General features: G+C 44.4%; 55 protein-coding genes (1 of these 55 only partly in view). 2 read left to right on the forward strand and 53 right to left on the reverse strand.

Annotated elements, in window-relative coordinates; genetic code table 11:
• Nucleotides 1-214: 214 nt before the first annotated feature.
• From D5281_RS03445 to D5281_RS03600, 33 genes are all read right to left on the reverse strand, one after another.
• The gene (locus D5281_RS03445; protein WP_160558758.1) at nucleotides 215-1,171 is read right to left on the reverse strand and encodes a PepSY domain-containing protein; all 957 of its coding nucleotides are present in this window, start codon (nucleotides 1,169-1,171) and stop codon (nucleotides 215-217) included.
• Nucleotides 1,172-1,246: 75 nt separating this feature from the next.
• Nucleotides 1,247-2,647 (reverse strand): sensor histidine kinase, encoded by a 1,401-nt coding sequence (locus D5281_RS03450; RefSeq protein WP_330584792.1) that lies wholly within the window; start codon nucleotides 2,645-2,647, stop codon nucleotides 1,247-1,249.
• Complete coding sequence (locus D5281_RS03455; RefSeq protein ID WP_160558759.1) at nucleotides 2,644-3,318, reverse strand: response regulator transcription factor; 675 nt, start codon at nucleotides 3,316-3,318, stop codon at nucleotides 2,644-2,646. The genes D5281_RS03450 and D5281_RS03455 overlap by 4 nt, the downstream gene beginning before the upstream one ends.
• Nucleotides 3,319-3,424: 106 nt before the next feature.
• Nucleotides 3,425-4,330, reverse strand: coding sequence for a LysR family transcriptional regulator (locus tag D5281_RS03460; protein WP_160558760.1), 906 nt, complete (start codon nucleotides 4,328-4,330; stop codon nucleotides 3,425-3,427).
• An 82-nt stretch (nucleotides 4,331-4,412) separates the two neighbouring features.
• A complete protein-coding gene (locus D5281_RS03465) occupies nucleotides 4,413-5,381 on the reverse strand; it encodes an aldo/keto reductase (RefSeq protein WP_160558761.1) in 969 nt (322 codons plus the stop codon).
• 223 nt (nucleotides 5,382-5,604) lie between these two features.
• A complete protein-coding gene (gene spoIVB / locus D5281_RS03470; RefSeq protein ID WP_277935148.1) occupies nucleotides 5,605-6,927 on the reverse strand; it encodes a SpoIVB peptidase in 1,323 nt (440 codons plus the stop codon).
• Between the two features lie 348 nt (nucleotides 6,928-7,275).
• On the reverse strand, nucleotides 7,276-8,961 hold the full coding sequence (gene recN / locus D5281_RS03475; RefSeq protein WP_160558762.1) for a DNA repair protein RecN: 1,686 nt from the start codon (nucleotides 8,959-8,961) through the stop codon (nucleotides 7,276-7,278).
• Nucleotides 8,962-9,068: 107 nt separating this feature from the next.
• On the reverse strand, nucleotides 9,069-9,521 hold the full coding sequence (argR, locus tag D5281_RS03480; RefSeq protein ID WP_160558858.1) for an arginine repressor: 453 nt from the start codon (nucleotides 9,519-9,521) through the stop codon (nucleotides 9,069-9,071).
• 207 nt (nucleotides 9,522-9,728) lie between these two features.
• A complete protein-coding gene (locus D5281_RS03485; RefSeq protein ID WP_160558763.1) occupies nucleotides 9,729-10,583 on the reverse strand; it encodes an NAD(+)/NADH kinase in 855 nt (284 codons plus the stop codon).
• 30 nt (nucleotides 10,584-10,613) lie between these two features.
• Entirely contained in the window at nucleotides 10,614-11,441 is an 828-nt protein-coding gene (locus D5281_RS03490) for a TlyA family RNA methyltransferase (protein ID WP_160558764.1), read from the reverse strand.
• Nucleotides 11,438-13,303 carry a 1-deoxy-D-xylulose-5-phosphate synthase gene (gene dxs, locus D5281_RS03495; RefSeq protein WP_160558765.1) on the reverse strand — a complete coding sequence of 622 codons (1,866 nt, stop codon included), beginning with the start codon at nucleotides 13,301-13,303 and terminating at the stop codon, nucleotides 11,438-11,440. Before dxs ends, D5281_RS03490 begins: the two co-directional genes overlap by 4 nt.
• A 41-nt stretch (nucleotides 13,304-13,344) precedes the next feature.
• Nucleotides 13,345-14,274, reverse strand: a complete 930-nt coding sequence (locus tag D5281_RS03500; protein ID WP_160558766.1) for a polyprenyl synthetase family protein — start codon at nucleotides 14,272-14,274, stop codon at nucleotides 13,345-13,347.
• Nucleotides 14,264-14,482 carry an exodeoxyribonuclease VII small subunit gene (gene xseB / locus D5281_RS03505; protein WP_160558767.1) on the reverse strand — a complete coding sequence of 73 codons (219 nt, stop codon included), beginning with the start codon at nucleotides 14,480-14,482 and terminating at the stop codon, nucleotides 14,264-14,266. Before xseB ends, D5281_RS03500 begins: the two co-directional genes overlap by 11 nt.
• Nucleotides 14,483-14,584: 102 nt before the next feature.
• A complete protein-coding gene (gene xseA / locus D5281_RS03510; RefSeq protein WP_160558768.1) occupies nucleotides 14,585-15,805 on the reverse strand; it encodes an exodeoxyribonuclease VII large subunit in 1,221 nt (406 codons plus the stop codon).
• A gap of 45 nt (nucleotides 15,806-15,850) precedes the next feature.
• A complete protein-coding gene (nusB, locus tag D5281_RS03515; protein ID WP_160558769.1) occupies nucleotides 15,851-16,249 on the reverse strand; it encodes a transcription antitermination factor NusB in 399 nt (132 codons plus the stop codon).
• Nucleotides 16,250-16,265: 16 nt separating this feature from the next.
• A complete protein-coding gene (locus D5281_RS03520; protein WP_160558770.1) occupies nucleotides 16,266-16,652 on the reverse strand; it encodes an Asp23/Gls24 family envelope stress response protein in 387 nt (128 codons plus the stop codon).
• Between the two features lie 91 nt (nucleotides 16,653-16,743).
• Nucleotides 16,744-17,979, reverse strand: coding sequence for a transglutaminase domain-containing protein (locus D5281_RS03525; RefSeq protein WP_160558771.1), 1,236 nt, complete (start codon nucleotides 17,977-17,979; stop codon nucleotides 16,744-16,746).
• Nucleotides 17,980-19,572 (reverse strand): peptide chain release factor 3, encoded by a 1,593-nt coding sequence (locus D5281_RS03530; RefSeq protein WP_330584794.1) that lies wholly within the window; start codon nucleotides 19,570-19,572, stop codon nucleotides 17,980-17,982.
• A 167-nt stretch (nucleotides 19,573-19,739) separates the two neighbouring features.
• Nucleotides 19,740-19,865 (reverse strand): hypothetical protein, encoded by a 126-nt coding sequence (locus D5281_RS25400; RefSeq protein ID WP_277935149.1) that lies wholly within the window; start codon nucleotides 19,863-19,865, stop codon nucleotides 19,740-19,742.
• Between the two features lie 181 nt (nucleotides 19,866-20,046).
• Nucleotides 20,047-20,790 (reverse strand): SpoIIIAH-like family protein, encoded by a 744-nt coding sequence (locus D5281_RS03535; protein ID WP_160558859.1) that lies wholly within the window; start codon nucleotides 20,788-20,790, stop codon nucleotides 20,047-20,049.
• Nucleotides 20,791-20,818: 28 nt separating this feature from the next.
• Nucleotides 20,819-21,460, reverse strand: a complete 642-nt coding sequence (locus D5281_RS03540) for a stage III sporulation protein AG (RefSeq protein ID WP_160558772.1) — start codon at nucleotides 21,458-21,460, stop codon at nucleotides 20,819-20,821.
• A 62-nt stretch (nucleotides 21,461-21,522) separates the two neighbouring features.
• Complete coding sequence (locus D5281_RS03545) at nucleotides 21,523-22,092, reverse strand: stage III sporulation protein AF (RefSeq protein WP_160558773.1); 570 nt, start codon at nucleotides 22,090-22,092, stop codon at nucleotides 21,523-21,525.
• Nucleotides 22,093-22,116: 24 nt separating this feature from the next.
• Nucleotides 22,117-23,277: a stage III sporulation protein AE gene (locus D5281_RS03550; protein WP_160558774.1), complete on the reverse strand. Its 1,161-nt coding sequence runs from the start codon at nucleotides 23,275-23,277 to the stop codon at nucleotides 22,117-22,119.
• Between the two features lies 1 nt (nucleotide 23,278).
• On the reverse strand, nucleotides 23,279-23,665 hold the full coding sequence (locus tag D5281_RS03555; protein ID WP_160558775.1) for a SpoIIIAC/SpoIIIAD family protein: 387 nt from the start codon (nucleotides 23,663-23,665) through the stop codon (nucleotides 23,279-23,281).
• A gap of 89 nt (nucleotides 23,666-23,754) precedes the next feature.
• The gene (spoIIIAC, locus tag D5281_RS03560) at nucleotides 23,755-23,949 is read right to left on the reverse strand and encodes a stage III sporulation protein AC (protein WP_120466438.1); all 195 of its coding nucleotides are present in this window, start codon (nucleotides 23,947-23,949) and stop codon (nucleotides 23,755-23,757) included.
• A gap of 19 nt (nucleotides 23,950-23,968) precedes the next feature.
• Nucleotides 23,969-24,484, reverse strand: a complete 516-nt coding sequence (locus D5281_RS03565) for a stage III sporulation protein AB (protein ID WP_160558776.1) — start codon at nucleotides 24,482-24,484, stop codon at nucleotides 23,969-23,971.
• Nucleotides 24,478-25,476, reverse strand: coding sequence for a stage III sporulation protein AA (gene spoIIIAA, locus D5281_RS03570; protein ID WP_277935150.1), 999 nt, complete (start codon nucleotides 25,474-25,476; stop codon nucleotides 24,478-24,480). The genes D5281_RS03565 and spoIIIAA overlap by 7 nt, the downstream gene beginning before the upstream one ends.
• Before the next feature lie 224 nt (nucleotides 25,477-25,700).
• On the reverse strand, nucleotides 25,701-27,791 hold the full coding sequence (locus tag D5281_RS03575; protein ID WP_160558777.1) for a polyribonucleotide nucleotidyltransferase: 2,091 nt from the start codon (nucleotides 27,789-27,791) through the stop codon (nucleotides 25,701-25,703).
• A 129-nt stretch (nucleotides 27,792-27,920) separates the two neighbouring features.
• Nucleotides 27,921-28,187: a 30S ribosomal protein S15 gene (rpsO, locus tag D5281_RS03580; RefSeq protein WP_160558778.1), complete on the reverse strand. Its 267-nt coding sequence runs from the start codon at nucleotides 28,185-28,187 to the stop codon at nucleotides 27,921-27,923.
• A gap of 595 nt (nucleotides 28,188-28,782) precedes the next feature.
• Entirely contained in the window at nucleotides 28,783-29,802 is a 1,020-nt protein-coding gene (locus D5281_RS03585; RefSeq protein WP_160558779.1) for an ABC transporter permease subunit, read from the reverse strand.
• Nucleotides 29,799-30,866, reverse strand: coding sequence for an ABC transporter permease (locus tag D5281_RS03590; protein WP_160558780.1), 1,068 nt, complete (start codon nucleotides 30,864-30,866; stop codon nucleotides 29,799-29,801). The genes D5281_RS03585 and D5281_RS03590 overlap by 4 nt, the downstream gene beginning before the upstream one ends.
• Nucleotides 30,866-32,383, reverse strand: a complete 1,518-nt coding sequence (locus D5281_RS03595) for a sugar ABC transporter ATP-binding protein (RefSeq protein ID WP_160558781.1) — start codon at nucleotides 32,381-32,383, stop codon at nucleotides 30,866-30,868. The genes D5281_RS03590 and D5281_RS03595 overlap by 1 nt, the downstream gene beginning before the upstream one ends.
• A gap of 242 nt (nucleotides 32,384-32,625) precedes the next feature.
• Nucleotides 32,626-33,738, reverse strand: a complete 1,113-nt coding sequence (locus tag D5281_RS03600) for an ABC transporter substrate-binding protein (RefSeq protein ID WP_160558782.1) — start codon at nucleotides 33,736-33,738, stop codon at nucleotides 32,626-32,628.
• Between the two features lie 406 nt (nucleotides 33,739-34,144).
• Here D5281_RS03600 and D5281_RS03605 point away from each other — a divergent pair, with 406 nt between their 5' ends.
• Entirely contained in the window at nucleotides 34,145-35,224 is a 1,080-nt protein-coding gene (locus D5281_RS03605) for a GntR family transcriptional regulator (RefSeq protein WP_160558783.1), read from the forward strand.
• A 3-nt stretch (nucleotides 35,225-35,227) separates the two neighbouring features.
• Here the strand turns inward: D5281_RS03605 and D5281_RS03610 are convergent, their stop codons facing one another.
• The 4 genes from D5281_RS03610 to D5281_RS03620 form a co-directional block, all read right to left on the reverse strand.
• Nucleotides 35,228-36,844 (reverse strand): response regulator transcription factor, encoded by a 1,617-nt coding sequence (locus D5281_RS03610; RefSeq protein ID WP_160558784.1) that lies wholly within the window; start codon nucleotides 36,842-36,844, stop codon nucleotides 35,228-35,230.
• A gap of 128 nt (nucleotides 36,845-36,972) precedes the next feature.
• Nucleotides 36,973-38,016, reverse strand: coding sequence for an ABC transporter substrate-binding protein (locus D5281_RS03615; RefSeq protein ID WP_160558785.1), 1,044 nt, complete (start codon nucleotides 38,014-38,016; stop codon nucleotides 36,973-36,975).
• Between the two features lie 39 nt (nucleotides 38,017-38,055).
• Entirely contained in the window at nucleotides 38,056-38,298 is a 243-nt protein-coding gene (locus D5281_RS25405) for a sensor histidine kinase (protein ID WP_277935151.1), read from the reverse strand.
• A 39-nt stretch (nucleotides 38,299-38,337) separates the two neighbouring features.
• Nucleotides 38,338-39,552, reverse strand: coding sequence for a sensor histidine kinase (locus D5281_RS03620; RefSeq protein ID WP_277935152.1), 1,215 nt, complete (start codon nucleotides 39,550-39,552; stop codon nucleotides 38,338-38,340).
• A gap of 322 nt (nucleotides 39,553-39,874) precedes the next feature.
• Here D5281_RS03620 and D5281_RS03625 point away from each other — a divergent pair, with 322 nt between their 5' ends.
• Nucleotides 39,875-40,831 carry a transglutaminase domain-containing protein gene (locus D5281_RS03625; RefSeq protein ID WP_160558786.1) on the forward strand — a complete coding sequence of 319 codons (957 nt, stop codon included), beginning with the start codon at nucleotides 39,875-39,877 and terminating at the stop codon, nucleotides 40,829-40,831.
• Nucleotides 40,832-40,835: 4 nt separating this feature from the next.
• Here D5281_RS03625 and D5281_RS03630 read toward each other — a convergent pair whose 3' ends face one another.
• The 16 genes from D5281_RS03630 to D5281_RS03705 all read right to left on the reverse strand — a co-directional run.
• A complete protein-coding gene (locus D5281_RS03630) occupies nucleotides 40,836-41,630 on the reverse strand; it encodes an ABC transporter permease (protein ID WP_160558787.1) in 795 nt (264 codons plus the stop codon).
• A 106-nt stretch (nucleotides 41,631-41,736) separates the two neighbouring features.
• Nucleotides 41,737-42,555, reverse strand: a complete 819-nt coding sequence (locus D5281_RS03635) for an ABC transporter permease (RefSeq protein WP_160558788.1) — start codon at nucleotides 42,553-42,555, stop codon at nucleotides 41,737-41,739.
• Nucleotides 42,542-43,513: an ABC transporter ATP-binding protein gene (locus D5281_RS03640; protein ID WP_330584799.1), complete on the reverse strand. Its 972-nt coding sequence runs from the start codon at nucleotides 43,511-43,513 to the stop codon at nucleotides 42,542-42,544. The genes D5281_RS03635 and D5281_RS03640 overlap by 14 nt, the downstream gene beginning before the upstream one ends.
• A 233-nt stretch (nucleotides 43,514-43,746) precedes the next feature.
• Nucleotides 43,747-44,793, reverse strand: a complete 1,047-nt coding sequence (locus D5281_RS03645; protein WP_277935153.1) for a C40 family peptidase — start codon at nucleotides 44,791-44,793, stop codon at nucleotides 43,747-43,749.
• Nucleotides 44,794-44,884: 91 nt separating this feature from the next.
• Nucleotides 44,885-45,832 carry a bifunctional riboflavin kinase/FAD synthetase gene (locus tag D5281_RS03650; RefSeq protein ID WP_160558789.1) on the reverse strand — a complete coding sequence of 316 codons (948 nt, stop codon included), beginning with the start codon at nucleotides 45,830-45,832 and terminating at the stop codon, nucleotides 44,885-44,887.
• Nucleotides 45,833-45,922: 90 nt separating this feature from the next.
• Complete coding sequence (truB, locus tag D5281_RS03655) at nucleotides 45,923-46,846, reverse strand: tRNA pseudouridine(55) synthase TruB (protein ID WP_160558790.1); 924 nt, start codon at nucleotides 46,844-46,846, stop codon at nucleotides 45,923-45,925.
• A gap of 81 nt (nucleotides 46,847-46,927) precedes the next feature.
• The gene (locus D5281_RS03660) at nucleotides 46,928-47,887 is read right to left on the reverse strand and encodes a DHH family phosphoesterase (protein WP_160558791.1); all 960 of its coding nucleotides are present in this window, start codon (nucleotides 47,885-47,887) and stop codon (nucleotides 46,928-46,930) included.
• Nucleotides 47,884-48,258: a 30S ribosome-binding factor RbfA gene (rbfA, locus tag D5281_RS03665; RefSeq protein ID WP_330584801.1), complete on the reverse strand. Its 375-nt coding sequence runs from the start codon at nucleotides 48,256-48,258 to the stop codon at nucleotides 47,884-47,886. Before rbfA ends, D5281_RS03660 begins: the two co-directional genes overlap by 4 nt.
• Nucleotides 48,255-51,623, reverse strand: a complete 3,369-nt coding sequence (gene infB / locus D5281_RS03670) for a translation initiation factor IF-2 (protein ID WP_160558792.1) — start codon at nucleotides 51,621-51,623, stop codon at nucleotides 48,255-48,257. The genes rbfA and infB overlap by 4 nt, the downstream gene beginning before the upstream one ends.
• 100 nt (nucleotides 51,624-51,723) lie before the next feature.
• Nucleotides 51,724-52,032, reverse strand: coding sequence for a L7Ae/L30e/S12e/Gadd45 family ribosomal protein (locus D5281_RS03675; RefSeq protein ID WP_160558793.1), 309 nt, complete (start codon nucleotides 52,030-52,032; stop codon nucleotides 51,724-51,726).
• Nucleotides 52,022-52,291 carry an RNase P modulator RnpM gene (gene rnpM / locus D5281_RS03680; protein WP_160558794.1) on the reverse strand — a complete coding sequence of 90 codons (270 nt, stop codon included), beginning with the start codon at nucleotides 52,289-52,291 and terminating at the stop codon, nucleotides 52,022-52,024. Before rnpM ends, D5281_RS03675 begins: the two co-directional genes overlap by 11 nt.
• A gap of 12 nt (nucleotides 52,292-52,303) precedes the next feature.
• On the reverse strand, nucleotides 52,304-53,629 hold the full coding sequence (gene nusA, locus D5281_RS03685; protein WP_160558795.1) for a transcription termination factor NusA: 1,326 nt from the start codon (nucleotides 53,627-53,629) through the stop codon (nucleotides 52,304-52,306).
• Between the two features lie 123 nt (nucleotides 53,630-53,752).
• On the reverse strand, nucleotides 53,753-54,328 hold the full coding sequence (gene rimP / locus D5281_RS03690; protein WP_160558796.1) for a ribosome maturation factor RimP: 576 nt from the start codon (nucleotides 54,326-54,328) through the stop codon (nucleotides 53,753-53,755).
• A gap of 134 nt (nucleotides 54,329-54,462) precedes the next feature.
• Nucleotides 54,463-55,455 (reverse strand): CPBP family intramembrane glutamic endopeptidase, encoded by a 993-nt coding sequence (locus tag D5281_RS03695; RefSeq protein ID WP_160558797.1) that lies wholly within the window; start codon nucleotides 55,453-55,455, stop codon nucleotides 54,463-54,465.
• Between the two features lie 52 nt (nucleotides 55,456-55,507).
• Nucleotides 55,508-56,842 (reverse strand): sugar phosphate nucleotidyltransferase, encoded by a 1,335-nt coding sequence (locus tag D5281_RS03700; protein WP_160558798.1) that lies wholly within the window; start codon nucleotides 56,840-56,842, stop codon nucleotides 55,508-55,510.
• Nucleotides 56,843-56,892: 50 nt separating this feature from the next.
• On the reverse strand, nucleotides 56,893-57,671 hold the 3' portion of the coding sequence (locus D5281_RS03705; protein WP_160558799.1) for a sugar transferase. 640 nt of this gene lie beyond the right edge of the window; the window shows 779 of its 1,419 coding nt (coding positions 641-1,419); its start codon lies beyond the right edge, outside the window — the gene reads right to left on this strand; its stop codon occupies nucleotides 56,893-56,895.

Below are 57,671 nucleotides of genomic sequence, written 5' to 3' on the forward strand. Positions count from 1 at the left end.
GAAACAATCAGGTTACTCTTCACGGGTCAGGAATGCGCATTTACTGCGCATTCCGTGAGAACGTGATTCAGGTGTGAGGGGCGATTTTTGCGAAGCAAAACTTGGAATATCGCCCCAAATGTTACTATGAGCGGCTCCCAGGCCGTGAATCGTAACACAATAAGCATTGTTGCTTTTCGGAAGATCAACCGGAAACAAACTTAGCACAGCTTATTTAATCATAATCCACATCATACTCAATAATATTTCCGGAAACTGCATCAATTGTATAACCATACTCTGCTCTTTCGAAATAAAATTCAATTTCATATTCCACACTGCCATCATCATTTTCCAGCTTTGCTTTTGCAAACCGGACATCTGATTCCTTCAAATTTGCATGATTTAGTGCAATCTCCTTTGCACGATCCACTCCGATATAATTATCGTCTGCGTTTGCGGAACCATCTGCTGCGTGCGTCTGACGCAGAAATGCCTCAACGCTCTTTTCAACCACCGTTCCATCGGAAGCATTGATTTTATAATCGTACTCTGCATCAGCGGTATAGAATTCAATATCGTACACCTGCATTCCGCGCTCATGATCAAGCTCTGTCTTTTTAAATGTAACATTTGCTTCAGCCAGGCCTGCATCTGTAAGTGCTGCTGCTTTCGCCTCCTCCAAAGACTTTCCCTGTGACTGTGCTCCAGTATTTCCTTCTGCGGAAGGCGATGCTCCTACAGCCCTCTGTGATTGCGCAGAAGCATCTCCATCTTCCAAAGACCTCTGCTCAGTAGTTTCTTGTGGCGGCACAGAGCGTTCCTCATCCGCGGCAGACTGCTTGCTTGTTCCCTGCTGCAGTTCCTGCCCATAGACATCGTTATTTGCTCCACCTTCCATATCTCTTGCGATAATATCTCCATCTTTAGCCTGAATCTGATATTCATACGCTACACCATTGCTGTAAAAATCAACTTCATACTGAAAACGTCCGTCCTCAAACTCAAGTCTCGTGCGCAGAGCTGACGCCTCAGTTTCACTTAATCCGGCATCCCTCAGCGCAGCCTCCTTGGCATCTTCCTTGCTAATCAGAGTGCTTTTGACTGCTGTTATACTTATGGCTCCAAGAACGGCCACCACGCAAACCACGAAAATAATTGCTTTCTTCGGCGAACTGAATATTTTTTTCATACCATTTATCCTCACTTTCTTTCTTCTAAAAATAATATACGAAAGAAAGATTAAAGAAAGATTAGAACCAAAAAATTATATGGGAAACTTTATCGTAAATCTGCTTCCTTCTCCCAGCACAGAAATTACCTCCACGGTTCCACCGTGATATTTTGCGATATCCTTCACCATAGCCAGTCCAAGGCCTGTGCCCTCGCTGAACCGGGCAGTATCCACACGGTAGAAGCGCTCAAAAATCTTTTCCTGCTGCTCATCGGAAATCCCGATTCCGTTATCCTCAACAGCCAGCAAAATGCCGCTCTCACGCTTTAGACGGACAGAAATCCTGCCGTTCTGTTTTCCATATCGATAGCCATTGCTTATAAGGTTCGTAATCATTCTTGTGAGTAGCATAGCATTTCCCACCAGAATTATATTCGGTTCAATCTCCCAGTCAAGCACAATATTCCTGCTTTGCAAAAGCGCCATATCCACACAGATGTCCTCGACCAGTGTGCTGAAATGAACTGCCTCTTTAGGATAACTATCCTTATTCTGCTCAAGGCGTGCAAAGCAAAGCATATCCTCAATCAATTTCGACATTTTTCTTCCCTGCCGCCAGATCACCTTCAAAGCATCCTCATATTCCTTTGGCGTTCTCGTATTCTCCAATGTATATTCACACTGGGCCATGATCACAGACATAGGCGTTCTGAGTTCGTGGGAAGCATCTGAGGTAAATTGCTGTTCTGTTTTGAATGCTTTATCCAAACGGCCGATCATGTTGTCCAACACATCTGCCAGCTGGTGCAGCTCATCCGTTCCACTGCCCAGATGAATACGCTTATCTAAATCCTGTCCCTGGCTAATCTGGGCGGCTGCCCGGGTGATTTGGTGTACCGGTCTTAATGTCCTTCCTGCAATCCAGTAGCCGCCTATAACAGCCACAACAAAAAGCCCGGGAAGCGCAATCATGGAAAGTCGTACAAGCCACTGAAGCTGCCGGGTTCCCTGATTCTGAGAGACCATTCCTCTCAGCCAAAGCCCGTCAATTCCATAACCGGAGAGCAGACGGTCGTATACATAGTAAGCGTTCCTGTCCCATGTTATTTTCCGGACTATGCCATCCGAAAAAGGTATTTCCACATCTGACCTGGCAGAGGGGCTTTCCCCATATAACAGCTTTCCTGTTTCCTCATAAAGAGAAGAATAAATTCCGTTGACCTGATCCAGAAAATCATCATCAATCTCCAGATATCCGTCCAGATATTCAATATACTGGTCCCCGTGAAGTTCCTTCCTTTCATTTTTTTCCTGATAGAACTCAATTTCATCCACATTCGATTCCACGATTTCCACCAGATCATCCTGTATATTTTTCTGGGTCACCGAATTGCTCACCCAAAAAATTATGCCGAACGTCACAACCACAATAAACGCCATAATGCCTGAAAACCAGGCGGTTATTTTTACCCTAATGGATAGATTCTTTTTCACACTTTTTCCTTTATCATATACCCTCTGCCCCTTACCGTATGGATGAGTTTATCCTGACAGTTCCCATCAATCTTTTTTCGGAGATAGCTGATATAAACGTCCACAACATTCGTTCCGCCCTCGTATTCAAAATTCCAGATATGATCTTCAATCTTTTCTCTTGAGAGCACAATCCCTTTGTTTAACATAAGATATTCCAAAAGATTATACTCTTTTACGGAAAGAGTAATTTCATTTTCTCCTCTTTTTACAGTATGGGAGACTGTATCCAGCATTAAATCTCCAACCTGGAGCATATTGACAGATATATCGAATCTTTTTCTTGTCATTACCCGGATGCGCGCTGCAAGTTCCTCAAAAGAAAAGGGTTTGGTCAGATAATCATCGGCTCCGCTGTCAAGTCCCCTTACCCGCTCAGCAACAGAATCCTTTGCAGTCAAAAACAGCACAGGCACAGATTTTCCTGTATTCCTCATATGGCGCAGAACCCCGTACCCGTCAAGCTCCGGCATCATGATATCCAGAATCACAACATCATAGTCGACCGTTTCCAGAAAATCTATGGCCTCGCTGCCACTGTAGCAGCTATCCACACAGTAGCCGTCCGAGGTAAGTTTCCGGGTAATAATCCGATTTAAGTCAGCTTCGTCTTCAGCTAATAAAATGCGCATAATGATTTGCTCCTTTTCCCAAAGTCAGTGTTTTTAACGCTTCATTCTATTTCCGCGGCCGGAAGTTAGTTTGTACTAACTACATTTTAAATCAATACTGACAACATCAAATATTCAGATTTGATGACTTACTCATGTTCAAAAGAGATTTGATGTGCGAGATAAATTTTGTTACCGCCAGACCAAAGGGCTGACTATGCTTCCACGCAAGCACGCTGGTCGAACCCAGTCCCGGATAAAGGGGACGGTATGTAAGCCTTGCCTGATCCCAAAACAGCATCAGCCCTTCGATCACCAAAGCATAGGCCAGTCCCCCATATACCATGATTGCTGCATTAGAACTTAGGTTACTGGTAAATGGCACATGAAGCTTCTCATAATAATCACCAAACCAGCTGGCAAGTTCCCCCTGTACCCGCATCCGGCGCGGAAGGATAAGCGGTAATTCTTCCAAGTCCTCTGCCGTAATAAATTCTTTCTCCGCTAATGGATCATCCGGCCGCATAAGGACAACCCATCTTTCTTTTTGATTCAGACGGATAAAGTCATATTTTTCCATATCCACCGGCTCAAGAAGCAGTCCGATATCAACTAATCCCTTATCCATTTGTTCTTTTACATGATCAGCAGTGGCCGTGTAAATGTCAAAGGTAACACGCGGGTATTTTTGACGGAAGGATGCAAACAAATCCGGAAGCAGCTCAACGGACGCAATTTCACCGCAACCTATCGTTATTTTTCCCTCCACCTGTTCTTCCTGCTGGACCAGTTCTCTCTCTGTCTTATCAACAAGCTGTAGTATTTCTTCTGCCCTGCGGCGAAGCAAAAGCCCTTCACTTGTCAATGTGATTTTTCTGGCCCCTCTGTGAAACAGCTTAACTCCTGTCTCCTCCTCCATCTGGGATAGCTGGCGGCTCAAGGTAGGCTGTGTAATATGAAGAATTTCTGCTGCTTTTGTAATACTTTCCTCCCTCACTACGGTCAGAAAATACCGGAGAACTCTTAGTTCCATAATTCCTCCTGCGTATTCATGTTTGATATGATATAGTATATCAAATCCATGCTTCATAAGCAACCGTTCTTACTTCTCTTTATCAGCCTCGGCTCATACCCACAATATCCATATGGGACAATGCTTCCTCTATCTCTGACATTTCGCTTTCTGTCAGTTCCACTGTCACTGCTTCAAAATTCTCTTTCACGCGGTCCCTTTTGGTTGTTCCCGGTATCGGAACCAGATACGGTTTTTTCGTAATCTCCCAGGCAAGCGCAATCTGTGCCGGTGTAGCCTGCTTTCTTTCCGCAAATTCCGTAATCAAATCCATCAGGGCACGATTATGATCAATTCCTTCTTTCTGAAACAGGTTCATATCCGCCCGCCAGTCGCCTTCACGATATTTTGTTCCGGCAGCATAGCGGTTGCTGAGATAACCTTTCGCAAGAGGGCAGGCTGACACATAGGTAATTCCAAGTTCTTCACAGAGCGGGAAGTATGTTCCCTCATCCTGCCTTGCCACAAAGGAATACATGTTTTCAATTGCGGAAATTTTACATACGCTGTGCGCCCTTCGAATATATTCTTCTGGTGCAAAAGAAACGCCCCATGCCCGGATTTTTCCGGCCTTTATCAGCTCTGCCATTGTTTGTGCCACTTCCTCCGGCTCTGTCTTTGGGTCAATGCGATGCTGGTAGTATAAGTCAATATAATCCGTCCCAAGCCTTTTTAAAGATGCGTCCACCTGCTGCCGTATGGAATCACGACTGCTGTTCAAAGCATCCTCATTTCCTGTGAAGAAAGATTCATCCACAATGCCAAATTTTGTAGCAATCACTACCTCCTTACGGAAAGGAGCAACCGCCTTTCCAAGATACCGTTCATTTGCTTCCCCGTAAATTGGCGCCGTATCGAAAAAGGTATATCCTACCTCATGGGCATACCGCATGAGAGATATCATATCCTTTTCTGCCTCCACCACACCATACGAGTGTGTCTGTCCCATGCATCCATATCCGATTGCTGTTATCGTCATATCTGTCTGTCCAAGCTTTCTTGTTTTTTCCATATGTAACCACCTTTCTCATCATAAAATTCTACGTGTATGATAGCTTTCACACACGTCTTTCTATACTCATGTATAGTATGTTTCTTTTTTCCATCTTCCTCAACACCATTTTCACGCACAGTGGTGTTTACGCCACACTTTTTGCAAAAATGTGGCGTAACTTAAGCTGATGCATCCGGTTTTCTTGTATGAGCATACTCACTTGGTTTGCTCTTTGTGGGAATCAATGTACCAGCATTTCCTCAATAAAAATTCCATATCCTTTGGTAGGGTCCTGAACCAGAACATGTGTAACTGCCCCGACTAATTTGTCATCCTGAATAATCGGGCTTCCACTCATTCCCTGCACAATTCCGCCTGTTACCGTAAGCAAATCAGGATCTGTAATTTTGAGAACAATTCCACGATTGATATTGTCATTCTCCAGATTAATATCTGTTATCTCCACATCATAAACTCTGGTGCCATTTCCAAGAGAGCAGATAATTTGCGCCGGTCCTTTTTTTATCTCCTGCTTCAATCCCAAGGGAAGATAATCATAGGTATCATCATCTGCAATCTCCGGAATACAGACGCCAAAAATTCCCCGAGCAGTATTGTCTGTAATATCACCCATAACGTTACTATCGTCATATTCGATATAACCCGTCAATTCTCCCGGAGATCCGCTGGCCCCTCTGGTAATACCAATGATTTCCGTATGGTAAAGTGTTCCGGCTTTTAGCGTCATCAAAGTGCTGGTATCCACATCATTGATACCATGCCCTAAAGCTCCAAAGCATCCGTTTTCATCAATATAGGTCATGGTGCCAACACCTTGTGCATTGTCCCTGACCCAGATTCCCATCTTATATTCACCATTTTGATTTAATTCAGGGCGAGCTTTTACATCAAGCAACATGTCCCCCCGCTGCACCTTAAATACCAGCTCCTGTCCTTCACTGTACTTAATTTTTTCAATCAGCTCTTTCTTGCTTTCGACCTCATCATCATTAATCTCTAATATATAGTCTCCCACCTGAAAAACATGCTTTCCCGGATTAACGCTTTGGCCTCCTTCTCCTTCAAATTCTCCAATCCCTACCACCAAAACGCCCTGGGTTTTCACGTAGATGCCTATGGGGATTCCGGAAGGCTTTAGCTGAATGTCCTGAATGACTTCAACATCAACCTCTTTTAATGGTATAATGCCAAACAGTTTAAGTTGAAGCTTATATTGGTCAATCTGATTTGCCTTTAAGGTAACAGGACGTCCCAAATCAATATGAAGGCTGCCGCCCTCCCGGACTTTATTCGTGCTGGCAGTTCCGCTTACCTCCACCGCTTCTTTATAGAGCTCGCCGCTGGCAGGTACCTTAAAATTCAGTTCCTGATCCATCCCAACTTTAAGCATAATCGTAGAGGGAACGCTAAGCCACATAAAATAATATATGGACAGCATCACGGACAACACACCAACGATTAACATGACATATAAAATTTTTTTGTAAATCCAAATCCTGCTGTTCTCTGCTTCTTTTAAACTTCCAGCTAAATGTGTATTCAAGTCTTCACATCCTTTATCTCAAAATAAAGCGCTGTAACAGTTCAGATAAGCCAAACTGTTACAGAGTACCTGCTTCTTTATAAACAGGCCTTTGAAAAATGTCAGCCCCCTTCGCGGGCTGCCGAATTGTAACAAATGCCGCCGCGCTCTGCGAGCCGGCTTATTGTAATAAAAAAAGACATACAGCCTTGTATGCCTTTTTTAGTATGTGAAAAACTCAAAATTTTACTTTATATTTTTAATTTTTTTACTTCCAAATGTTACTATCTGAAAAATTCGCTTTCAAACTTTCCAACATGCCGCTTGCGGCACAAGCATTGTGTGGAGAATGAGCGCCAGGTATTCTTTTCACACTTCCTTCACTTTCCGCGCCGTCTCCTGCATTTCACGGGCATTGCTTAAAACCGCTTCCGTCAGCTTTCCGCTCCCTAAAAGTCTCGCCAGCTCACCCAGACTTTCATCTGCCGTAATTTCCCGTATGCTTGTAACAGTTCGGTCTTTTATAATATTTTTTTCAATCATAAAATGAGTGTCTGCCATAGCGGCAATCTGCGCCAAATGTGTAATGCAGATAATCTGATGGTTCCTTGAAAGTCTTCCCAATTTTTCCGAAACTTTCCAGGCCGTTTTCCCGCTGATTCCCGTATCAATTTCATCAAAAACCAAGGTATCCGTTTCATCCTTATCCGCAAATACCGTTTTAAAGGCAAGCATAATGCGGGAGAGCTCGCCTCCGCTGGCAATCTGCCATAAGGGACGCAACGCCTCTCCGGGGTTCGTTGATATCAAAAATTCTACCCTGTCATAACCATCTGCCGAAAAGTCCTCGTTCTGCTCCTCTACCGATATGGTAAATTCCACATCCAGGAAATTTAAATCAATCATAGCGGCTTTTAGCTTTTTGGTAAGTGGACCGGCTGCTTTTTTTCTTAATTTTGAAATCTCCTCACATAAAGCAAGAATCTCCAGCTTTTGCTTATCTATTTTTTCCCGAAGCACACTCATATATGCCTCGTAATTGTTTAACTTATCAAGCGCCTGCTGCTTTGCCTCCTGCACCTTCAAAATGGATGCGATTGTATCTCCATATTTATCCTTCAAATGGTTCAGCGTATTAAGCCGCTCCTCCAATTGCACAAACTCTTCCTCGTCAAATTCAAGGCTGTCCTCATACTGCGCCATGGCGCGGTTAAAGTCATTGAGCAAATCATCAATATCCGTAAGCTGTCCAATCAAAGGAACAATATCTTCATCAAAATCATTTAAGGTTTTGATTTCTCTGAGCGCATGACCCACTACAAGTCCTGCACTTCCTTCATTTTCATACCCGGTAAGACCGTGAACTGCATAGACCGTTTCCTTCATTCTTTTTGCATTTACCAGCTTGCGGTATCTTTTCTCTACCTGTTCGTCCTCCTCCGGATTTAATGCGGCATCTTCAATTTCTTCAATCTCAAAAGTAAGAAGCTTTGCTTCTCTTATCCGCACCGCTTCGTCAGAATTTTGGTTTTCCAGTTCTTCCTCATATTTCCTATATTCCGCCAGTTTGTCTTTCAAATCGGCTTTCATTTTAACCACTTTTTCGCCAATGTAATCGTCCAGCAGTTTTTTATACGCAGCAGGTTTTAGCAATGACTGATGCTCATGCTGGCCATACATATCCAAAAGGCACCCTGCCAGATTTTTTAATTGTCCTGCACTGATACTTTCCCCATTAGCCCGGCAGATACTGCGTCCTGCCGTAATTTTTCTCTGTAAAATCAATGTACCATCATTTTCAAGAGGTAAGTCCATTTCCCTCACTCTCTCCCTCTGCTGGTCATTTAAAGAAAAAATCAACTCCACCAGCGCATACTCGGCGCCAGTGCGGATATAATCTTTTCCTGCTTTAGCCCCTAATGCCAGGTTAATAGAGCCTATCAAAACAGACTTACCTGCACCGGTTTCACCGGTCAAGATATTCATCCCTTCCGTAAAGGTTATCTCCTGTTCGTCAATCAGCGCCAGATTTTTCACATGTAAACTTTCAAGCATACATTTCCTCCTTACGCCCCTTCTCTCAAGCGCATGGCCGGTTACCCGTTACAGTTCAGTCAGAAACCCTGCATCGTGCTGCAAAGTCCATAAGAACCTGTCAACGTTTACTCCTCAAGCACATTACGGATTTTATCCATAACTGCCTGTGTATCTTCAGCAGTCCGGACTGCCATCATAATGGTGTCGTCCCCTGCAATGGAACCTACAATCTCCTTAAGCTTCATGGCATCTATCGCAGCAGCCACTGCCATAGCCATACCGGATACGGTTTTCACCACAAGTATATTCTGGGCCATATCCATGGATAAAAACCCATCCTTCAAAACCCGTATGTATTTATCGCTTAGATAATGGTCACTGTGAACCAATATGGTATATTTCTGCCTGCCATCCCCCATGGGAACCTTGGAAAGCTTAAGCTCTCTGATATCTCTTGACACGGTAGCCTGGGTCACAGTATATCCTGCCTCCTTCAGCCGGTCCGCCAACTCCTCCTGGGTTTCGATTTCAAACTGCTCCACCAGCTCTTTTATCTTCTGATGTCTGTTTTTCTTCATAACCGCCTCTCCATATATTTTTATCTTTACAATCACTGAAAGCCAGACGAGAATGCCTGTTTTCTCCACGCTAACCTCCATGATTCCGCTTTGTGGAATCTCAAATCGGTGCGGAGAATGCCTGTATTTTAGGCATTCTCCTGTGTGAGATTTAGTACTTCTCCACGAAACAGCCCCTGCTGTGAGTGGCTGGAAGTACTTCTCACACTAATCACCCATTTTTCTGTGTAATACTTCTAAAAAGCTCACCTGGCTTAATTTTACTATACCAGTCGTCTTGTTGGATTCCTGAATTTCTATTCTATCCCCTGTGCGCAGCGTAACCTTGTGGCATCCGTCAAATATAGCTTCCACCTCCTGCGCTTCTCCACTGTTGGCGCTTTCTATCTCCACCACCACCGTATCCTCTGGCGACAAAACCATACTACGGCTTTGCATGGAATGGGAGCAGATTGGCGAGAGCAAAATCAATCTTGCCTTAGGCTCCACAATCGGCCCGCCTGCTGATAGGCTATAACCCGTTGAACCGGTAGGCGTTGATACAATCATACCGTCCGCATGATACCTATGTAAAAACTGTCCGTTCACATAAACATTGTAATGAATAATCTGCAGAGATCCCTTTCTGGTAATGACGATATCGTTAAGCGCTCTTGCCTTATCCTTTATCCCCTGCTCTCCATAGCTTTTCCCGAAAAGCATCATCCGCTTTTCAATTTCATACTGATTTTGAATTAACTTTTCTAAGGCATCCTCCACATCTGTCCTGTTCACCTCTGCTAAAAAGCCCAATGTTCCAAAATTAATTCCCAAAAAAGGAATATCTCTGCCGGCGAGATCTACAGCCGCCTGCAGCAAGGTCCCATCTCCTCCAAGTACAATCATGCAGTCCACATCTTCGCTTACCTGCTCCTTGTAGGTGTATCCCTCATGCCCCGGCTTGGCCGTACCGATATCAATCATACAGGTCTTTCCATGGCTTACAAGATAATCCCTGATAGAATAGGCCGTCTTATGGCCCGCATCCTTTGTGGGATTGGTTATCACATAAAAATGCTCCATACCAGTCTCCATCATCTATATTGATAGCTTTCAGCACAAATCTGCATGCGCCTTCAAAACAGTTTCCTTGATATCTAATTTCATATCCGCAGCGTTTGCGCTTATGGTTTCTTTCTGATTTTCAATCTTTTTTTGTAAATAAATAAGATACTCTATGTTTCCCTCCGGTCCCTTAATAGGTGAATAATCCAGATTCAAAATAGTAAAACCGATAGATTCCGCGAAATCCACAATCTTTTCTATCACTTCTTCATGGATTTCCGGCTCCCGGACTACTCCTTTTTTCCCAACCTTATCACGTCCTGCCTCAAACTGCGGCTTAATCAGGCAGACTATCTGCCCCATATCTTTTAAAAGCGCTTTAGCCGGAGGCAGTATTTTCGTCAAGGAAATAAAAGAAACATCTATAGAAGCAAAATCCGGCTGCTCCGGAATATCATCAGGTGTCATATACCTGAAATTTGTCTTTTCCATGCAGATGACTCTCTCATCGTTTCTGAGCTTCCAATCAAGCTGTCCATGGCCCACATCCACGGAATAAACCCTCATGGCTCCATTTTGGAGCATACAATCAGTAAACCCCCCTGTGGAAGCGCCGATATCCATGCAAACCTTTCCATCTAAGGCAATTCCAAACTTCATTGCCGCCTTTTCCAGCTTAAGTCCGCCTCTGCTGACATACTTTAAAGCACTTCCCCTCACTTCTATATGTACCTTGTCCGGATCAAAGAAAGCGCCTGCCTTATCCTCCCTTTGTCCGTCCACAAATACATTTCCTGACATAATAATCGCCTTCGCCTTTTCCCTTGACAGGGCATGTCCTTCCCTTACAAGCAATACATCAAGCCGCTCCTTCATCTGGCATTTTCCATTTCTTTTCTAATTCTATCCACAATTGAATCAGCATCCATGCCAATTTCCTGCATCAACTGTTCCACGCTGCCATGTTCCACATATCTGTCAGGCACTGCAATCTGCAAAACCTTCCCATCTGACTTAAAACCATCTACCGCGTCCCTGACCTTTTCGCCGTAACCGCCGCTTGCAACATTTTCTTCCATCGTAACAATCAGCTTATGATTTCGGACCGCCCACTCTACCGCCTCTAAATCAATAGGCTTAGCAAATCTGGCGTTTATAATACTGCATTTATATCCGGCTTCATTAAGCAGTTGTTTTACCTGCTCCGCCACCTTGACCATACTTCCTAAGGCCATCAGGCAAACCTCTCCCTCTGCATAAAGAAGCTCCGATTTTCCCATTTCAATGGGCGCACGGTATTCCTTAAGCCCGGCATAAGCTTCTCCTCTGGGATAGCGGATTGCAATAGGCGCTCCAAAGGAAATAGCAAATTTCATCATATCTGAAAGCTCCCATTTATTTTTAGGCGCCATAATACACATATCGGGAATACTGGATAAGTAAGATAAATCAAATACACCCTGATGGGTTTCCCCATCGCTGCCCACTAATCCTGCACGGTCAATGGCGAACACCACAGGCAGCTTTTGCATACATACATCGTGCAAAATCTGGTCATAAGCCCGCTGTAAAAAAGAAGAATAAATTGCCACCACCGGCTTTAATCCTCCCGCCGCTAATCCTGCTGCAAAAGTCACTGCATGTTCTTCCGCAATTCCCACATCAAACAAACGCTCCGGATACATATTCCGAAACCGCTTTAAACCGGTTCCGTCTAACATAGCTGCCGTGATGGCAACCACCTTTTCATCCCTTGCCCCTAACTTGGTCATAACTGTAGAAAAAATATCCGTATAGTTTGCCGTAGTTCTCGGCTTTGCAGGTAATCCTGTCTCAATATCAAAGGGTTCTGCTCCATGGAACCTTGCCGGATGGCGCTCTGCGGGGGCAAAGCCCTTTCCCTTTTGGGTAATCACATGAACCATCACCGCATTTCTTGTCCTTTTCGCCTCCTGGAGTACCCGCAGCATAGCCGGAATATTATGACCGTCCACAGGCCCCAAATACGTAATTCCCATATCCTCAAAAAGCATTCCCGGAACCACCAGCTGCTTAAAGCTGCTCTTTGCCTTGCGAATGCCTTTTACTACCTTTTCCCCTCTGGGCATTTCCTTCAGGGTATTGTATATTCCTTCCTTTATATTCAAATAAGCGTCCGCTGTCCTGACATTGTTTAAATATTTGGACATGCCGCCTACATTTTCCGAAATTGACATATTATTGTCGTTGAGCACAATAATAAAGTTGGTTTCCAGTTTCGCTGCATTGTTTAAGGCTTCATAGGCCATTCCCCCTGTAAGGGAACCGTCCCCAATGACAGAAACCACTGTATTCGTGCCTCCCTGTATATCCCGCGCTTTCACAAGCCCTAAACCTGCCGAGATAGATGTAGAACTGTGTCCCGTATCAAAGCAGTCACACTCACTTTCTTTTCTCTTAGGGAAACCGCTCATTCCCCCGAATTTCCGCAGATTATCAAAGCCGTCCTTTCTCCCTGTAAGGAGCTTATGCGTATAGGACTGATGCCCCACGTCCCAAATCAACTTATCCTCCGGGAGATTTAAGGAAAGATGAAGGGCCATCGTCAGCTCCACAGCTCCTAAATTAGACCCCAAGTGCCCGCCGGTATGGGATAATTTTTCAATCAGGAAATCACGTATTTCCTGTGCAAGTTCCTGATAATCGGATGGATTGATATCCTGAATGTCATTAACACCTTTAATTTGATTAAGCAGCATTTTTTTACCTTCTTTTCTTATGTTCTGTTATGGCAGACTTATTATTTTTCTCTGGTAATAAGCTCCGTTACAAGTTGTTCAAGAAATGGATTTCTATAAAGTTTATTCCCGGAAATTTCGTTTTGATTTTCAAAAGAACGGAGAATGTCAAGCGCTTCCTCCGATAAACGGCTTACCTCTTTCTTGGCCTCCTCTAATCCATAAAGGGATACATAGGTCAGCTTGTGATTCTTTTCATCACTGCCAATAGGCTTACCCAGTACATCTTCGCTGCCAGTTACATCTAATATATCATCCTGCACCTGAAAGGCAATTCCTATATTGTAAGCTGCTTTTTCCACAGCCTTAACTGCCTCTGTCTCAGCGCCTGCCAAAATAGCTCCTATCATCATGGCTGCCTGAATCAGGGCAGCTGTCTTGTTTTCATGGATAAAGAAAAGAAGCTCCTTGCTGACCCTGCCATCTGACTCCGCCTCTATATCCGCTGCCTGTCCCCCAATCATACCGTAAATACCAGCTTTTTTCCCAAGAACCTTAAGCGCCAAAGCCACGCGCTTTATGGTCTTTGTATCATCGGCAAAATCAAAGGCCGATGCTGCGCTTTCAAAGGCCAAATTTAAAAGCCCATCCCCTGCCAGCACTGCCATGCCGTCTCCATAAACATTCCAGGTAGTTTTACGTCCTCTGCGGTATTTGTCATTGTCCATAGCCGGGAGATCATCATGCACTAAAGAATAATTGTGTATCATTTCCAGCGCCGCCATAAAAGGCTCCACCACTGCTCCCTCTCCTCCAAATAAAAGAAAGCTTTCCTTCATCAGAATCGGGCGCAGCCTCTTTCCCCCGGCCATTACGCTATAATTCATTGCTTCCAGCACCTTCTTTTGAAAGCCCTTTTCCTCTGGCAAATATCTTTTCAACACATCCTCTGCATGCCTTGTTTTCTCATCCAGCTGTTGCTTAAAATTCATAAGTTTTTCCATCCTCATTTAGCACCAGTACCTTTTTTTCCACCTGGTCTATAGCTTGATTACATTTTTTCAAAAGCTCCATGCCGCTTTTGTAAATTTGAAAGGATTCTTCTAATGAGATATCCTCCTGCTCCAAGGTTAAGACAGCTTCCTCCAGCTTCTCAAACGCTTCTTCAAGCTTTAATTCTTTTTCGTCCTGCTCCGGCATATTTTCCTCATTTCTGCAAAGTAAAACTTGTTTACCTTTACTTTATTGTACATAACGAACTTGTGGATACAACAAAGACACAAACTTTTTAGAAGGAACAGTCTATGCTTTTTGAGAAATATACTCTTTGGGATATTTCTCAATTACTTCCGCTTCCATCCTGCCATTTTTCACATAAATCTGCAGCTTATCACCGATTCCAACCTCGTTTATATCTGTCAGGGTTCTTCCCTCCTTGTCCGAAACATAAGAATATCCCTGATTCAGCTTATCAAGAGGGGAAAGCCCCTTTAATTTTTCTATATAAATTGCCAGTCTGTGTCTTTTATACATGAGCTGATTTTTCATGGCATTCGTCATTCTATCTTCCAGATTCACAGCGTAAGTTTTTTTCTCTCTGATTTTCCCTGCCGGGCTGTTCATTTTCAGCCTGGCCTCCACAGCCTTAAGCCTTGTACGCTCAAGTCTTAGACGTCCCTGCATCTGACGGTTTAACGTAATCTTTGCGCTCTCCAGCTGTGATTGTAATAAAAAAACATCATATACGGCCAGCTCTGCCGCCGCCGAAGGGGTCGGGGCACGTAAATCAGCCACATAGTCTATGATTGTAGTATCTGTCTCATGTCCTACCGCTGAAATAACAGGAATGCTGCAGTCAAAAACTGCCTGCGCTACCACTTCCTCATTAAAAGCCCATAAATCCTCAATTGAACCGCCGCCCCGTCCTACAATCATTACATCCACCTGCCTTGCCTCCAAGGCATGTATTCCTTCTACGATGCTTGCCGCTGCCGACTCACCCTGCACAATAGCCGGATATAAAATAATCTGTACATATGGATTTCTTCTGGATGCGATATTGATAATGTCCCTGACTGCGGCTCCTGTGGGCGCTGTCACTACACCTACTGTCCTGACATATTCCGGTATGGGTTTTTTATACTCAGGCGCAAACATCCCGCGTTCAAGCAGTTCCTGTTTTAAACGTTCAAAGCGTTCGAAAAGGGCTCCCGCGCCATCTCTTGTTATGCTTTTGGCATACATCTGATACTTGCCATCCCGTTCATATACATCAATAGCGCCCTTTACCACTACCTGCATTCCTTCAGCCATCCGGAAAGTAAGGCCTAAGCGGTTTCCGGCAAACATCACACAGGAAATCGTTCCTTTTTCGTCCTTTAAAGTAAAATAAATATGTCCGGAGGAATGATATTTACAGTTACTGACCTCGCCCTTTACGGACAGTTCCTGTAATAAAAAATCCTGCGCGAACATATTTTTAATGTATGAATTTATCTGTCCTACTGTATAAACATTCTGCATTTTTAGCCTCATGCCACGGCTTTACCAGCCGCTCATGGCAATACTTTATGCAAATTTTGCCAGTACGCCATTTACAAAGGAAGGAGAGGAATCCTGTCCAAATTTCTTAGCCAGCTCCACCGCTTCGTTAATTGCCACGCCGGTAGGGATACTTTCATCATAGATAACCTCATAAACAGCCAGTCTTAAAATCGTCAGATCTACCTTTCCCATACGGCCTGTATCCCAGCCCTGTACCTTTTCGTTTAAGGCCTGATCAATTTCCTCCAGCTTCTCTATAATCCTATTAAATTTCTCACTGATCTGGGCATTGTCTTCCTCTGAGCCGGCATTTTCTTCTGATTCAAAAAAGAAAGTTTCCTGCTCTGCCATTTCATCCTTCGGATTAAACTCTACACGGAACAGCAGCTTGAAAAGCCGCTCCCTCATTTCTCTTCTGCTCATTAGCATCTACCTGTACTTATCCATTTTTCTGCATATTGACACCGGCAATACGGATATTCACATCCGAAACCTCCAGACCAGTCATATTTTCTATGGTTGATTTTACTTTTCCCTGTACCCGCTGGGAAGTAGATGGAATGTTATAGCCGTACTCCATAATCAGTGACAGCTCTGCTTTCACTTTCTTGCCGGTAACTTCTACCTTAACACCTTTTGAAAGGCTCTTTACACCCACTCTGCTCATAAGCTCGTTGCTGATATTGCCTGCCATAGCTGCAACGCCCTCTACCTCTGTTGCCGCAAGGCCTGCAATCATTGCCACCACATCATCTGCAATTTTCACTGTACCTAAATCTTCATCTCCCTGTAATACATAGGTGTTCTGTTCAAAAGTTTTTTCCATAATTGCGTTCCTTTCTTCCCTTTGACGAAAGTCTGTTACTGTTAATATATCAAAAATTCTGCTTTTTGCATAGCCCAAATTAACTTCTCTGCTACAGCCAAAAGCTAAGGCTTAGCTGTTCTTCATTTTCCGCATAAGAAACTGTTCCCTCCTGGGTATCCAAATATTTAAAGATTCCCTGTTCCTCAATCAAATAGCCAATCATTTCCATATACACCTGCATATCCGAACATTTTAATGTCACATAAGTGCTGCCCTGCCCATAGGCCGCCTGAAACATTTCTCTTATTCTTTCCTGATCGGGACTTGTGAAATAGCGTCCTTCCCTGACATAATAATTATCCTGCATAGAGTCACAGACAGGCACCTCCACAATAGGCTCAATGATATGGGTCTTCTCAAGCTGCTGTGTGGTAACACACAGATAATCATAATTAATGGGCGGAATGCTGCCAAGAGCCTTATCGCTGCTTCCTTCTACAATCTGGTAAGATGCGTCTCCCCATGTAGTATCTACATAATAATAATTTCCATCCATCTTAACCAAATTCCAGGCATGTCCTTCTCCGCCGGAAACTCTTCCCATAATCAAAGTAGCCTCGATCCCGGCCTTTCTCAAAAGGTACTGGGTTGCTTTTGCATAGCCCTGGCACACACTTCTTCTGTGAATGAAAACAGAGCAGATATTCTGATTATCAGGAGCTGAAGCATCATATTCCGTCTGCGCGATAATATATTCATAAATATATTTCACAATTCCGTATTCATCCAGCCCATCGCCCATCCCGGACAAGCACTCCTTAACATATTGGTCTATCTGCGCTTCTCTGGCGATGATCTCCTCCTTTGGAAGATTGTAAGTGCCGGAAAAGGTAATCTTTTTCACCACTTCCCCCAATGTATATCGTGTAAAGGTATAACCCTCCACATAAAAAATCTCAGGATGATCATTTAACACACATTGAAAGACCTTTTCGATCCTGTCTGTCTCCACACAGGATAATCCTACTCCGTCCCCAAACTCCTGCAATATTTTAAGTATCTCCGCATAAACAATCTGTTCTTCCTCATTCAGCCTGTCATAATGAAAAAGCCCTGTCTGCTGTTTTCTGATGAAATCTGTTTCCTGAGGGGAGATCCCTATAAGCCCCTCTACTTCCCCTGCCTGTGCTTCCTGCTTTTCTTCCTGGGCAGCATCCTCCCTTTCCGGTAAGCCTTCCTGCCCATAGGTGTCTTCTCCTTTCACCTCCGGCCTGGTAAAATTACCGCAGCCATAAAGCAGCAGGATACACAAAGCAACCGCCCATATGATTTTCTTTCTTTTCATTTAATCACGTCCAAATTCCGAAAGCTTTAATCCTTCATTCCGTTCTAATGTCATACCCACGCTCCATGCATTTACAAACAATAAGAGTGGATTTCCTTTTAAGTCTTTTATCTTTTTCATGTCGGAAGTCCCGACTAACTTGTTTAAATCAATCTCTTTGTTTTCAATCCACCTGATATGCTCATAGGGCAGATTCTCTAATCTAATTTCCACATTATATTCATTTTCCAGACGGTATTTCAGCACATCAAATTGCAGCACACCCACTACCCCTACTATAATCTCCTCCATACCGGTATTAAATTCCTGAAAAATCTGAATAGCACCCTCCTGGGCAATCTGGGTGATTCCCTTTACAAACTGCTTCCGCTTCATTGTGTCAATCTGTCTCACCCTTGCAAAATGCTCCGGTGCAAAAGTAGGTATTCCCTCATAGCAAAACTGCTCCTTAGGCATACACAACGTATCTCCGATAGAAAAAATGCCTGGATCAAAAACGCCAATAATATCCCCTGCGTAGGCCTCATCCAAAATTTTTCTTTCGCTGGCCATAATCTGCTGTGGCTGGGAAAGGCGCATAACCTTTCCGCCCTGCACATGCTTTACCTCCATGCTTGCTTCATACTTTCCCGAACAAATCCGCATAAACGCAATCCTGTCTCTGTGCGCCCTGTTCATATTGGCCTGTATCTTAAATACAAAAGCGGAAAAATCATGTTCATCCGGAACAATTAAGCCTGTATCCGCCTTTCTTGGCAAAGGGGTTGTGGTCATTTTAAGGAAATGCTGCAAAAAGAACTCCACACCGAAGTTGGTAAGCGCCGACCCAAAAAATACAGGCGTCAGGTCGCCGGAGCGCACTAAATCCAAATCAAATTCCGCACTGGCGCCATCTAAAAGCTCAATTTCGTCCTTAAGCGTATCGGCTGCTTCCTGCCCGATTACCCCTATAAGCTTGTCCTGTTCGCTTGCAGGGATTTCCGTAATCTCGCCCTCTTTCGTCCCCTTCTCCGTGTCTGAATACGTAAGAACGCACTGCCTATCCCTGTCATAGACTCCTTTAAACCTTTTCCCGCAGCCAATAGGCCAGTTGATGGGACATGTGGCAATCCCAAGTTCTTTTTCTATTTCATCTAACAATTCAAATGTATCGTTGGCCTCCCTGTCCATCTTATTAATAAATGTAAAAATAGGAATCTTTCTCATTACACAGACTTTAAACAGCTTTCGGGTCTGCGCTTCCACTCCTTTCGAGGCATCTATCACCATCACTGCAGAATCTGCCGCCATCAAAGTACGGTACGTATCCTCCGAGAAGTCCTGATGCCCTGGCGTGTCCAAAATATTAATACAAAAACCATCATATTCAAATTGTAAAACCGAAGATGTAACTGAAATACCCCTCTCCTTTTCAATTTCCATCCAATCGGAAACCGCATGCCTTGCTGTTGCCTTACCTTTCACACTTCCTGCCAGATTAATTGCCCCTCCATATAAAAGGAACTTTTCTGTCAGGGTCGTCTTTCCTGCATCCGGGTGGGAAATAATTGCAAAGGTTCTTCTTCTGTTTATTTCCTGCTCATAGTTACTCACTTTTTTTCCTCCAGATTATCAAACGCCATCACGCTTTATACGTTAGCTTATTGATGAAAAATGTATCATTGCTATGCTTATAAGCTATGCCCATAGAAGCATATCATAATCTGCTAAATTAATAAAGCACTATCCTCCAAAATTTTCATCCATACATCAGTATCTCCTTATTGGTCATGTGGAAACAGAAGCCTTTCGGCGTTCAGCAAAGCATGCGTCCCTGTCTCCCTAAAGCCCGCCCTATTATCCATAGCGCCTGTTCCCACACCGGCCCAAACAACGATAATTTTCATGAGGTATCTCTTTCTTTTCACGCTTACTTTCTTTTCACGCTTACTTTTACAATAGGATACCACATTTTTTAAAATATAGCATCTATATTATTCCTATGACTATCTTAAGAAATCATTTGCGGTGACTTAAAATCCCACAGCCCAAGACATCGTTTCCGGCGTACGAAGGGCAATCGTACTATCAACCCGCATTTAAAGTACTAATCACAATAGATTCCGGCGCCACGCCTGTTTTTCGGATGATAATGTCTTCAATCTGCGCACGCTGCGCCTCCGTAAGCTCCTGTGCATTCACCACCACGTCAACGGTATCCTCTGTTATGCTCACTACCACATCATCAAATCCTTTACTCTCCAAAAGGATTTCTGCAGCGGTTTCCTTTTCAGCCACATCCGTAAGCGCAATCATGTCATCTACTGCCGCCTGTTTTTGTTCCTCGCTGATATTTACGTTATTGATGATTTCAAGCAGAGTCTCTTTGTTTTTCGCTCTGGTCTGTTCCTTCATAAGTCTTGCCCCTGAAAGGGTATCTAAGCTGCTGGCGGAGGTAAAAACCGCTTCTCCCGGCGTTTCATCCCCGGATAATTCACTTCCTATATTCTGTGCCATATCCCCTGTCATATTCTCTGCCATAATTTCGTCCATCGTTTCATCCAGATAATTGTCCGCCGAAATCACTACCTCCGAGTCCATGCTTTGGATATCTGAATTATTGGCCTGTTCTATATCCTCATCAGATATTTCAAATAATGCCGCCACATCCTCATCTGTCCCTGTAACCACCTGGTCACTGGCCACAACCGTATCTGAACCTGCTGTCATAATTTCTTCTTCCGTAATCCTGCTGCCGGCAAAATTCAGATACCCTGCAACCGCAATCATGATTGCCAGCGCCGTAATCATAATTTGATTCTTCTTCACCATATTTTTCAAATCCACTTCTCCTTCTTACTTATGATATCATTTTAACTATTTTAATTTTATGTGCTCCTATGCCAAATAATGCCTGAATTGCTTCTGTTATATTTTTTACAATTTGGGCATCTCCTCCGCCTTCCGCGGATACCACTACCCCCGCCACTTTAGGGGCCAGAACTTTCTTTACATAAGGTGTGTCCTCACTCCCCTGCCCTTTTAAATAGATTGTCTGTTCATCATTGCTTATATCCGTAGTATTCCTGCTTCCGCCTGCCGAATCCACCTCCGTGGTGCCATTTCTCGTAGTATTGATATCCTTTTCCACAACAGCTTCCCCTGAACTTTCAAGGGTAACCATCACCTGTACCTTCCCTACACCCTCCATACTGCCCAAAAGCTTCTCCAAAGACAGCTCCAGAAAAGAAGCATAAGCTAATAATGCATCTTCACTGCCTGCCCCGCTTTGTGTAAAAGCCAAATCAGGTATGCTCTCCGGCTGTAAATTTAATATAGCACTTTCACTGTCCGATTGACCGGACTCTGCCATCCTTTTTGCGGTTGTTTTTTCCGTAGGCCAGACAACGACCAAAAGAAGGATACCGCTAAGCAGCATAATCAAAAAATTATCCTTTGTAAATTTTAATTTTAGTTTTTTGGTCCATTCCTTTTCCTCCATGCAAGCCTCCCTTCCTGCGCGTGTTTTTCAATCATTTCTGCCAACCGCACGCCCAAGACCTGCTATTCCAAAAGAATCTCAAGCCTTTGTGCATCTACTCCAAGCTGATCTGCATACATCTTTTTCAGGCTTTCATCTACCGTTTTTTCTTTTTCATTTTCTCCAACCTTTACCGGTTCCACATAAATTGCGCCTGCCCCGGATTTTTCTTCCGATACCGTAATAATAATCTCCGCCCCATTTCCTGTTTCCTTCCCTTGTCTAAGACTTTCTGCAAATTTGACGCTGACAATCTCATAATCACTTTCACAAGCTGCCAGCCGCTTCTTCATCTCTTCTTCCATACTTTTATAAATTTCTGTTTCACTGTCTTTTATTTTCCCTTCATTTTCTCCATAAATATCGTTTAATCCGGCCATTTGCTGCTCCAAAAGTGATATTCTGTTTTTTATTTCCAATTTTACATCTTCTTCTGCAAATAGCTGGATCAAAGGTTCCATAAAACGCATAATCATAATAATTCCAATCAATATCCGCACATATTTATCATAAGAATTACCCGGCACAAAAAACAAAACCGCCTGGGCTATAATCATAAAAATACATATTTCTTTCACAGCACCAACCATCATAACCCTCAATTTTCAGAATATATCCTATGAAATCGTATAAGACGCCACCGCTACTACAATCATAAACAAAATCATGGAAGTGCATACACAGCGTAAAAAAAGAAAACACCCGCCTCCTACCCTGTCCGCACACAGAGAAATTCTTTTATCGCTGACAATCCCTGTGATCGCCGCTCCCAGCTTTACCGTTGCCGTAACAATCAATATTTTTAAAAGAGGAGTCAGACATGCTCCAAAAAGCACAATGAAAAGCAATACCCCCATGCTGTTTTTAATCAAAACCGCCGAACCCAGCACCAGCTCCGCCACTCCTTCCGTCACTCCCCCTATGCCCGGAATGGCGGACACCGCTTTACGCATGGCAGAAATTCTAAGCCCCGATGCTACAGGCACAATAACAGCCTGTACCAGACTTAAGCCTGTGATTGCCCCCATAGCCACCTTAAGGGCAAGTCCGATTCCCTTTTCAATAAAGTCAAGCAAAAGCGTTAGTTTTTCTTCTGTCCAAAATCCATTTAAAAGAGCCAGCATTACATAACTGAAAATAAAAGGTACCATAACGCTGCTTAAAAAGCTTTCCACCAGATAGGCCACTATCAGCATGAATTGATAATAGTACACACCGGAAGCTGCTCCCTGGGCGGCGCCCACAGCTACACAGTAAGTCGGTACAAACAATTTCACGAATAACACAATATTTTCCACTGCCTGCGTGGCAGTCTCCGACACAAATAAAATCACCTTTGTCAGAATCACCATAAGGAACAAATACAGAAAATAAAATCCTGACTGTGCAAGCTGCCCACCTGCAAACAAGTCGGAAAATTCTGCAAAAAGCGCCGAAACTACACCCAAAACCAAAATATAAATGAAAATCTGTCGAAGCCCTGACAATTCCCCAAACAGGCCATCCTTCACCTGTTCTGCAAACATTTTAAATGCCTGCGGCGCATTCCCTTCCATAATCATCACAAGCATCTGCCCTGAATCAATTTCCATACCAGGGAAAAGGCTGTCCATCCCCTCATTGACCTGACTCAAATCATTAGATTTCAGCCACCTGTCTATATAGTCAAACTCTGCCCCACTTTCTTTCTTTTCACTTGCACAGGCTCTCATTTCAGGCAAAGACAATGCTATCATAATCATTCCCCAAAAAAATAAAAATCTCCGGCACTTTTTCATTCTAACCCCCAATTGCATTGATATTTCCAATCACCGCTGTCAGCACTGGTATCCCCATAAGCAGAACTGACAGCTTTCCAAATATTTCTATCTGCCCCGCTACCGCTCCATATCCTGCATCCTTACATATGGAAGCACAAAATTCACAGACATAAGTAATGCCCACCGCCTTAAGCAAAAATCCCAGATACTCGCCACTGCTATTTAAATATTTCTCCAGCTCTTTTACGCCGGTCATGAGTGCTTTCAGACCATTTAACGAAAAGGTAAACACTACAAGGCAAATCACTACTCCCAGATATAATCCATATTCCGGCCGGTTTGACTTAAATTGCAGCGCAAGCATCACACCTGCCACTCCCAATATCCCAATTTTTACAATTTCCATCCCAATCCCTCTTTCTTTCCGGCAAAGCACAAATTTGTGGATGACACAAACTTTTACTTTTCGCTCTGACCTCCATACTGTCACCATTTTTACAAATCAAATAAATCCTGTATCATTACAAACAAATCATATATGTAAGGTAAAATCCATGTCAGTACCAAAATCAGCCCTGCCAGACTAATCAAAAAGGCATGTTCTTCCCTCCCACTGTGCTTCAAAATCTGACCCAAAATGGTTATCAAAATCCCCACCGCCGCTATTTTAAAAATCAGGTTTATCTCCATATTCCCTCCATGCGATTGATTATAAAAGCAGAATAGATATCAGTACTCCGGCTCCTACTCCAAAGCTCATAATCATTTTATTTTTACCCTTCCGTTCTTTTTCCAGTTCCTCGATATGTAAGTTGATTTCCCGAAGCAACCCGTCCAAAGCCTGTGCCTGTGCATCTTCTTCCATCAATCCAAGACAGGAAGGAAAATCGAGCAAAAACCTCTTTTCTTTTTGGGTCAACGGCTGGTTTTCCAAAACCTCCCCTATGTATCTTTGCCAGGCCAAAGGGAAATTTTTTCCTTCTTCATAAACTTCTGTGAAAATTACTTCAAAAGCTCTTTTAAACGGCCCCTCATTATTTTCCGAAAGTTTCCACAATGCTTCCGGAACCGCTGCCTTTTGATAGGCGATATAATATTTCATATTTTCATAGAGAATACGCATCTGTTTCAGCAAAAAAAGACGTCTGGTACCGTCTGCGCATATACCGGCTGTAAATCCAACGCATCCGGTTATCACCAGTATGCACCCTATCAGATTTAGCATTTTCCTTTTCCCCTCTTTGCAGGGATTTCATTACCCTCTCCGTCAAAAATCCCTCTGACCGTACAAATACCGATCTTTTTTTCCAGGAATATGTATCTGTCAAAGATTTTTTCAGGACGGTACTCCCATCTCTCATTCCCACTGTTCTTTTCCATATCCATAAACTTATATACATCTTCCATAGAATTTCCATGTATGGTTGCCAATACACTGCTGCCGCACTTTAGTATCTGGAACAAAGCCTTCCTGTCTTCATAGCTTCCAATCTCATCTACCGCCACCACAGCAGGCGCCATGGAGCGCATTAAAAGCATCATTCCCTGTATCTTAGGACATCCGTCCAGCACATCCGTGCGCATACCTACGTTGTTCTGCGGAATGCCCATAAAGCTTCCGGCGATTTCCGAACGCTCGTCCACTACTCCCACCTGTCTTCCTTGGGCGTAAGCGTTCCCCTCCGATGTCTGCCGCACAATATCCCGAAGCAGCGTGGTTTTCCCACACCCAGGGGGCGCTATAATCAGGGTATTCAAAAAGCAGCCATCCTGATAAAGATGCTCCATTACCCCATCCGCCGCCCCAATCACTTCATGGGAAATCCGGACGTTCATAAACCGGATATGGGCTATATTCCGCACCGTTCCATCTCCGTTTAAGACCACCTGTCCTGCCAGACCAATCCTGTGTCCTCCAGGAACAGTTAAAAATCCCTGTCTTATCTCATTTTCAAAAGCATAGATGGAATGGCGGCATACATTTTGAAGGATTTCATTCATTTCCCGCTCTGTCATACACCATGCATCCTGACAAAAATGATCTACCGTTCCTTTATTTGACAGAAATTTTTCCGCACCCGCTATTACAACCCGCACCGGCTGCCCGATTGCAAGGCGTATTTCCTGTAGTTTGTCCACCTGTAAAAGTGCCTGCTCCCATCTAAGCTTCAGGGAATCCGGAAATATACGTATAATTTCTTCTCTTTTTGTCATCATAATCCCCCATTTTGGCCAGCCGCCCACCCTATGAGCGCAGGCTTATCCGCCAACTAAAAAACGGTTGCTTTTCAATCTATTTGCCTCTTATCCCAATATATGAAAAATTGGCCAAGTTATGCCTGTAAATTATGCGGTTGCTCAGAACGCCCTGGGAACTATCCCCACACGCACAAAAGGCTATGCCTAAGCATAGCCTTCTGATCCTTTATAACAAATTCTATTTATTTCTGTGCCACATCTTTCATGGAGAAGCTCATTCTTCCCATTCTGTCCTTGCCAAGGCACACAACCGTCACCTTATCCCCAAGAGTGAGCACATCCTCTACGCGGTTGATTCTCTCTTTGGCAATCTTGGAAATGTGGACCATCCCCTCCTTGCCGGGCGCAAACTCAACGAAAGCGCCAAATTCTTTAATGCTTACCACAATCCCCTGGAAAATCTGCCCTTCCTGGTAATCCGTAACAATGGTCTTGATGTATTCCAAAGCCTTATCCATCATAGCGGCGTCCGTACCGCATACGGACACGTTTCCATCGTCTGTAATATCGATCTTGACCCCTGTGCGGGCAATGATCTCATTGATGGTCTTACCTCGCTGGCCTACCACATCCCCAATCTTTTCAGGGTCGATCTGAAGGGAAATGATCTTAGGCGCGTAAGGGCCAACCTCCGCTCTGGGCGCATCAATCGCTTTCTTCATGCAGTTATCCATGATAAACAATCTAGCCTCCCGGCATCTAGCAATGGCGCCTTCCACGATAGGTCTTGTAAGACCATGAATCTTAATATCCATCTGAATAGCCGTAATACCTTCTGTGGTACCTGTCACCTTAAAGTCCATGTCCCCAAAGAAGTCTTCCAGTCCCTGGATATCCGTAAGCAGTACGAAATCATCGTCACTCTCCCCGGTAACCAGACCGCAGGAAATACCTGCAACCATCTTCTTAATGGGCACGCCTGCAGCCATCAGGGACATACAGGATGCACAGGTAGAAGCCATGGATGTGGAACCATTGGACTCAAAAGTCTCGGAAACCGTACGGATTGCATAAGGGAATTCTTCTTCTGAGGGAAGTACGGGTATAAGCGCTCTTTCCGCCAAAGCGCCATGACCGATTTCCCTTCTGCCGGGCCCTCTTGAGGGCTTCGTCTCACCTACGGAGTAGGAGGGGAAATTGTAGTGGTGCATATAACGCTTGCTCACTTCATTTTCATCCAATCCGTCAATCCTCTGCTGTTCGGACAAAGGAGCCAGTGTACACACATTGCAAATCTGGGTTTGCCCACGGGTAAACATTGCGGAGCCATGTACTCTGGGAATAATGTCAACCTCCGCTGCCAAAGGACGAATCTGGGTAATCTCACGGCCGTCCGGGCGCTTATGGTCTTTTAAAATCATCTTGCGGACTGTCTTTTTCTCATACTGGTAAATTGCCTCACCCAGCACAGACAGCCATTCCTCATTTTCCGCAAAGGCTTCCTCTAACTTTTCCGTGATATTTTTAATATTCTCCTCACGGACCTGTTTTTCGTCTGTGAAAACTGCCTCCTCCATTTCAGCAGGCGGTACGATCTCCCTAATTGCCGCAAAAAGCTCCTCCGGAACGGCACAGCTTGTATAAGTGTGTTTTTCCTTGCCAACCTCAGCCACGATCTGGTTGATGAAAGCAATGATTGTCTGGTTGATCTCATGGGCTTTATAAATAGCCTCAATCATTTTTTCTTCAGGAATCTCATTGGCGCCTGCTTCAATCATGATCACCTTTTCCGATGTGGATGCCACAGTCAAATCTAAATCGCCATTTTTCCACTGCTCCTGGGACGGGTTGATGATAAATTCCCCATCTATCATTCCCATCTGGGTCATAGCGCAGGGTCCATCGAAGGGAATATCTGAAATGCTGGTTGCAATAGCCGCTCCCAGCATAGCCACCAGCTCCGGGCGGCAGGCCGGGTCAACGCTCATAACCATATTGTTTAAGGTTACATCATTCCGGTAATCCTTTGGAAACAAAGGACGCATAGGCCTGTCAATGACACGGCTTGTAAGTATGGCATTCTCGGATGCCTTACCCTCTCTCTTATTAAATCCTCCGGGGATTTTTCCTACTGCATACAGCTTTTCCTCATACTCTACACTCAGCGGGAAAAAATCAATTCCTTCCCTTGGCTTGTCTGATGCGGTTGCGGTAGACAACACGGTGGTATCGCCATAATGCATAAACGCGCATCCGTTTGCCTGCTTGCCCACTCTGTTCACATCAACGCTGAGTGTACGGCCTGCAAGCTCCATTGAAAACGTCTTGTACATAATCTCTCTCCTTTTCTTTGCTCACCAGCCGGATGCCCGCCAAATACCATCGCTATTGGCAAACCGGCACATTGAATAAAAAGGCGGAGACCGAATCAATCGGTATGCTCCGCCTTAAAACTGCCATTTTTACTTTCTAAGTCCCAGTTTCTCAATCAAAGCACGGTATCTTTCGATGTCTTTCTCTTTCAGATAATTAAGAAGACCACGTCTCTGACCAACCATCTTAAACATACCTCTTCTGGAATGATTATCTTTCGGATGCACCTTCAGATGCTCTGTAAGCTCCTGGATTCTTGCTGATAATACCGCAATCTGTACCTCAGGTGAACCTGTGTCACCCTCACATCTTGCATGCTGCTGCATAATTGCTGTTTTCTTTTCTTTAGAAATCATGAAATCTCCTCCTTCATTTTCATACACCTGCTGCTAAGAACCGGTCGGAGAATCCTAAGTTCTGGGCAACGGTAAACTTCATACCGATTAATCATAGCACGGCTTTGGACAAATGTAAAGAAATAAATTCATAGATTGATTTCTCTCACGGAATGCGCAGTAAATGCACATTCCTGACCCATAAAAAGTAACCTTGGCACATTGCCTGCGAGAATAAACATGTGCTTGGCTCTTGAATCCTGCTGCCGGATATGCTATATTATAGGCAGAAAAGGGAAAGCCATAGAAGCGGCTCTACCCACACAACAAGTTTATATTTCTGCTAAAAAGTAGTCAGCCGTCACTATTGGTAGTAGTGGCGGCTATTTCTTTTTCCCCTGTAAACCTGATAAATCAAATTCACAAGGGCGACAATGAGTATTCCAATCTGAATGAAATCCTGATATGTAACATACATTGTATCGCCCTCCTTTCTTTCGTCTGGAGGGCTGCTTAAACCCTCCGAAAAAACAAGAGGGGGAAGCCGCCTTTGGCTCTATGGTTTCCCATGAATGGAGTATAGCGCACATTTCCGTGTCAAGCAATTACAATAAGCTTACGCTTTCTTACTTTCTTTAATCTTGGCAAACACTGCCTGCAGCAGAATGAAGAAGCATAGCAAAATGGCCGTAATAATGTTTGCCCAGGAGCTTACCAGCTTGCCGTTGGTCTTTACCAGGGTTGAAATCGTACCGTTAATAAGCACACCCACCAGCGATCCAAAGACATTGCCCACGCCGCCGGTCAAAAGCGTTCCGCCAATAACTGAAGATGAAATTGCGTCCATTTCAAGCCCCGCCGCCTGGGTGGTGGTGCCGCACATCGTATTTAAGCAGTAGCAAATCCCACCAATGGAGGTCAGGAAACTGCACAATGTATAAGTAAGAAGTTTTGTTTTCTTTACATTTAAGCCCATCAGCGTTGCGGAAACCTGATTGCCGCCCACCGCATAAATACTTCTCCCAAATTTGGTATACTTTAACATGAGAAAGACAAGGAGTACCACCAGCAGCGCCACAATAACCGTAGGGCGAATAAAGGGAACCTGGTAGATTCCTTTTTTATTTTCATAGCCGCCGAAAGGAATGGTGAGCTTTGCATTGGAAATTGCCGTAAAAATCTTATCCGAAACAATACTTACCTGATCTTTGCAAATCACGGCCGTCATGCCCCTGGCAAAAAACATTCCTGCCATCGTCACGATAAAAGGCTGGATTTCCAGATATGCCACGCAGAATCCCTGCACAAGCCCAAATGCAATACCTATTATAAGAACCATAACCATCAGCGCCGGACTTTTCATTCCCCAGTTTTCCATGCCTACCGCCAGAATCATACAGTCCATGGCTATCAGGGAGCCTACGGAAATATCAATACCGCCTGTCAGCATGACACAGGTCATTCCCGCTGCTACCACAATCAGCCCTGCATTATTAATTAACACATTTAAAAATGTCTGGAAATGCGTAAAGCCTCTGTCCGAATAAATGATGCAGCCGCCCAAATACATTGTGACAAACAGCACTACCGTGATGGCCAGTAATATATTATTTCCGCCTATTTTCCGTTTTTTCATGCCTTCACCACCTCCTTTGCTGCTGCCCTCTTAGCGGACATCTTTTTGAAATATGCCCTCACCGCCTCTGACTGGATGACCACAATCAGGATAACCACAATGGCCTTAAACACCGGTGCCTGTGCAGAGGAAACGCCCAGGGCATACAGCGTTGTCGTGATAGCCTGAATTGTATATGCACCAATGATAGATCCGGCAAGATTAAACTTGCCACCGCCAAGGCTGTTGCCGCCTAACGCCACTGCAAGAATTGCATCCAGTTCCATATTCAGTCCAATATTATTTGTATCTGCGGAATAAATCCTGCATGTCGCCACCAGGCCGGCAATGCCCGCACACAGGCCGCAGATCACATAGCATAACAGAATGATCTTTGCCGAATTAAAGCCGGATATCCTGGAAGCCCTTTTGTTAATACCTACACTCTGGATATAAGTTCCTAATGCTGTCATCCGCAAAACTAGACCGGCTATTACCACACAAACTGCCGCAATGATGATCGGTGTTGGGATAATACCGCAGTATCCGCCGAAAAACTGGAAGGACGGCACACGTACATAAACGATATTGCTGTTGCATAAAAGCAGCCCGATTGCTCTGCCTGCCGACCAAAGAATCAGGGTTGCAACCATGGGCTGGATATTCATATAGGCCACCAAAAATCCATTAAATAAACCACAGACGCATGCAGTTGCAATGCCTGCCAGCATTCCAACCCAGAGAGGCACATTATACTCGCTCACATTTGTCACACCATAACCTGCAAGCAGCATACAGCAAAGGCCTCCCGACAGGCTCATCACGGAACCTACTGAAATATCCGTACCGGCGGAGGCTGAAACAACAAGTGTCATACCGATTGCCAGAATCGCCACTTCACTGCCCCGGTTAAGCACATCAATCAGGCGTCCATATAAAATGCCATTATTGATGCTAATCGTAAAAAAGCTCAACGGTGCATTCCCGGCGGCAATATCATAAACCACATTAATCAACATAACCAATATCATGCTGAAGATTGGCAGGAAAAGTTTCATTTTTGTAATTTTCTTTATTTTTTCCATTATTTAGCACCCACTGCAATTGCCTTCATAACGCCCTCCTGGGTTAGTTCTTCTCCTTCGATTTCACCCACCTTTGCACCATCCCTAAGAACAGCCATGCGGTTACAGGTTCTAAGCATCTCCTCAATCTCAGAAGAAATAAACATAACGCTCTTTCCCTCCTCCGCCAGCTGTATGACAAGCTTCTGAATTTCTGTTTTCGTTCCGATATCAATACCACGGGTAGGCTCATCTAAAATAAGGAAATCCGGGTCTGTGGCAAGCCAGCGCGCTAAAATAGCCTTCTGTTGGTTTCCCCCGGAAAGCTGTTTGATCAGCGTCTCCCTGCTGGCCGTCTTAATTTGCAGAAGCTCAATAAATTTATCTGCAATCTCAACCTGTTTTGCCATTGGAATTTTTTTGAAGATCCCCTGTTTTGCCTGCATGGCAAGAATAATATTTTCCCGCACGGACAAATCTCCGATGATTCCCTCCGCTTTTCTGTCATCCGGCAAAAGGCCCATGCCAAGGTTCATGGCATCAATTGGATTCTTAATCGTCACTTCCTGTTCCTTTACTTTTAAAGTACCGGTCTGTGCCCTGTCTGCGCCATAAATAGCCCGTGCCAGTTCGCTTCTGCCGCTTCCTAAAAGCCCGGTCAGACCGATTACCTCTCCTTTATGTATCTCCAAATCAAAAGGTTTAATCGTTCCTGCATGGCTTAGTCCTTTCGCATCAATTACAAGGGGCTCTTTTGATTTATCACCGCTGCCCTCAGGTTTAATGCTCGCCAAATCGTCAAAATCTTTTCCCATCATTGCAGCAACCAATTGTACACGGGGCAGCTCCTCAATGCTATATTCCCCTACTAAAGTACCGTTTCGAAGAACAGTGATTCCATCGCAGACTTCATATACCTGCTCCAGGAAATGCGTTACAAATACGATTCCAACGCCCTTAGCGCGAAGCTTTCTCATCATACCGAAAAGCTTTTCTACTTCATTATCATCTAAGGATGAGGTAGGCTCATCCAAAACCAGAACTTTACAATCCATATCCACAGCCCGGGCAATGGCTATCATCTGCTGCAAAGCCAGGGAATATTCTTCCAGATTCTGCGTTACGTCAATCTCTAAATCCAGATCCTGCATCAACTTCGCTGCCATTTCATTCATTTTTTTTCTGTTTACCGTTCTAATCTTTGTCATAGGCTCTCTGCCAATAAAAAGATTCTCCGCAACAGAAAGATTCGGGCAAAGATTTACCTCCTGATAAACCGTGGAGATGCCCTTTTTCTGAGCATCCATGGTATCCTTATTTACAATCGAACCGGCTATACCCTCTAAATAAATTTCTCCCGCTTCAAATTTATTTACCCCGGTAAGGCACTTGATCAATGTGGACTTTCCGGCTCCATTTTCCCCCATAAGCGCACGGATTTCCCCTTTTTTCAAATTGAAATCCACATTTTCCAGCGCTTTTACCCCGGGAAATGTCATACAGATTCCTTTCATGCTTAAAACAATATCATTTTCCATGCAGATGCCTCCTTATAAGAATTTCCTTCCCAGATAATCGTTTCAGATGCCATTTACTATTTTCCCCGCAGCCTGTTTTTCCGCCATAATATGTAAAGAGGAGAGCCCCAGTTTCCCGGGATACCCTCCCTTTTTATGATTTCTTCCTTTGATTTATGGTTCATCCCATTTGGGAATATGCTTCTTGAACCTGCTTTTTTTATTTCTCTGTCTGTTGATTCCCGTCATTTCAAAACCATTTCTTAATATGCACGGCCGTCCAAAACTTCCTGAGACATTGTAATCGCGTACTGGCTCTCAATACCGGGCGCTACGAAAGCTTCATCCTTAACCAGGGTCCAAGCGTCCACTGCTTCACCTGCTTCTAATTTCTTGACTACTTCTTCAGCAAATCCTGCCTGCAAAGGATTACACTCTACGTTACAAGTAATCTTGCCGTCTAATGTGTACTGAAGTCCGTCATGGGTAGCATCAAAAGAGATAATCTGTACATCGCCGTCAACACCGTATGTAATACCTGCCGCATCCATTGCATCCATTGCACCGTATGCTTCATTATCGTTCTGGCATACCACTACGTTAAATCCACCATTGCCATAAGTCTTGATGAAAGACTCCATAACCTCCTGGCCTCCTGCCTGGGTGAAATCACCTGACTGGGAATCAAGTTTTGTCCAGTTATCATGCTGTGCAAGAATATTGTCAAAACCTTCCGTACGGCCAAGTGTTGCAGATGCGCCCACAGAGCCTTCAATTACAAGAATATTTGCTTCTTTGTCGCCAAGATATTCTGCAAGCCAATTGCCCGCTGCCTCACCTTCCGCAACCATATCGCAGCCAAGCGCCGTTGTGTACAAGGAAGGATCCGCATCCACTGCACGGTCTACAATCAGAACCGGAATGCCTGCATCCTGTGCTTCCTGAAGAACCGTATCCCAGCCTGCTGACTGAATTGGCGCAATGCAGATATAATCAAGTTCCTGCTCTATAAAGCCGCGGACCGTCTCGATCTGAACCGCATGGTCATTGTCACAGTCTACGAAAGATAATTCATAACCGTTCTCCGCGCTGAATGTATCCTGATAATTCTTTGTGTTGGCTGCGCGCCAGTCAGATTCATGTCCAACCTGTGCAAAACCAACTTTGATAAGTTCGCCGTCTGCTGCCGGGGCCGTATCCTGGGACGAAGTCTCATCTTCGGACGAAGCCTCATCCTGCGCCGGAGCCTCATCTTCTGTTTCTGCCTCATCCTGTACCTGGGCCGTTTCTTCCGCAGGCGCTGCAGATTTACCACAGGCAGTCAAAGCGGAAACTGTCATTGCTGTAATGAGTAGTAGTGCAAGTTTCTTCTTCATTTTTTTTCCTCCATAAATTAAATTTTGTTCGAAACAGGTTTCCCTGTCTCTATAGCTTTACTCTAACTGATTTATTTTTTATCAGCAATTCTTTTTTGTGCATTTATTCCAATTTCGTATTTCTATACAATACAAATTTTTGTACATTGTGCTATATTGCAATACAAATTTTATACAACAGGTTGGATTTTTTTGGATTCTGTAAGATTTTTTAAGATTTTCAGATGACCAAGAGCCTTTTTCCACAAATTTCAGTGAAAAAATATGTGTCATTTTGCCCAATTTTTAAAACAAATAGAAAAAAATTTGGATTTTTTACTTTTTTGCCTGCTTCCGGTAAAAGATTTTCACCTTTTATGAAAATCTTTTATCAGATAATATTGATTTAAATGAAAGGAAATTTTTTATGTCCGCAAAATATGTATGGCTTGCAGAATTGCTGAAAAATCTCATAGAAGAACACGCCGGAAGTATTTTCAAACTTCCTACTGAAGCTGCGCTCTGTAAAAAATATGGCGTCAGCCGTCAGACCGTCAGGAAAGCGCTTTCTGTTTTAGAAGAAGAACACCTGATAGAAAAACGGCAGGGCAGCGGTTCCTACACCACCGGACTTTCAAATAAGGCTGAGGAAAATACGGCTGCAATTTTAATCTGTTCCGATACGGAATACATTTACCCGTCACTTCTTGCAGATATACGAAATGCCTTGCAGAAACAAGGCTTTTCTTCCACTGTTTATATGACGGAAAATCAGGTATCCAAAGAAAGAAAAATTTTAGAATATTTACTTGCCCATCCGGTCCGCGGTATCTTAAGCGAAGGGTGCAAAACGGCCTTTCCCACCCCGAATCAGGATTTGTACCAGCGTTTGGCGCAAAAGGGTGTTTCCCTTTTATTTTTCCGCGGAAGCTATACAAACCTCCCGGATTTTCCTTTTATTAAGGCTGACAACTACGAAGGCGGTTATTTTCTTGGAAAGTATCTCGTCTCTTTAGGGCACAAAAAAATAGCCGGTATTTTTAAATCCGATGATATGCAAGGGCCCGAACGGTGCCATGGCTTTTTGTCCGCCCTGAGGGATGAATCCGTTACTTTTCAGGAAGAAACTATCTGTTACTTTGATACCGTAAAGCTTTCCGCCCTTCAAAAAAAGCACGATACGGGCTTTTTGTCCGATTTTATCACCCACCAGTTAGGCGAATCCACCGCCATCATCTGTCACAACGATGAAATCGCCTACTGGCTTATAAAAGAATTAATCTATAGAAATCTACGCGTCCCCGAAGATGTCAGCGTAGTCTGTTTTGGCAGCTCCTATCTCAGCGATCTGTCCCCTGTGCCGATTACGTCTATCTCTCATCATAAGCACCAGCTGGGAACGGCCGCCGCCGAAGCTCTTGGGAATCTTATGAAAGGCGCTTTCATATCCTCCCGGAAGATACCCTGGAAACTGAATATCAAAAAAAGCGCTTCCAGCTGTCCATGAGCATCACTTACCGCTCCTGTATTCCCTTGGTGTACACCCCACTGTCTTTTTAAACACAAAGCTGAAATAATGCGGATCTTTATATCCTACCTGGGCTGCAATCTCTCCGGAATATTTTTCTGTCTGCCTCAGCAGTTTCTTTGCTTTTTCCATCCGCTTCTTTGTCACATATTCAATAAATGTTATCTGCATTTCCTGGCTGAACACGCTGCTGAAATAATTTCCGCTTACACCAATTGCCCCTGCCACAGTATTTAAGGAAAGCCTCTCATCGCTGAAATTTTCTTCAATATATTCCAATCCTCTTTTCAGTACCCTCTTACCCTGGTTTACACTTTCCTTATCCCGCAGCGCAAGCGCCTGTCCTAACAGCTTTCTCATATACGCATAGATATCACCGCCATTTACAGATGCATCCCTCACCATATGATACTCATCCTCCGGCAAGATAGCCTGCTTATCTATTCCCCCATCTTCCATATAGTGGATAACGCTGAACCGTATATTTAAGAGTAAATAATCCCGGAACATCCTTGAGCCCAATGCGTCTTTCACGCTGGCAAGATAGCCCTTTATGAAGTCCTCCAGTTCCTCCTGTTTTCCTTCCCGCAAAAAGCTGCCGATGATTTCCGGATTCATCTTGGCGCTGTCCACCGCCTCAAAACTTTTCGTATCGTTCCCCAGCAGATAATCTTCCGTATCTTTTTCTGTCAGAATATGTTGTTTGGGGTGGAAAAAACGATGGGCTAAAATGTGGTTTGCTTTGGTATAGCACTCTGCCAGCATAGAAAGCCGTTCAACAGGATCTCCTACCGCCGCATGCCACTCCGTCATATTTTCTTCTCTGCAGATTTTCTCAATATGATCCACACACCGTTTTGTCAGCTCCTCCATCCGTTCTGCTTCCCCTTTGATTAAAATACCTAGCAGATTGATATTCCAATAGAAAGTCAAATACTCGGGAAAACGCATAAAATAGCGCAAAAGCGCCTCCCTCACCCTCCCATGCATTTCCGCTTCTTCCGCCCCAAGCTCCGGACTCTGCCGCTTTACCAATAAATTCAACAAGATTAGATTATAGCACGGGCCATCCAGATTCAAGGAAATTTTTGCCGCTTCTTCGTAAATCTGCTGCGCGGAAAGCACCCCTCCGAACACCCTTTCCAGAAAATTCCTGCGGGCATAATCCTCATATTCCTTCATTTCATTTTGAAATGTCTCCAGGTAATTTTTCTGTTCCCTCTCGTTTTCAATTTTTTCCCGAAGTTCCAAAAGCACCTTCCGCAGAGCGCCTCTTGTAATCGGCTTTAGCAGATACTGTTCCACCCCTACCCGAATCGCCCTTTGTACATATTCAAACTCATCATAGCCGCTGATGATAATAATTTTGATTTCCGGTATTTCCTGCACCACAATCTGGCTCAGGGCCAATCCATCCATAAACGGCATCCGGATATCCGTAATCAGTACATCCGGGCGGATTTTTCTAATCATTGGCAGCGCCATTTCCCCATCATTTGCCTCCCCTGTAAATTCGTAGCCATATTCCCGCCAGGGGATATTATTTTTCAATCCTTCTCTGACAATACTTTCGTCTTCTACTAAAAATACTTTTAACATTCCTATCCCTCCTGCATAAAATAGGCAAAACCTATTGCCATGTATCAAAAGCTCTGCCTGCGATACTGCCTTAACAGGTCCCTTCCAAAGCCGGCACGCCCTGACTGTAAACGGCCAGGCGCCAGAAGTTAATATGTTCTGTCGTCCATAAATTTCTCAACATTTTCTTTTGTAAATACATTTTCTTCTACCACATAACTTTTCTCTACCGGTTCTCCCCTCTCCAGTCTTTGAATAATTTTATCAATATAGGCGCCCTGCACCGGATTGCACTCAATATCCACATTGATCCAGCCCTTTTTTACCAGTTCCAGCGCATCATAAATTGCATCGAAAGAAATAACCGTTACCGCTCCATATTCTCCAAAGCTGATGCCGGCTTCCTGCATGGCTTCAATAGCCCCCATTGTCATATCATCATTCTGCGATACCAGTATATCGATATCCTCATGTCGGCGGAGCATGTCCCACATAACCTCTTTTCCTCTCGTTGCGGTGAAATCGCCCGTTCTCTGCTCCAATATATGCCAATTATCATGATATTCTGCGATTTCGCAAAAACCTTTGGTTCTGCCAAGCTCCGCTGTTGAGCCAAGGGTCCCCTGCAGCACTACAATATTGATTTCCTCCGATGCTCTCCCCATTTTCCGCAGATACCTCTCTAACCATCTTCCGGCCTTCTTGCCTTCTTCTTTTGTATCTGTCCCAATCCATGTGGTGTAAAGTGATTCATCTCTCACATCTACCATGCGGTCTATAATAATCACCGGAATCTCCGCATCCTTCGCTTCTCGCAGCACCGTCTCCCAGCCGCTTTCTATCACCGGTGCAAAAACAATATAATCAACCCGCTGGGAAATAAAACCGCGGATTGCCTTAATCTGATTTTCCTGCATTTGTCTTGCATTATTCAAAATAAGAAAATACCCGGCATCCTTTGTCAAAGCATCCTGGATAGAAAGGGTGTGTGCCGACCTCCAGCCAGATTCACTGCCTAACTGGGAAACCCCCACCACAATCAAATCTTCCTGCTCCATTGGCGCCTGTTCTATTTCAACTCCTCTAAAAAGGCCACCGCCTACAAAAAAAAGCGGCACAATGCACAACAGTACAATCAGTATACTCACATGTCCAAAAACCAGTTTCTTTAACTTTCCTATTATTTTCTTCATACGAATCCCCATTCCTGCCAGCAGCCTACAAATCTGTGCCTATTCCTCTTTTTCCTTCAACGATTCTTCAACCGTATTTTCAAAAAATTCCACTGCCGGAATGACAATACTCACCTTTGTGCCTTTTCCTCTTTCTGATTCTATCATCATTCCATATTCCATACCAAAATTCATGCGGATCCGCTCATTGACATTTGCAAGCCCAAAGCCTTTTTCCGTCTCCTTACAGGGTTTTTTGGATTTCCGCCTGCAGTCTTTCCAGCTCTTGCTTTTCCATGCCAACGCCATTATCCTCCACACAGAGTAAAATTTTGTTTGCTTTTAATTCCCCCGTAATCCAGATTTTCCCATTGCTCTTTTATATTTGATGCCATGATACAGGGAATTTTCCACAAGGGGCTGTAACGTCAGCTTTAATATTTTGTACTTATATATCTCCGGTTCCATCACAATCTCATAATCCAGGATATCCTGATAGCGTACCTGTTGGATCTCCAAATAGCCCCGAATATGCTGTTCTTCTTCACGGATTGTAATATACTCTTTCCCTTTGCTTAACACCAGCCTGAAAAATTCCGACAACGCCACCACCATATCCACCGCTTTATCGGGATTATCCCCTTCTATCAGCCAGACAATCGTATCCAAGGTGTTATACAAAAAATGCGGATTGATCTGCTCCTGCAAAAGCCGCAGCTCCGCATGCCGCATTTTCCGCTCGTCCTCTTTAATCTGATGCACCAAAACCTCCAGATTTTCCGACATATCATTGACACTGTCCGAGAGAACTTCCAGCTCATCTTCCGTCTGCATCCGCACCCTGTCCGAAAAGTTTCCCTCCGCAATCTGGCTTGTTATCCGGCACAACTCCTGAATTGGCTCTGTGATACTGTTTAAAATGGCCATAGTAATTAAAATCACCGTAATAATGATACATGCTCCCAACAAAATACTGATAAAAATAACATGTTCAACCTCCGTATTTAACTGTACCTTCAACTGTTCTATACTTCTGGTCTGGTAATAAATATAATGCTGGATATCATCCTGTATCAATTCTGTCAAAATATATATGTCATTGTCCAACATTTCCGTATTCTTCTCATACTGCCCATCCATTTCCTGGTTTTCCCTGATATCGTCCACCCTGTCCTCCAGCGTATCAAGGTTGCGCAACAAACTCAAAAGCCAGATTCTGCTCTCCCTGTCCATGGTCATCCCCAGCAGGTTATTTCCCTCCATCCTCAGATCCGCAAGAAGCGTATACGGGTTCTTTAATGTCCCATCCTCCTCAACCGTATCAAAGGTAACATTACTGACCACAAGCTTATAGAGACTCTCATCCATCTCCTCCTTAAAGTTCATATTGTAATTGTTGGCAAGCGTCATGCTGCTGACAATCTGGTCATAGGCGCGGCTATAGTTTATAAGCGATATAATCAGATAAATTGCCACATAAAGAATCGGCACCATCGCCACCACTACAAGTACAATCAGTTTATTTCTCAGGGGATACTTTATTTTTTCTGCTGTCATATCATTTTTCCTCATACCTTTTCCTTAGACTACCTTATCACAAAAATCCGCTTTTTTCATCAACAGGGGCAAATTTATACTTTTTCACCGTCCCCCTTCCTGAACCGACCTTATGGTTCAAAAGGAAAAAGCGGCCAAAAAGAAGCATAGATTGTCAGGAAAACGTATCTTTCAGATGTTATAGTAAAACCAAGCCGGACAGATGCCGCGCTTTTTCAAACATATTCTAAGGTGCCAGGTAATGGATTACAAATATGGCGCAAAGAAATTTTGAGAATTTACAAGTTATAACCAGAAGAAAAAAGGTTGGAGGTGCAGATTTATGGAAAATGATATTTTGGAGCATTACAAAGAAACGGGAATTTATACTTATGCAGGCGCCTATGGCGATTACTTCCGCTCCCTGCCGGACGAAATTCCCGTGCTGGGCAGACTCATCTGCGGGCAGGTGATACACCGGGTAACACTTAAGGAGGGGAATACAAATGCAAACGAAAAGCTTTTGTATGGCGATATGAATCGTTACCCATGGCACCGCATGCGATGTGAGGACGATGTCTTTTTGACAGCGCCGGCCCTTACGGCGGAGCTGTTTAGGCTGGATGGGAGAGGATTTGTAAAGGATCGGAAGGTAGAAAATAAGCTGGTGGTAACATGCCGTTATGTGTCGGTGCTTACGAGTGCGGTTTTAAAGGCTAAAGGAATACCTGCAAGATGCCGTGCCGGGTTTGCGCCATATTTTATGGAAGGCGTCAGCATGGACCATTGGATTAATCAGTATTACAGCAAGGAGGAGGGGCGCTGGATCACTTTTGACGCAGATGGCTTCTATGAGGAGGGCGGCATGCCTCTTTCACAATACAATATGCCCCAGGATAGCTTTGACTGGGTGGCAAAAGCCTATCTGGCGGTGCGTAAAGGAAAAACAGACGGGAAACAGTACCTGTATGCAGACAGACTGGGAACCTGTGGACTTCCTGCGCTTATCCGCTACCTGGTTTATGATTTCCATGCGCTCATGAATCATGAACTGACCTACAGCTTTCTTCCGGCTTATCTGGATGGAAGACTTGCGTGCCTGACAGAAGAAGAACTACTGGAGCTGGATGTGCTGGCAGGTTGGCTTTTAGAACCGGATAAACATTTTGAATCCCTGCGTAAGCTTTGGCATCAGGAAAGGAAATTCAGAGTCTTAAACAGTCCGCTTGTGGGAGCCTATGACCACGGGGCCGAATTTTCAGATATGCCCCGGGTTGAAGGAGTTTCCAAAAATTTTTAAGCTATTAGTTTCCTGTTCCTGCGTATCGCCCAACGCCCTTTGTCCAGATAAAAGCGGCAATCACCAGCATCAGAAGGGCCACCAACGGGCTAAAATACTGCCAGATTTGAAGGCCGCCTTCCGCTTTATGCAGTAAAACTACGCTGGGATAATAGTTAATAAAGGCCACCGGCAGAAAACAGGTTACGAATATTTGAAAATATCTTCCAAAAATGTTTACCGGGTACTGCTGCATCAATACGGTGAACCGTTCGGCAATGGAAACGGCAGCTCCGGATCGGGTAGTCCAGAAACAAAGGCTGGCGCCCACCCAATTGATAGCGACCTGTATCAGTGCCCCGGAAAGTACGCAAATTACAAAATAGATCCACTGGCCGGCATTCCATTGCAGCTTTATTTGTGTGCCGGCAAGGATAAATCCAAGAAATCCTACCAGAAAATCACCAACACCTGTGTAACTGATATCTTTTCCAATAAACTGCAAAAAGGGGCTTACAGGCCGAACCAGATAGGCGTCAAAAGTACCGTTTACAATCATTTCTTCTAAATCTGACAAATGCCAGAAAAATACGCCATATATGCCGCGGCTTAACATCCAGAAGCTGTACAGGAACATTAAATCCCAAATATTCCAATTACCCAGCGTATTAAAATTGTATACTAAAATGCCAATCAAGGAAAGGTTCACGGCGTTTAGTATTAATACACTCACAATGCCCACAAAAAAGTCGGCTTTATACTGCACCTTGCCTAAAATAGCTACACGCAGAAATTGTCCATATAATCGGATATACCCCATATAAATCCCCCATTTCTGCCAGCAATCCGCCAATTTGGACGCAGGCACAAATCTATAGAAAAAATACTTGCAAATTTGATGACGGAAAAATCGAAGATTTTTCCGTCTAGCCTCCTTGTATCATCACTCTGGTAAAAACATGCTTCATCAGCAGCCGGGAGGAAATCCAGAGCAGGATAATCCAGAAAAACTGCACCCCCAGAGCCTTAAGCATATCCACACCTGCATCATTCCCAATGTAAATAGACATGGGAATTGCGTAAATACAGCGGAAAGGAAGGATGTCGCTGATGATTCCCAAAACGCCCGGGAAAATCCACAATGGCACCATTTGGCCGGAAAAGAAACGGAGCACGGCATTATAGCCCCAATTGATATTTTTAATGTTCATGGTGACCATACTCAGCAGGCCCAAAATAAAGTTTAAGAAGAAGCTGACAACCACAGAGCAGGCCAAGCTACACAGAAACCCTAAAAAGCATGGTAATGCAGGCAGTTTAAGAGAAAACAGGAAACAGGCGGCAATCAAAGAGGGCAATACCAGAAACAGGAACCGCACTGCAAGGCTGCCCATGTTTTTGGCAAACATATAAAACTGGAAATCAACAGGCTTCATGATATCCATTTCAATCGTTCCCTTGCGCACCTGTTCCATAATGTAATTCTGCGGTCCATTCCTGGGATGCAGGATTGCTTCTAAAGCAACCCCCAGCACCGCATAAGATATCATCTGCCCAAGGGATACGCCCACAGCGCCGGGATTTGCAGCATATAAAGCCCGCCATACATAGCCCACACTGTACATCATAAGAAAAGTATAGATGAAATTGAGCCAGAAAGACACACGGTAAATTGTTATGTTATAAAACTCATTGCGGAGAAAAGCAATGCCTGTCCGCAAATCTATTCCACTAGCTGCTCTCATAGAGGTTCCTCACAATACTTTCAATATCAGGCTCAATAATTGCGATATCCTGAATAGGAAACCGGTCATCTATTGCATGGACCAGATGAAGCGGGGTTGCTTTGGATCGGTGAAAGGAAAACCATTTGCGGTTCCCTTCGCTTCTGGTTAACTCTGCATTTTCAATTTCAAAATCCGGCACCGGCTTCTCAAATTCTATCATCAGGGAACGGACTGCACCAAATCGCGCTATCATACTTTCCAGGTCACCATCATACATCAAATGCCCGGAATCAATTACCACTACGCGGGAGCAAAGCTTTTCTATGTCCCCCATATCGTGTGTGGTCAGTAAAATGGTAGTGCCCTTTTCACTGTTGATTTCAGAGATAAAGTCGTGGAGATATTTTTTGGAAACAACATCTACACCGATCGTGGGTTCATCCAGAAAAAGGATTTTAGGAGAATGCAGCAGTGCGGCGCAGATATCTGACTTCACACGCTGGCCCAGGCTCATCTGCCGTACCGGTTTGTTGATAACCTCCTCCAGCCCCAGCATAGGAATATATCTGTCAAGATTTTTCTGGTATACAGCAGTGTCGATTTTGTAAATTTCCCGCAGCAGGCGATAGCTTTCAATCAACGGTACATCCCACCAAAGCTGTGTTTTTTGGCCAAATACTACACCGATTTGTTTCGCATTTTCCATACGCTGTTCAAAAGGTCTGATACCATCTACTGTGATACTTCCGGAAGTAGGCTGCAAAATACCGGAAAGCATTTTGATTGTGGTGGACTTCCCGGCGCCGTTTTTTCCAATGAAGCCAACGATTTCCCCATCGCCTACGGAGAAGCTGATGTCGTCAACGGCATGTTTCACGGTGTATTCACCGGAAAACAGATTTCGTATAGCAGCAAATTGGCCCTTTTTCTGTACAGGTATTTTAAATTCTTTTGTTAAGCGCTTTACTTCTATCAAAACCAGCCCTCCTAAAAACTGAAAATTCTTCTAAAGTAACAGATTTCATGCTTTATCCGCCTACCTTAGAAGAATTTCATATTTATTAACCATGCTCTTTTCTCAACGTGCGAATTTGTGCGCTCAAGCACAAATTTGCGGTTGAAAGAATGCAATTCTTTCAACCTTATACCCCTGCATACCGCAAGCTCTGCTTATGGTACTGCGTTCATTCTGAATATTACAATCTTAAACTATTGAAGAATCCGCACCATCTTTTGAGGTGTCCGATAGTTATAAGAAGAAATTTTGATACCTGTCTTAGGACTGCTGGCGTGAATAACCTGTCCGCCTCCAATGTAAAGAGCCACATGATTAATTGTACCTCCTTTTGCATAGAAGACCAAATCTCCCGGCTGCAGCTCCGAAGCCTTTATGCTTGTCCCCATATTAGCCTGCGCCCTTGAGGAATGCGGCAGTGAAACTCCATACTTAGCAAAGACGCTGAGCACGAAACCGGAACAATCCGCACCCTTTGTAAGGCTGGTGCCACCCCAAACATAAGGATTTCCCAAAAACTGCTTGGCATACTGACATATATCTACACGAACGTCCGAAACACCTTGTCCATACATAAGCTCTGTCATGGTAATCGCTGTTTCCAAATCTGATTTTACTTCCACATAATCGCCGGAAACAAATACTTCCTCATCATCCAGATAAACCTTAATCCAGCCATCGTCCTGTATTTCCACAATGTCAAGGGATTCTCCTGAAGCCACCTGGGTAACCACCTCTGCCTCTAAGCTGGGAAGCTCTCTGATGTTAAGACCGTCCGCAGTTGCCACTGCGATAGCGGAGGCCAGCTCTCCCCCTCTCTTTTTCGCTTCATAGCCGGTGATCAGATATTCTTCCTTTACATATCCTTCCACCTTGCCGGAAGTGATATAAGCCCAGCCGTCCTCACTGCTTACAATCTCACAGGCCGCATTTTTAGGGAGCTTGCCGACCATCTTCCCTGACTCATCAGGCTCCTGCCTTATATTTAAATTGTTTTCTTCCACATTACATATTCCAAGGTGGGTGTATCCCCATAAGGCCCCTTCCGCCTCCTTGGCAATCTCCACATACTCTATTTTTGACAGCTCAGAAGTAAAAAGCTCTCCTATTCCTGCTGTCAATAATTCTTCCGTATCCTGTGCATTCCTTCGGCTCAGCTCCGATGCCTGTACCCCAAGGGGCTCTCCTAAGAGAAGCAAAGATGCAAGTATACAAACTCCGCATTTTATCTGTCTTTTCAAAACAAAACCTCCAAGGTTATTACAAATTTGTTACAATTCTTACACAATCATTATAGCAACTTCCCCTGGGGCTGTCAATTTATTATTTTATTTATTTGCTCAGAGCTGGCGAATGGCCAGCACTGGTAAAATAATCAGCGCCTTGCTGAATGTCTCGCTCCATCTGTCTTTTCAAAGCTTCCACACTTTCAAATTTCTGCTCCGGTCTTTTAAATTGTAATAATTCTGTCACAATTTCTTTGCCATACAGATCCCCCTGGAAACCATACAGATAAGTTTCCACACTGACATCCGAATCCGCCTTGACCGTAGGCTTTTGCCCGATATTTGTTATCCCCTGGTAAATACGCTCCCCGTAGGTCACCTGTGAAAAATAAACCCCTTTGGGCGGCAGCAGCTTTTCCTTCACAGGATAAAGATTTACCGTAGGCATCCCAAGCCGCCTTCCCAGCCTGTTTCCCGGCTCCACTTCCCCTTCAAAGCTATAAGGCCTTCCCAAAAGCTCGTTTACCATAGGCATATCACCCTTTTCCACCATTTCCCGCACCAGGCTGGAGCTAATTTCCTGTTCTTTATAATAAACCTTATCAATTATCTTAACCTGATAAGCAAGCTCCCCTGCCAGCTTACAGAGCAATTCCTTATTTCCAAGCCCTTTGTAGCCAAAAGACAAATCCTCGCCCGCCGCAATATAACCGGCCTTCATCTGCCCTGTGAGAATTTTTCTTACGAATTCCTCTGCCGGGGTTGCAGCCGTTTCCTTGTTTAATGGGAATTCGATTAGAATATCAATCCCCAGATCCTCAAACATCTTCCGTTTTTCCCGGCGTGTGGTCAGTTCGGCCTCCGGTGCCATTCCAAAAAAAGCAGCCGCTGAGGGGTGAAAAGTAAAAACCACCGCTTTTAATCCCAGTTCTTTCTGTTTTAAAATATGAGAAAGCAGCTCCACATGTCCTTTGTGAATGCCATCAAATTTTCCTATTGTAACAGCGCTTCTGCACATTAACTGAAAATCAACTGTATCCTGAATTATTTCCATATTTATTATTTATCCTTTCAAAGGCAGCAGGAAAATAGTCAAAACATCGCCTGAAAATCTTCCAAACGCATATAACGGTCTGCAAATATCTTATGTCAAAAACATTTTAACAGCGCTAAATAATCCACGCTTATCATCATAACGGTAAATCCCAAAAAAGACGTTCCGGTGACTATACACCCTGAATTTTTTTCCCTCCGGCCAGCCTGCATCTTCTCCTTCTTTTTCTAAAAGGTCAAATAAAATATCCTCCCTCATAAGCTGATTCCCATTCTGCAGCTTGCCAAAAGCCTCCTCCTTCACAGCAAAAGCGGGCAGCTCCTCAAACATTCGCTCTACCGGAATAATCGCGCCAGAGAGCTCTCCCTCTTTCGCCATCTGCTCCAACGCATCAAGCGTATATGCCTTATCTATTTCAAATTTCCCTACTCTCGTTCTTTGAAGGCTTACCATCACCCCGCCACACCCTAAACGCCTGCCCATATCATGGCACAGCGTTCTGATATAGGTCCCTTTAGAGCATACCACCTTTATCCTGTATTCAGGATGCTCTCTTTGCAAAATTTCCAGTTTGTAAATCCTAATCGGCCTGGCGGCGCGCTCCACCTCCTGCCCCTGTCTTGCCAGCTCATAAAGCTTTTTCCCATTCACCTTTAAAGCGGAATACATAGGCGGCACCTGCATGGAATCCCCCAAAAAGGACAAAATAACCTTTTCTGCCTCCTCCTGGGATACCTTTACTTCATTTTCTTTCAGAACCTTCCCGGAAATATCCTGGGTATCTGTCACCAGGCCCAGCCTAAGAAGCGCAACATATTCCTTGCTGCTATCCGTTAACATATCGCACAGCTTTGTGCCATTTCCAAGACATACAGGAAGAACCCCTACCGCATCCGGGTCAAGGGTTCCTGTATGGCCAATCTTTTTCTGTTTACAAATACCACGAAGCCGGGCCACCACATCATGAGAAGTATACCCCGCCTCCTTATATACATTGATTATCCCATGGTACATCTGTACAATTCCTCACCCTGTCCATAACCTGCGTTTTCCTAAATACCCAATGCTGCTTCTGATAAGCAGCCGGTAAACAGCTCACTTTTTGCCTTTCAGCTGTATTGCAATCTGGGACGACAAATTGTTGACAATATCGTAAAAGGTTCCCTGCATGGTCACCCCCGCTGCCCTCACATGTCCGCCACCGCCAAAGAAAGCCGCCACCTTTGCCACATCCACCTTTCCATTTGAACGCAAACTTACCTTGTACTCCAAGGTATTGGTCTGGTACATAAAAATAGCGCACTCCACCCCTTTGGTGTTTCTCAACTGGCTTACAATTCCATCCAAATCCTGGGGTTCGGCCCGGTAAAATTTCATGGTTTTACGGTCAATCACACTGACCACGCATTTACCGTCCATAAACATAATGCTCTCAAGCAATGCCCTGCCGAGAATCTGGGTCTGTACATAAGTCTTTTCATAAAAGGTCTCATCAATCAGCCTGGGGAAATCAAACCCATAGGAAATCAAATCCGCTGCCGCCGCTAAAGTGGCCGGAGAAGTATTGGAATATTGGAACACACCCGTATCATGTATGATTCCTATGTAAAGCGCCTTGGCAATCTCCTCGTCCAGCATAGCTTTATCTGCAATCCCATTATAAACAAGTTCACTGGTGGAACTCGCCTCCGGCACAATATAGTTCACATCCCCACAGCCCTTGTTGCTGATATGATGGTCTATGTTAATCTTTTTCTTTGCCCCGTCAAAATATTTTTCCGCTTCTCCTAATCGCTCCTTTGCCGTATCTAGTGCAAAGAACACGTCAAAGCTTTCAACATCCGCGGCAAAATCCGTATGTATTTCTTCCACATCTTTGATGCAGGAGAAGATATCCGCCGGCTTTTCCAGCATAACCACTACCCTGGCGCCGGGGCATACCTTTTTTAAATACAGGTAAAGCCCCATCACCGCCCCGACACAATCGCCATCCGGCCTTATATGGCCGCTGATTCCAATCGTGCCGGCTCCCTTTACTTCTTCATATAGATTCATAGTTCTCTCCCGTTCTGTCCACCGTTAACCTCATCAATCAATTTAGACATTCTAACCCCGTATGCAATGGACTGGTCAACAATAAAACGTATTTCAGGTGTATTCCGCAAATTAATCCTGTTTGCTAACTCCCTTCGGATATACCCTTCCGCACTTTTTAGTCCTTCCACGGTATCATTCTGGACTTTTTCACTGTCATCGCCGTATACGCTGATCCATGCTTTACAGGTCTTTAAATCCGGCGCCACCTCCACGGAAACCACAGAGGTAAGAGGGCTGATTCTTGGGTCCTTTAAATCCCTGATAATCTCAGCCAAAACTCTTTGCACCTCTCCGTTAATTCGGATGTTTTTTACACTGTTTTTTCTCACCTGGGAACCTCCACCATAATATATGCCTCTACAATGTCAAGCTCCTGCATCTGGTCAAAGCCCTCGAATACAAGTCCGCACTCGAATCCTGACCTGACCTCCTTCACATCATCTTTGAAGCGTTTTAAGGAGGCTAAGGCGCCTTCGTAAATCTGCTCTCCCTCTCTGCTGATTCGTATCTTGCAATCTCTCTGGAATGTACCGTCCAGCACATAAGATCCGGCAATATTTCCGACTGCGGAGGCCTTGAAAATCTGCCTTACTTCCGCATGTCCGATGACTTTTTCCTCAAAAATAGGGTCAAGCATACCCTTCATGGCCGCTTCAATATCTTCAATTGCCTGATAAATTACCTTGTAGAGCCTTATGTCAACGCCTTCTCTCTCTGCAATGGTTTTCGCCATGGCATCGGGACGCACGTTGAAACCGATAATAATTGCCGATGATGCAGAAGCTAAAGATACGTCAGATTCATTGATAGCGCCTACGCCGCCGTGAATGCATTTCACCACCACTTCCTCATTGGAAAGCTTCATAAGGCTCTGCTTAACGGCCTCCACACTGCCCTGCACATCCGCTTTGACGATAATGTTCAGTTCCTTCAAATTACCTGCCTGAATCTGGCTGAAAAGATCGTCAAGGGACATCTTTGCCTTGGTTTCTTCAAGCATTTTTTCTTTATTTTGAGCAAGGTAGGTCTCCGCATAGGATTTGGCTGTCTTGTCATTTTCATGGGCGATAAACACTTCTCCTGCGCTGGGCACATCGGAAAGGCCCAGGATTTCAACAGGAGTTGAGGGAAGGGCTTCTTTCACCCTTCTTCCCTTATCGTCTATCATTGCCCTTACCTTGCCATGGCTGGCGCCTGCGGAAATAAAGTCTCCCACGTGAAGGGTACCCTTTTGCACCAGCACCGTAGCAACAGGCCCGCGCCCTTTATCAAGCTCCGCTTCTATTACAAGACCTCTTGCACGCCTGTCAGGATTGGCCCTTAGCTCCATGATCTCTGCTGTAAGCAAAATGGTTTCAAGGAGCGTATCGATTCCTTCGCCGGATTTCGCTGAAACAGGAACAAACTCTGTGCTTCCGCCCCAATCCACAGGAATCAGCTCATATTCTGTCATTTCCTGCTTTACTCTGTCAATGTTAGCGCCAGGCTTATCAATCTTATTCACTGCAACAATAATCTCTGTTCCTGCTGCTTTTGCATGGTTGATTGCCTCAACCGTCTGGGGCATAACGCCGTCATCGGCCGCTACCACTAAAATCGCAATATCCGTAGAGTTTGCACCGCGCATACGCATAGCCGTGAAAGCTTCATGTCCCGGCGTATCCAAGAAGGTGATGGACAGCCCATTCACATTTACAGTATACGCACCTATGTGCTGTGTAATACCTCCCGCCTCTTTATCCGTCACATTTGTCTTACGGATTGCATCAAGCAGGGAAGTCTTTCCATGGTCAACATGGCCCATAACACAGATAACCGGCGGTCTGCTTACCAACTTTTCGGTTTCCTCGTCCTCCTCTTTTAAGAGCTCCTCAATTACGTCTACTTTCTTTTCCTTTTCGCAGATAATATCGTATTCAATGGCAATATTTTCCGCATCCTCAAAAGAAATGTCCGAGTTGACTGTCACGATTTTCCCCTGAAGGAAAAGCTTTTTGATAATAGCGGAGGGCTGCATTTTCATCTTGTCAGCTAACTCCTTGAGGGTGAGGGATTCCGGAATAACAATTACCTTGATCTGCTCCTCAGCCTTTTCTTCCACCTTCTTTTCAGGCTTAATAAACCGGCCGGCTTTGTTCTTATTCTTTACAACCGCTTCATCCTCTTCATAGATAAAGTCCTTCTTAGACCGTCTATCCTTCTCCTGGCTGATTCTACGCTTTTCTTCATCTCTGCGTTTTTCTTCCTTAACGGGGGCCTCCGGAACGAAACTCTTACCTGGCTTTTCAGGCCGCTTAAATCTACCTTCCTGCCCCTGGCCTCCTCTTTCACTGCGGTTATTATTGTTACCAAACCTTGTGCCATTTCTATCAGCCCCATTACCGCGGAAATCATTCCTGCTGCCCTGATTCCTGTCACGATTAGCTCCATCAAACCGGCGGGAATCATTTCTGTTATTCCGTTCTCCCTGGCTGTTTCCGGAATTTCCCTGGTTTCTTTCATTTCTTTGACGCCTTTCATCCCTTCCGCCTGACGCTTTCGCATTGTTATTATCCCTTCCGGCATGTACAGGCCGCTCCCCTGACCGGTCTCCCGTCCTTTTTGCCGGTCTGCCGGCCGCATGATTAGCCGGCGATGCTCCATCTGTTCTTCTGTTCCCAGAGGGATTAGATGAAACAGACATAGGCCCATTTGCGGGCGTGCCTGTATCTGATGCCGCATTTGCAGATACATTACTCTGTATTTTTGCAGTGGTATCAGACCCATTTACACCCATTCCGGCCGCAGCTTTGGATACGGTCTCCTCTGCGGCCTTTGCTGCTTCTGCCTCCCTTGCCGCTGCTTCCATAGCTGCCCTCTCAGCTTCCGCCGCCTTTTGTGCCTTAGCCGCTGCATTTTTGGCCGCGATTCTTTCATTCTCCATCTTCCGTACATTCTGCTTAAAGTCAGCATTTATACTCTCAGGTACGGAGGGCGCTGTCAGCGGTTTGATAATCCTATGAGGCGCTTCCTGCTGGGGCCTTCCCTGTCCGGTACGGTTTCCGTTTCCTGATTTATTTCCCTGCTGAGGGCGTCTCTCACCCTGGGCAGGGCGTTTTTCTCCCTGCGAGGGACGTCTCTCGCCCTGACCCTGACGCTGTTGTCCCATAATATTACTATTGTGAGGATTGCTCACAAAAATGATTTTCTTCTTTTTCTTAGCCGGCTCTGCCGTTTTAGGCTCTCTTGCCCTGGTCTGGTCTGCTGCTTTAGACTGTTCTCCCGCTTTGGCTTGATCTGCGCCATTTTGACCGGCTTTTCCATCCTTGTTCTCCCGGTCCTTTGATTTTTCAGACGCTTCGCTTGATTTCGATTCAGCAGCAGCTTTTTCGCCATTTGCAGCCTCATTTGCTTCCACTATCGTCTTTTTCGTACCTGCGCTTTGATTTTCTTCCACTGGCTTCTTTTCCTCTTTCTTCCTCTCTGTTTCTTTTGCAGGCTTTGCTTCCGATGGCGCACCTGCCTTTGCAGCCGCTTCTGTCCCTGCCGTATCTTTTTCTTTTCCAAAGGTTTTTCTGACCATATCGGCCACTTCCGCCTCCAAAGAACTCTGCGCTGCTTTCACTTCAATTCCTTTATTCTGTAAAAAAGCAATCACTTCCTTGCTTTGCTTTCCCAGCTCCTTTGCTATCTCATGCACTTTAATTTTGGCCATTCTAATCCTCCATGGTACCAACGCCCCTGCCTTTAGAGTGTCAGCACAAATTTGTTGACTGAAAAATTTCTGGTTTTTCAATCTGTCTTTGTCTTAATTTTTATGAATCTTCCAAACGTTTTATTATCGCTTCCGCTAATCCTTTGTCCATAACTGCCACAGATGAGCGCACATCCTTGCCAATTGCCATTCCAAGCTCTGCCTTGGTTCCGTATAGATAAAAGGGTATGTTATAAAATCTGCATTTATCTGTAAACAGTTTTTTTGTATTGTCAGAGGCATCACTGCTGACAATTACCAACTCTGCTTTCCCTGCCTTGACTGCCTTTTCCGTAGAGAACTCACCGCTCACTAAATTTCTGCCCTTTACAGCCAGCCCTAGCAGGGATAAGATCCTGTCATTTCTCAAGCGTATCAAACTCCTTTTCCAGATTGTCGTAAACTTCGTTTGGAATTTTCATTTTAAAAGACCGTTCCAATCCTTTATTCTTACGTGCCTTCACAAGGCATTCCTTTTCCTTACAAAGATAAGCGCCTCTTCCATTCTTTTTCCCGGTTGCATCTAACAGGATTTCTTCTTCAGGGGTTTTCAGTACACGCATCATTTCTTTTTTGCCTTTCATTTCCCCACACCCTACGCACTGCCTTAAGGGAATTTTTTTTGCCATCCAAATTCCCCCTTACTGCGTCAGTTCGGAAGCTTCTTCCGGTTCATAGGCTTCTGATTCCTGGGAAGTTTCATATTCATCATAGGACTCAGCCTCATCTTCTTGATAGGTTTCCTCATACACCCCGCCGTCATCCGCCGCATACGCCTGGGTTCCTGTCTCCGGTTCATCTCCATCCACGTACTCGGATACATCGCCTTCTAAGTCTTCTGTGTACTCTGTCTCCTCGCCATATTCCTCGTACTCGCCATATTCATCCTCGTCAAATTCATCCATATAATCTTCATACCGAAATCCGGGAGCATCCTTGGCCTGGGTCTCACTCTTGATATCAATCTTATAACCGGTAAGCCTTGCCGCTAATCTTGCGTTCTGTCCTTCTTTACCGATTGCAAGGGAAAGCTGGTAATCTGGTACCACCACCTTGGCCGTCTTTTCATCCGGGTCTGCAAACACTGCAACAATCTTGGCAGGAGAAAGTGCATTTTGAATCAGGTTTCCAGGATTGTCATCCCAATTAATGATATCAATCTTTTCCCCCCGCAGCTCCTCCACAATTGAGTTGACCCTGGCTCCGTTCAAGCCGACACATGCTCCCACCGCATCCACATTTGGATTATTGGACCTTACCGCCATCTTGGTACGGCTCCCCGCCTCTCTGGCAATACTCATAATCTCCACGGTTCCGTCCTTAATCTCTGTTACCTCCGCTTCAAAAAGACGTTTTACCAATTCCGGGTGAGTACGGCTGACCAAGATTCTAGGGCCTCTTGGGGTGCTCTTTACCTCCAGAATATATACTTTGATTCTCTCCGTAGGTCTGAACACCTCGCCCTTCACCTGCTCGCTTTCATTTAAAATTCCATCTGCTTTTCCAAGGTTAATGCTGATATTCTTACCGATATAGCGCTGCACAATACCGGTTACAATGTCCTTTTCCTTCTCAAAATACTGATTGTAAATAACGCTTCTTTCTTCCTCACGAATCTTCTGTAAAATCACATTCTTCGCATTTTGTGTGGCGATACGTCCAAATTCCTTTGACTTTATCTCCACATGAAGAATATCCCCTAAAGCTGCATTGCTTTTTATCTCCTGGGCATCCGGCAGGGAAATCTGTAAGCATTCATCCTCCACTTCCTCCACCACTTCCTTTTCCGCATAGCACAGAAAATCACAGGTGTCTCTGTCAATTTCCACTCTTACATTGTCAGACTTGCCAAAGTGATTCTTGCAGGCCGTAATCAGAGAGTTTTCAATCGCTTCAAAGAGAGTCTCTTTGCTGATTTCTTTCTCCTTCTCCAAAATATCTAACGCTTCCATTAATTCTTTGTTCATTTCCCTTATCCCTTTCTGCCCCTTATTATCTTTTAGGCCAACTAAACTGTTATGATTTATGCAGTTATTGCATAAGCCCGTGTAAACAAAAATAACTCCCTAAACCTTACTTCCATGCCAGAGTTAAAAATCCAGCGCAAGCTTCACTGTGGCAATATCCTTTCTGTTAAATACTCTGACTTCCAGGGCAGCATCTTCTAAGACAGCATCTTTCGCATCATTGCTTCCCTGTGCAGCCTCCTGTACGGAATTGTCCTTTCCCTTACCTTTCGTTCTTACCTTATGATGACTATTATTACGAATTTCCAGCGTAAGCGTATCCTCGTCAAATGCTTTCAAAATACCTGTAAAGTCCTTTGTGCCATCTACAGGCTTGTAACACTTTATGTCCACCTCACATAAAAGACTTTTCTGAAGGTGTTTATCCTTTTTCAGCTGCCGCCCAAGTCCCGGAGAACTCACCTCTAAAATGTAGGCATCCTCAATAAAATCTGTTCTGTCAAGCTCATCCGACAAGGCTCTGCTGACTGCCTCACAGTCATTTATGGTCACTCCCTCGTCCTTGTCAATGTAACACCTTAAGTACCAGTCGCTTCCCTCCTTCACATACTCCACATCATAAATTTCTACATAATTGGCATCCGCTATGGGCGTTAACAGCTCCTCGGTCCTTACTTCATACCTTTCTCTTTTTGTCATTCATACACCCCTTACCTGCTTCTATTATTTAGTCCTTAAAAAAGAGTGGACCGCCAAGTCCACTCTAGATTAGTAAGCATCTTAATATCTTTTGTATTGTAGCACTCCAGTACCCAAAATGCAATACTATTTGCTTATTTTTCAGCATTTTCTTCCTTTTGCAGGAGATAAAGCAAACCTGCCGCTGCGAAAATGAATCCGGCTCCGCCTATCAGCCCCACCGGCATTGGCCCTAAAAATACATTGTAGGGATTTTCTAAGGATGTGCACATAATACCTGCCGAGGCAAGGCCATTCATTGTTCCATGTCCTATCACCGCCGGAATACAGCTTTTTGTTTTGATGGTCAAGTAAGATAGAATAATTCCAAGCACCGTGCAGAAAATACACATTGCAAAAATACCTAAATAAGGAAATCCCCAATAGCCCACTCCATAATTATGCCCCATTATAATAACAGGCGTATGCCACAGTCCCCAAATGATTCCTTCAAGCAGCAGCGCAGGGATTACCTTAAAACGCTTTAACAGTTTCGGCAACAGATAGCCGCGCCATCCCCACTCCTCCCCAAAGCAATTTAAAAAATTTACAAAAGGGGCAAGAAGGATACCTGTGAAAATCTGTATAGAAACCACCATTTTAATCTGCTCGCCGGCCAGCTCTGTACCGGCCGCTTTGGTCTGCGCTTCAAGCATTGCCCTTGCATAGCCCAGACCCGGGTCAAACTGCTTTGGAAAAATGACAAAATACAAAACAGCGCCAAACAAAATAAGAAAAGCAAATCCAAACCATGCCAGCCCATAATATTTCAGGTTTCCCTTTAAATTGAAGGACAGCATCAAATGTTTTATTTGAAATCCTTCCTTCGTGAGAAGGCGGGTAAAGAGCACGCCAAGGGCCGGGATGAACATAACGCCTGTCACCAATAATTGCGCCATGTAAGCCTTCTTAATGTCCACATCGCCTGCCAGAGGCATAATGACAAAGATTTCAATTGCAAAAGTAAGGATAAAGGTAAAGGCAAGATATAGGACAATCCGTCTATCATGCAATCGCTTTTCCTCCATTGAACCGTTCTTCCTATCATTACTTTCTATTATACTGTCTTGCTTCATAAATATACCCATAAATCTCTCCTTTACGTCACATATGTTGACAAAAACACTTTGTCAGGATATTTTAAATTCCATTTTGATATGTCAGCGGCCATGAAAATTTCTGCTTATCCAGTACGCTTATCTCCCTGCCCAGCTGCACCTCAATCACTTTCAGCTCCGTATCCGCAATAATAGTATGCCTGCATCCTGCTGTCATAGAAATCACATCTCCCGGCGCTATGGCTTTTTCCTCCCCATCTACAATCGTTCTTCCTCTGCCGGAAATAACGGTCCACACCTCGTCCCGCAATTGATGGCTATGATAATTCATCTTATGTCCCGGATTTAGAGTCACCTTAATGGTCAGACTTTCATCCTCCACATCCAAAACCCTAAAGCTCCCCCAGGATTTTTCCGCAAACATAATCTGCTGGCTGATTTGATCCACAAAAGGCTTAATGTAGCTGGACTGTTCTTTGTCAGAAACTAAAATTCCCTCCGGACTTGCAGAAACAACAACATTCTTTAAGCCCATACACAGTACCGGAACGTCCAGTTCATTGACCACATGGACATTCTCACATTTTTCATTTAATATAGCATCTCCCACACAGGCATCTTCCATCGCTTCTGTAAGGGTATTCCAGGTACCCAAATCCTTCCACTGTCCCTGAAAGCGCATTACCTTAATATTTTTTTCTTTTTCTCCTACCGCATAGTCAAAACTGATTTTATCTAAAGTGTCATATTTTGCAAACAAATCCTCATAATTTTCAAAATCAATCAGCTCATGGGCCTTTTCCAACATATATTCCAGCCGAAAAGCAAATACGCCTCCATTCCACAGCGCCCCCTGCCGAATATATTGTCCGGCCCTTTCAGCATCCGGCTTTTCCTTAAAGGTAGCTACCCTGCTTATCTTTTCCTTGTCTACCGGAATCACATATCCATATTTTTCACTTGGGTACGTAGGCTCCATCCCCAGCAGCGCCAAATGGACGCTGTCCGTTAGGGCAATTTCCCCTAACTGTCTTATGGCTTCAAAATAATCTTTTTCCACATAAGGATCCACAGGACACACAATCACAGCCTCCTGCCCTGAAACCCCCTTTACGTCATGAAGGTAAGCTGCTGCCAGAGCAATTGCAGGAAAGGTATCTCTTCTACAAGGCTCTACACAAACGCCCACCTCATCTCCAAGCTGATTATGAATAGAGGATGCCTGTGTCTTAGAGGTAGCTATGGTAACCGTAGCATCCTTGTCTACCGTACGTATCTGTCGGTAAATACGCTGTACCATAGACTCGTACTCTCCATCCTCCCGCTTAAAAATCTTAATAAACTGCTTAGAACGAATATCATTGGAAAGCGGCCACAAACGCTTTCCTGATCCTCCTGACAATAAAATAATATGCATTTTTCCGTAGCCTTTCTCTTAAATTTCTCACTTTTTCCATCATTTACTATCTATTTTGCGCCCTTCCCCTGGAACACCGCCAAAGCTGTCTTAAAGAGAATCTTCACATCCAGCATAAAGGACCAATTGTCAATATACTCCACATCCAATTTCACAATTTCCTCAAAATCTGTAATGTCACTTCTGCCGCTGACCTGCCACATACCTGTAAGTCCCGGCCGGAAACTAAGACGCTTTTTGTGATAAGGGCTGTACTGTGCAAACTCGTCTAACGTAGGCGGTCTGGTTCCCACCAGACTCATATCTCCCTTTAATATATTAAGAAACTGTGGAAATTCATCTAAACTGGTCCTTCTCATAAACCGGCCAATTTTTGTAATTCTGGGATCGTTTTCTATTTTAAACATAAGACCGCTCATCTCATTTTGACTCATCAATTCTTTTTTGCGTTCCTCTGCGTCCGCATACATGGAACGGAATTTATACATATTAAAAATACGCCCATTACGCCCCACCCTCTTTTGTGCAAAGAAAACAGGCCCTGGAGATTCCAGTTTAATGAGCGGCCCTGCCACCACCGTAAGCAGCAAAAGAACGATACAGCCTGCCATGGCTCCGCATAAATCTAGCAATCTCTTTAAAATAATCTGTCCCACAGGCGCTACCCTGTTGGCATAGGTAACCGTATAAAAACGGCCAAATTGGGAAAGCACCTTTTGTCTGGCGCCGCTTAGCTCCGGCACCGGAATCTGATAGTGAATGGTAATGCCCATCTCTGACATAAGCTCCATTTTAGGAAGGATGCTTTTCTTTTTTCCCGCTCCCACTG

It is taken from the genome of Parablautia muri (assembly GCF_009917485.1).
GTDB lineage: Bacteria > Bacillota > Clostridia > Lachnospirales > Lachnospiraceae > Suilimivivens > Suilimivivens muri.

Bases quoted from the DNA above. Each gene is read 5' to 3' on its own strand.
- D5281_RS03445 (WP_160558758.1), bottom strand. From the start codon at position 1,171: ATGAAAAAAATATTCAGTTCGCCGAAGAAAGCAATTATTTTCGTGGTT.
- D5281_RS03455 (WP_160558759.1), bottom strand. From the start codon at position 3,318: ATGCGCATTTTATTAGCTGAAGACGAAGCTGACTTAAATCGGATTATT.
- D5281_RS03460 (WP_160558760.1), bottom strand. From the start codon at position 4,330: ATGGAACTAAGAGTTCTCCGGTATTTTCTGACCGTAGTGAGGGAGGAA.
- D5281_RS03465 (WP_160558761.1), bottom strand. From the start codon at position 5,381: ATGGAAAAAACAAGAAAGCTTGGACAGACAGATATGACGATAACAGCA.
- recN (WP_160558762.1), bottom strand. From the start codon at position 8,961: ATGCTTGAAAGTTTACATGTGAAAAATCTGGCGCTGATTGACGAACAG.
- argR (WP_160558858.1), bottom strand. From the start codon at position 9,521: ATGAAGAAAAACAGACATCAGAAGATAAAAGAGCTGGTGGAGCAGTTT.
- D5281_RS03485 (WP_160558763.1), bottom strand. From the start codon at position 10,583: ATGGAGCATTTTTATGTGATAACCAATCCCACAAAGGATGCGGGCCAT.
- D5281_RS03490 (WP_160558764.1), bottom strand. From the start codon at position 11,441: ATGAAGGAGCGGCTTGATGTATTGCTTGTAAGGGAAGGACATGCCCTG.
- dxs (WP_160558765.1), bottom strand. From the start codon at position 13,303: ATGCTGCTTAATCAAATTAAAGGTGTTAATGACATTCAGGATATCAAT.
- D5281_RS03500 (WP_160558766.1), bottom strand. From the start codon at position 14,274: ATGAATTTTAAGCAACAGCTGGATGAGAAAACAAGGCATGCAGAGGAT.
- xseB (WP_160558767.1), bottom strand. From the start codon at position 14,482: ATGCCGGAGCAGGACGAAAAAGAATTAAAGCTTGAAGAAGCGTTTGAG.
- xseA (WP_160558768.1), bottom strand. From the start codon at position 15,805: ATGCAGAATGTTTATACAGTAGGACAGATAAATTCATACATTAAAAAT.
- nusB (WP_160558769.1), bottom strand. From the start codon at position 16,249: ATGAGCAGAAGAGAAATGAGGGAGCGGCTTTTCAAGCTGCTGTTCCGT.
- D5281_RS03520 (WP_160558770.1), bottom strand. From the start codon at position 16,652: ATGGAAAAAACTTTTGAACAGAACACCTATGTATTACAGGGAGATGAA.
- D5281_RS03525 (WP_160558771.1), bottom strand. From the start codon at position 17,979: ATGAAAAGAAAGAAAATCATATGGGCGGTTGCTTTGTGTATCCTGCTG.
- D5281_RS25400 (WP_277935149.1), bottom strand. From the start codon at position 19,865: ATGAAAATTATCGTTGTTTGGGCCGGTGTGGGAACAGGCGCTATGGAT.
- D5281_RS03535 (WP_160558859.1), bottom strand. From the start codon at position 20,790: ATGGTGAAGAAGAATCAAATTATGATTACGGCGCTGGCAATCATGATT.
- D5281_RS03540 (WP_160558772.1), bottom strand. From the start codon at position 21,460: ATGGAGGAAAAGGAATGGACCAAAAAACTAAAATTAAAATTTACAAAG.
- D5281_RS03545 (WP_160558773.1), bottom strand. From the start codon at position 22,092: ATGATGGTTGGTGCTGTGAAAGAAATATGTATTTTTATGATTATAGCC.
- D5281_RS03550 (WP_160558774.1), bottom strand. From the start codon at position 23,277: ATGAAAAAGTGCCGGAGATTTTTATTTTTTTGGGGAATGATTATGATA.
- D5281_RS03555 (WP_160558775.1), bottom strand. From the start codon at position 23,665: ATGGAAATTGTAAAAATTGGGATATTGGGAGTGGCAGGTGTGATGCTT.
- spoIIIAC (WP_120466438.1), bottom strand. From the start codon at position 23,949: ATGGAGATAAACCTGATTTTTAAAATAGCGGCGGTGGGGATTTTGATA.
- D5281_RS03565 (WP_160558776.1), bottom strand. From the start codon at position 24,484: ATGCTAAATCTGATAGGGTGCATACTGGTGATAACCGGATGCGTTGGA.
- spoIIIAA (WP_277935150.1), bottom strand. From the start codon at position 25,476: ATGATGACAAAAAGAGAAGAAATTATACGTATATTTCCGGATTCCCTG.
- D5281_RS03575 (WP_160558777.1), bottom strand. From the start codon at position 27,791: ATGTACAAGACGTTTTCAATGGAGCTTGCAGGCCGTACACTCAGCGTT.
- rpsO (WP_160558778.1), bottom strand. From the start codon at position 28,187: ATGATTTCTAAAGAAAAGAAAACAGCAATTATGCAGCAGCATGCAAGA.
- D5281_RS03585 (WP_160558779.1), bottom strand. From the start codon at position 29,802: ATGAAAAAACGGAAAATAGGCGGAAATAATATATTACTGGCCATCACG.
- D5281_RS03590 (WP_160558780.1), bottom strand. From the start codon at position 30,866: ATGGAAAAAATAAAGAAAATTACAAAAATGAAACTTTTCCTGCCAATC.
- D5281_RS03595 (WP_160558781.1), bottom strand. From the start codon at position 32,383: ATGGAAAATGATATTGTTTTAAGCATGAAAGGAATCTGTATGACATTT.
- D5281_RS03600 (WP_160558782.1), bottom strand. From the start codon at position 33,738: ATGAAGAAGAAACTTGCACTACTACTCATTACAGCAATGACAGTTTCC.
- D5281_RS03605 (WP_160558783.1), top strand. From the start codon at position 34,145: ATGTCCGCAAAATATGTATGGCTTGCAGAATTGCTGAAAAATCTCATA.
- D5281_RS03610 (WP_160558784.1), bottom strand. From the start codon at position 36,844: ATGTTAAAAGTATTTTTAGTAGAAGACGAAAGTATTGTCAGAGAAGGA.
- D5281_RS03615 (WP_160558785.1), bottom strand. From the start codon at position 38,016: ATGAAGAAAATAATAGGAAAGTTAAAGAAACTGGTTTTTGGACATGTG.
- D5281_RS03620 (WP_277935152.1), bottom strand. From the start codon at position 39,552: ATGACAGCAGAAAAAATAAAGTATCCCCTGAGAAATAAACTGATTGTA.
- D5281_RS03625 (WP_160558786.1), top strand. From the start codon at position 39,875: ATGGAAAATGATATTTTGGAGCATTACAAAGAAACGGGAATTTATACT.
- D5281_RS03630 (WP_160558787.1), bottom strand. From the start codon at position 41,630: ATGGGGTATATCCGATTATATGGACAATTTCTGCGTGTAGCTATTTTA.
- D5281_RS03635 (WP_160558788.1), bottom strand. From the start codon at position 42,555: ATGAGAGCAGCTAGTGGAATAGATTTGCGGACAGGCATTGCTTTTCTC.
- D5281_RS03650 (WP_160558789.1), bottom strand. From the start codon at position 45,832: ATGGAAATAATTCAGGATACAGTTGATTTTCAGTTAATGTGCAGAAGC.
- truB (WP_160558790.1), bottom strand. From the start codon at position 46,846: ATGTACCATGGGATAATCAATGTATATAAGGAGGCGGGGTATACTTCT.
- D5281_RS03660 (WP_160558791.1), bottom strand. From the start codon at position 47,887: ATGAATCTATATGAAGAAGTAAAGGGAGCCGGCACGATTGGAATCAGC.
- infB (WP_160558792.1), bottom strand. From the start codon at position 51,623: ATGGCCAAAATTAAAGTGCATGAGATAGCAAAGGAGCTGGGAAAGCAA.
- rnpM (WP_160558794.1), bottom strand. From the start codon at position 52,291: ATGGCAAAAAAAATTCCCTTAAGGCAGTGCGTAGGGTGTGGGGAAATG.
- nusA (WP_160558795.1), bottom strand. From the start codon at position 53,629: ATGAACAAAGAATTAATGGAAGCGTTAGATATTTTGGAGAAGGAGAAA.
- rimP (WP_160558796.1), bottom strand. From the start codon at position 54,328: ATGACAAAAAGAGAAAGGTATGAAGTAAGGACCGAGGAGCTGTTAACG.
- D5281_RS03695 (WP_160558797.1), bottom strand. From the start codon at position 55,455: ATGGGTATATTTATGAAGCAAGACAGTATAATAGAAAGTAATGATAGG.
- D5281_RS03700 (WP_160558798.1), bottom strand. From the start codon at position 56,842: ATGCATATTATTTTATTGTCAGGAGGATCAGGAAAGCGTTTGTGGCCG.